The organism is Mesorhizobium sp. M1329 (assembly GCF_040318035.1).
Taxonomy (GTDB): domain Bacteria; phylum Pseudomonadota; class Alphaproteobacteria; order Rhizobiales; family Rhizobiaceae; genus Mesorhizobium.
In genome coordinates this window covers 227569-273254 of record NZ_JAMYLN010000005.1, presented here as the reverse complement: position 1 = coordinate 273254, position 45686 = coordinate 227569, and the positions used below count along the sequence as shown (strand labels likewise).

Sequence of the window (45686 nt, the reverse complement as noted above, 5' to 3'; positions counted from 1 at the left end):
TGTTGAAACCCCCACCGGCCCTCCCGTACAGGCCCGCCCGCACAGAGGGGGGTGTTCAAGCGCCTGCCGCCGCAAAATTCGCCTTCCGCGCAGCCACCTTCGGCAACGTCACCGTGACACTCGCGCCTGACCGCGGGCGCTCAGTTGACCGCCGCGCCGACTATCACGACCCGACGCTGCCGCCGCGGCATGCGCTGGTTGCCTTTGGCCTCTGGCTGCGCAAGTCGCTCGGCATCCATGCAATTGTCCATGTCGGCGCCCACGGCACGCTGGAATGGCTGCCCGGCAAGACCGTCGCGCTCAGCGAAAACTGCTTTCCCGAAATCGTCACCGGCGCCCTGCCCGTCATTTATCCGTTCATCGTCTCCAACCCCGGCGAGGCAGCACAAGCCAAGCGGCGCATTGCCGCCGTCACGCTTGGCCATCTGCCGCCACCGCTGACCGGCGCCGGGCTGGACGAAAACCAGCACAGGCTTGAACGACTGGTCGACGAATATGCCCAAGCCGACGGGCTCGACCGCCGCCGCCGCGACCGCCTGGCCAAGCTGATCGTCGAAACCGCGCAAAAGACCGGGCTCGCCTTTGAGGCGGGCGTCGCCAGGACCGACGCAGCCGACGAGGCTTTGCGCCGCATCGACGCCTGGCTCTGCGATCTCAAGGATTTCGCCATCAAGGACGGCCTGCACATTTACGGTCGCTCGCCGGAAGGTGAAACCGATCCGTTGCGCCGGCAAAGCGCGGCAGCTGAAAAGGCCGCACTGCTTGCGGCTCTCGACGGCCGTCACGTCGCCGCCGGTCCGGCCGGTGCACCAGCGCGGGGCCGGCGCGATGTGCTGCCAACCGGCCGCAATTTGTTTACCGCCGACCCGCGCACCATGCCGACGCCGACCGCCTATGATCTGGGCAAGGTGGCAGCGGAAGAAGTCGTCCGCAGCTACATGCAATCGCGTGGCGACTGGCCGCGCTCGCTGGTTATCGACCTCTGGGGCTCGGCCTCGCTGCGCACAGGCGGCGAGGAGATCGCGCAAGGCCTGGCGCTGATGGGCTGCCGGCCGCAATGGGATTCCGCCACCGGACGCATCACCGGCATCGAGGTGCTGCCGCCGGCAACGCTCGGCCGCCCGCGCGTCGACGTCACCTGGCGCATATCAGGCCTGTTCCGCGACATGTTCCCGACCCAGATCGCGCTGATCGATGCCGCGGCCAACGCCGTAGCCGCCCGCGACGAGGACGATTCGGAAAACCCGCTGGCGGCGAGAACCCGTGCAGACGGGAAGATCAGCCCCCGCATATACGGCACCTCGCCCGGCACTTACGGCGCCGGTGTCGAGGATTTGTTGTCGAGCGGCACCTGGGCCGTGCGCGAAGAGATCGGTCGCGCCTACCTCGATGCCACCTCGCACGCCTATGGCGGCTCCGAGGGCGAAGGCGTTTCGGCGCCCGGCGCTTTTGAGGGCCGCATCGCTGAGGCCGACCTTCTGGTTCATACCGGCGACGACCCCGGCCGCGACATCCTCGAAGGCTCGGCCGACGTCGCCTTCATCGGCGGCTTTTCGGCAGCACTTGCCGCGCTCGGCAAAAACGCTGACGTGATCGTGCTCGACACTACGGACCCGCAAAAGCCGAAGCCGCGCTCGGTTGGTGAGGCCGTATCCCGGGTCGTGCGGGCGCGCGCCGTCAATCCGCGCTTCATCGCCGGCCAGATGCGGCACGGGCCGCGCGGCGCTTCGGAATTCGCCGAGACGGTCGACCGGCTTGTCGGTTTCGCCGAGACCACCCATGCCATATCGGGCACGCTGATCGAGGCCGTGCACGACGCCTATCTTGGCGACCCCTTGGTCCGCGCCTTCATCCTGCGCGAGAACCCGGCAGCGGCGAAGGTGATTGCCGAGCGTTTCCTCTCGGCCCGGCGGCGCGGGCTCTGGCACCCCCTGCGCAATTCGATCGATGACGATCTCGCCGCACTGATTGCCGAAGCCCAGGCGCTTGGAGTGGCGGCATGAACGCCTTCTCCCGACGCGGCGCCTGCCCTGCTTTGTCCGCGCCGATGCAGACCGGCGACGGGCTGCTGGTGCGGCTCAATCCGGTCGCTGGAGGATTGTCGCCAAAGTCGTTGATCGGACTCGGCGAATCCGCCCTGCGGCATGGCAACGGCATCATGGAAGTGACCGCGCGTGGCAGCCTGCAGATACGCGGCCTGACGGCGGAGAGCGCGCGGCTGCTGGCGATGGAGGTCGATGCGCTCGGCATCGCGGTGCGCACCGGCGTGCCGGTCGAGACCGGCCCGCTGGCCGGGCTGGATCCCCAGGAGATCGCCGACCCGCGTCCGCTGGCTGAGCGTATTCGTGCTGCGATTGAAGAAGCCGGGCTGGCGCAGCGCCTCGGTCCGAAGGTTTCGGTGGTTGTCGATGGCGGCGGGCAGTTGGCCATGGATGCGGTGACGGCCGATGTGAGGCTGGCTGCGATGCGGACCGGTGCGCGAACGCAGTGGCAGGTGGCTGTCACTGACGACGGTCAGACTGCGATGCTACTCGTTATGGCCGAGCAAGATGCGGCTTGTGACATCGCCATCGCCATTCTCAGGATGATTGCCGAAAAGGGCCGCGATGCTCATGCGCGGGATTTGACGGAGAGGCAGCTGAGATCTCTGGCAAGCTGGCGTTCCTTCGCACCCCCCTCTGTCCTGCCGGACATCTCCCCCGCAAGGGGGGAGATTGCGCCCTCATCTCGGTTTTCGCCAATTTCTGCCGAGGAAGAGCTGGCGGTGAAGTTGCCGATCTCCCCCCTTGCGGGGGAGATGTCCGGCAGGACAGAGGGGAGTGTGCAGGATCGCCTGCCCCTTAAACTGTCCGAGTCAACGCCTTCGCCGATTGGCCTCTTCCCTCTCAACGGCAGCGCAATCGCCCTCGGCATCGGCCTCCCTTTCGGCAGTATGCCAGCGCAAAAGCTCATCGGCCTGACGCAATACGCCCTCACCCTCGGCGTCACCGAAATCCGCCTGGCGCCAGGTCGCGCGCTGCTTTTGCTTGGCCTCTCCCAAGCCGCATGTCTTTCACTCCAGAAAACCGCCGCAACCGTCGGCGTTGTCACCGACGCAGCTGATCCGCGCACCAGGATCGCCGCCTGCCCCGGCGCACCCGCCTGCGCCTCCGGCCGGATCGCCACCCGCGACATCGCCGAGATCATCGCTACAGAAAACCGCGACCTCCTCGATTCCTCGCTCACATTGCACATCTCCGGCTGTGCCAAGGGCTGCGCCCGTCCCGGCCCGGCGGCGCTGACCCTGGTCGGCGGCGAAAACGGAGCCGGACTTGTCGTGGACGGGACGGCAAAGGCATTGCCCGCCGGATACAGGCCGGGCTACGACGCTGCGCACGGCATCGGCCGCATTGCAGCGGCGATCCGCAGCGCACGACATCCCGGCGAAACTGCTGCTGCTTGCCTCGCAAGGCTCGGCGCGGCCGGCATCACCGAAATCTACCGACAGGAATGAGCATGCCCGCCCAGAACGCCTACGACTACATCCATGATGGCACGGCGATCTACGAGCGCTCCTTCGCCATTATCCGCGCCGAGGCCGACCTGTCGCGCTTTTCCGAAGCCGAGGCCGACGTCGCTATCCGCATGATCCACGCCTGCGGCCAGGTCGAGGCTGCGCGGCATTTCGTTTTCTCGCGCGATTTCATTGCCGCTGCGCGCACGGCGCTGGGCGCCGGCGCGCCGATCTTCTGCGACGCGCAGATGGTCTCGCATGGCATCACGCGCGCCCGGCTTCCGGCCGGCAACGAGGTGATCTGTACGCTGCGCGATCCGCGGACCGCCGACATCGCGAAAAAGATCGGCAACACCCGCTCGGCCGCGGCGATCGACCTGTGGGGCGAGCGCGTGGCCGGTTCGGTCGTCGCCATCGGCAATGCGCCGACAGCCCTTTTCTATTTGCTGGAAAAGCTGCGCGACGGCGCGCCAAGGCCGGCGGCGATCATCGGCATGCCGGTCGGGTTTGTCGGTGCCGCCGAATCGAAGGATGCGCTGGCCGAAAATTCCTATGGCGTGCCTTACGCCATCGTGCACGGCCGGCTGGGCGGCAGCGCCATGACCGCCGCCGCACTCAACGCTTTGGCGAGGCCGGGCCTATGAATGCGATCGCAAAAGGTCGGCTGGTCGGCGTCGGCACCGGTCCTGGCGACCCGGAACTTTTGACGCTGAAGGCAGTGCGTGCTCTGGCCGAGGCCGATGTTGTTGCGCATTTCGCTAAGCGCGGCAACAACAGCAACGCCCGGGCCATCGTCGAAACCCATTTTCGCCCCGATTTGATTGAACTGCCGCTGCTCTATCCAGTGACGACCGAAATCGACAAGGATCACAGCGATTACCGCTCGCAGATAACCAATTTCTATGAGCAATCGGCCGAAAAGCTTGCCGAGCACCTCAGCGCCGGCAGGATGGTCGCGGTACTCTCGGAGGGCGACCCGCTTTTCTACGGCTCCTATATGCATCTGCATGTCAGGCTGGCGCACCGCTTTCCGACCGAGGTCATTCCCGGCGTTACCGCCATGTCCGGCTGCTGGTCGGCGACCGGCCTGCCGATCGTCCAGGGCGACGATGTGCTGACGGTGCTGCCGGGCACCATGAGCGAATTCGAGCTGACGCGCCGCCTTGCCGACACCGATGCCGCGGTGATCATGAAAGTCGGGCGCAACCTGCCCAAGATCAGGCGTGCGCTGGAGGCAACCGACAAGCTGGCGCGGGCAATCTATGTCGAGCGCGGCACCATGCCGGGCGGTGTCTCGATGCGGCTTGCCGACAAAAAAGACGACCAGGCGCCCTATTTCGCCATCGTGCTGGTGGCGGGCTGGTCGGGCCGGCCAAGCGCATTGAAAGCCGAAGCATGAGCGGCCGCCTGACCGTCATCGGCCTCGGGCCCGGCAATGCCGACCAGGTGACGCCGGAGGCAAGCCGCGCCGTCGCCGAGGCAAGATTCTTCTATGGCTACAAGCCCTATCTCGACCGGCTCGATCTGCGCGCCGACCAGATCCGCGTCGCTTCCGACAATCGCGAGGAACTCGCGCGTTCCAGGGACGCGCTGCTGATGGCTGCGGAAGGCCACCATGTCGCCGTCGTGTCGGGCGGCGATCCCGGCGTCTTCGCCATGGCCGCGGCCGTCTGCGAGGCGATCGAGGCCGGCCCGCCCGAATGGCGCGCGGTCGACATCGCTATCGTGCCTGGCATCACCGCCATGCTCGCCGTCGCCGCCCGCATCGGCGCGCCGCTCGGCCATGATTTCTGCGCCATCTCGCTGTCCGACAATCTGAAGCCGTGGGACCTGATCGAGCTGCGACTGCTGGCGGCAGCCGGCGCCGGCTTCGTCATCGCGCTCTATAACCCGATCAGCAAGGCGCGCCCCTGGCAGCTAGGCCGCGCCTTCGAATGCCTTGCTGCGATCCTGCCCGGCACCACACCGGTGATCTTCGGCCGTGCCGCCGGCCGTCCCGACGAGCGCATCGAGGTTTTTCTACTGGCCGACGCCGATGCCGCGAAGGCCGACATGGCGACCTGCATCATCATCGGCTCGCCGGAAACCAGGATTATCAAGCGGGGTGATAAGGCCGCCCTGGTCTACACGCCGCGTTCGGCAGCGGGCCCAAGAACATGACCGACCAGAAAATGATCGACCATCGCGGCAAGTGCATCGACGGTCTCGGCCGACGCGACGTCCGGCAGCGCCGGCCTGCGGATCATCACAACCTCGATTCCCAGCGCTCGCGCCGCCGCGATCTTGCCGTAGGTCGCCTCGCCGCCGCTGTTTTTGGAAACAACGACTTCGATGCCACGGCTTTCGAGCAGCGCGCGCTCATCGGCCTCATGAAACGGCCCCCGCGCCAAGAGATAGGTCGCGTCGGGCACAGCGAGCCTTGGCTCGACCGGGTCGACGCTGCGGATGAGATAATGATGCTGGGGAGCTGCCTCGAAGGCAGCAACCTCCTGCCGTCCGAGCGCCAGGAACACGCGGCGCGGCATCGATCCCAGAGCCGTCACCGCGCTGGCAACACGATCGACCAACATCCAGCGGTCACCTTCGGCTGGGTCCCAGCCCGGACGCCTGAGCGCAACAATAGTCACGCCGGTCATGCGCGCCGCTTCCGCACCATTGGCGGAGATTTGCGCCGCATAGGGGTGTGTGGCGTCGATCAGCAGGTCGATCTGGTTCTGGCGGAGATACGCCGCCAGCCCGCCGGCACCGCCGAAGCCGCCGACCCGCACCGGCACCCCTTGCGCGACCGGGCTTTCGGTGCGGCCGGCCAGCGACAGCGTGACCGAAGTATCCGCGCGCGCGGCCAGCTTTCCGGCCAGTTGCCGGGCTTCGGTGGTTCCGCCGAGGATCAGAATGCGGTGGGTCATCATGCCTGCTGAAGGTCCGCGCGTCGCCGTGCTCACTCCAAAATGGCTCACGATCATCGGCATCGGCGAGGACGGTGTAGCGGGTCTCGGCGACGAGGCCAAGCGGTTGATCGCGGAGGCCGAATTCGTCTTCGGCGGCAAGCGCCACCTTGCCCTCGTCGCGTCGCTCGCCAAAGGCGAAGCGCGCACCTGGCCGACGCCTTTCGATGCCGAAATGCGCGACGTGCTGGCGCTCTCCGGCAGACGCGTCTGCGTGCTGGCCTCCGGCGATCCCTTCTACCACGGTGTCGGCGTCACCCTCGCCCGCAAGGTCGCGGCGGAGGATATGCGGGTGATCCCCGCACCCTCGGCCTTCTCACTGGCCGCCGCACGCCTGGGCTGGGGGCTGCAGGATATCGAGACCATTTCGCTGCATGGCCGCTCGCTCGATCTGATCCGGCCGTTGCTACATCCTTGCACCCGCATTCTCGCGCTGACCTCGGACAGCGACGCACCGGGAGCGATTGCCGGTCTGCTGACAGAGCTCGGCTTCGGCGCTTCGCGGCTGACCGTCCTGGAGGCGCTCGGCGGCCCGAACGAACGGCTGCGCTCGGCGAGCGCCGGCACCTTCGACCTCGCAAAGATCAATCCGCTCAACGTGCTGGCGATCGAAGTTGAATCGACTTCGCAAGCACGCATCCTGCCGCTGACAGCGGGACTTGCCGATCATTTGTTCGAGCATGACGGCCAGATCACCAAGCGCGAAGTGCGTGCCGTCACCCTGTCCGCTCTCGCGCCAAGGCGCGGCGAACTGTTGTGGGACATCGGCGCCGGCTCGGGCTCCATTGGCATCGAATGGATGCTGGCCCATCCTTCCATGCGCGCCATCGCCGTTGAGGCCGATCCGGCCCGCGCCACCCGCATCCGACGCAACGCCGCGGCTTGCGGCGTTCCCGGTCTCGCCGTCGTCGAAGGTTCGGCACCGCAAGCTCTTGCCGGGCTGCAAACGCCGGCGGCGATCTTCATCGGCGGCGGCGGCAGCGATGCCGGCGTGCTGGAAGGAGCCATCGATGCCTTGCCTGACGGCGGCCGCCTCGTTGCCAATGCGGTGACCCTGGAGATGGAGGCGCTACTGCTTTCCCGTCACACTGCGCTCGGCGGCGAGCTCACCCGCATCGCGATATCCCGTGCTTCCCCGGTCGGTTCGATGCAGGCCTGGCGGCCGGCTATGCCGGTCACCCAATGGAGCTGGGTCAAGCCATGATGGTCGCGGGCATCGGCAGCCGCAAAGGCGTCAGCGCACGCGACGTGCTTGCTGCGGTAGAAACCGCACTTGAGGCGCACGGGCTTGCCCTGCCCGCGCTTTCGGCCCTCGCGACCGCGTCTCTCAAGCAGGATGAAGCGGCAATCTTCGCCGCCGGACGCGAACTCCGCCTTCCGGTAATCGTTGTCGAGCAGGACGAACTCAAAGCTGCATCTACGACCAGCCGTTCCGACCTGTCGCAGGAGCATGCCGGCACGCCGTCGGTTTCCGAAGCCTCGGCGCTTGCCGCCGCCGGCAAAGGCGCAAAACTGCTCGGGCCGCGCACCGTGCTCGGTGCTGTCACCTGCGCCATCGCCATCAGCGGAGATGCGGCATGACCGTCCATTTCATCGGCGCCGGTCCGGGTGCCGCCGACCTGATCACCTTGCGCGGCAGCCGCCTGCTCGGCAGTTGTCCCGTCTGCCTCTATGCGGGATCGATCGTTGCGCCGGAGCTGTTGCAGCACTGCGCGCCCGGAACGCAGTTGATCGACACCGCGCCGATGTCGCTCGACGAGATCGAGGCCGAATATCTGGCGGCCCACGCGGCCGGCCATGACGTCGCCCGCCTGCATTCCGGCGATCTTTCGGTCTGGAGCGCCGTTGCCGAACAGATCCGCCGGTTGGAAAAGCACGGCATCCCTTACACGCTGACGCCTGGCGTGCCGTCCTTCGCCGCTGCGGCGGCAGCGCTGCGCCGCGAGCTGACCATTCCAGAAGTCGCGCAAAGCCTGGTGCTGACCCGCATCTCCGGCCGCGCCTCGAAAATGCCGCCCGGCGAAACCCTGGCCGGGTTCGGCCGCACCGGCGCCACGCTCGCCATCCACCTCGCCGTTCATGCCGTCGATCGCGTCGTCGCCGAGCTGACGCCGCATTACGGCGCCGACTGCCCGGTCGCGGTCGTCTTCCGCGCCTCCTGGCCGGATGAACGCGTGCTGACCGGCACGCTGGCGACAATTGAGGCGCAATTGGCCGCCGATCCAATGGAGCGCACGGCAATCATCTTCGTCGGCCGCTCGCTGGCGGCGGAGGGCTTTGGCGAAAGTTCACTGTACGACGCGCATTACCAGCGGCGCTTTCGCGGACGGGACGGATTGTGAGCGGCAGCACCAGAAACACTACGGTCGAGCAGGCGCTCACCCGGCTGAACTTCAAGCCGCGCCAGCTGGAGCCCGGTCATGTCTGGCTGGCCGGCGCCGGTCCCGGCGATCCCGGCTGCCTGACGCTGGAAGTGCTGGCCGCCCTCGGACAGTGCGACGCGCTGGTTTATGACGCGCTGGTCTCGCCGGAAGTCGTCGCCGTCGCCGAGGGCGCGCAACTGTTCTATGCCGGCAAGCGCGGCGGCAAGCCCTCGATGAAGCAGGACGACATCACCGCCTTGCTGGTCCGGCTGGCGCGCGCGGGCCGGCGCGTCGTCAGGCTGAAGGGCGGCGACCCCTATATTTTCGGGCGTGGCGGCGAAGAGGCGCTGGCGCTGGCCGGGGAAACTATCCCGTTCCGCATCCTGCCTGGCCTGACGTCCGGCCTCAGCGCGCTGGCCGCGACCGGCATTCCCGGCACCATGCGCGGCATCAACAAGGCGCTGATCCTGGCGACCGGCCATGCCGCCGGCACCGATGATGATCTCGACTGGGCGGCAATCGCCCGCACCGGCCAGCCGGTGGTCATCTACATGGGCATGGCCAACCTGCCGCTGATCGCCGCCTCGCTGCTCGAGGGCGGCCTGCCATCTTCGACGCCCGCCGCGGTTATCGTTGCCGCGACGACGCCGCAGGAGCGTATCGTCGTCGCCACGCTCGTCACAATTGCCGAGGAAGCGGCGGCAGCCGGCTTGACCTCGCCGGCGCTGATCGTCGTCGGCGGCATCGTCGGCATGCGCGCGGCACTGGCGGGCGAGCCATGACCCGCGCCATCATCATTGGCGCGCCGCGCTCGGGCTCGGGCAAGACCAGTGTCACCATCGGCATCTTGCGCGCGCTCGCCCGGCGCGGCCTGAAAGTGCGCGGCGCCAAATCCGGCCCGGATTATATCGATCCCGGCTTCCACACCGCAGCCACTGGCCTGTCCGGCGTCAATCTCGACAGCTGGGCAATGCCGCCCGCCCTGCTCAACGCACTGGCCGGCGAAGCGACCGAAGATGCCGATTTTATCTTCCTCGAAAGCGCCATGGGCCTGTTCGACGGGATTCCGGCTGCTCCAGGACGGTCCGGCTCGGCTGCCGACCTTGCCCGGCTCTACGGGCTGCCGGTGCTGCTGGTGCTCGATGTCTCCGGCCAATCGACCACGGCAGCGGCCGTCGCCAAGGGATTTGCCACCTATGACCCGGATGTACGCATGGCCGGCGTCGTGCTCAACCGGCTGGGCAGCGAGCGCCACCGCCGGCTATGCGGCGATGCCATCGAGGCACTCGGCCTGCCTGCCGTCGGCGCCATCCTGCGCGATCCCTCGCTCAACCTGCCCGAGCGCCATCTCGGCCTCGTCCAGGCCGGCGAATATGAGAATCTGATGGCGCATCTCGACCGGCTGGCCGACATGGTCGAGCGCTCGCTCGACCTCGACGCGATTATGGCGCTGGCGGCGCCATTCACGCCGGCGCCCGGCAATTTCGGCGACGCGCTGCCGCCCCCCGGCCAGCGCATTGCACTCGCCGAGGACGCCGCCTTCACCTTCCTCTATCCGCATGTCGCCATGCATTGGCGCAAGGCCGGCGCCGAGATCGTTCCGTTCTCGCCGCTCGCCGATGAGGCGCCTGGCGACAATTGCGATGTCTGCTGGCTGCCCGGCGGCTATCCCGAGCTGCACGCCGGCCGCCTCGCGGCCGCGGCGAATTTCAGGGCCGGCATGGCGCAGTTCGCTGCCACGCGGCCGGTGCATGGTGAGTGCGGCGGCTTCATGGTGCTCGGCGAGGCGCTCGAGGACGCATCGGGCGAGACGCACCGGATGCTTGGCCTGCTCGGCCATTCGACCAGCTTCGCCAAGCGCAAGATGAATCTCGGCTACCGCGAGGCGCGGCTGCGGTCCGGGTGTCCGCTCGGCAGCCAAGGCACGCTGATCCGCGGCCATGAATTCCACTACGCGCAGATGGTTGCGACCGGCAATGACGAGCCCCTGGCCGATCTCGCCGACGGACAAGGCAACCCGCTCGGCGCCTCTGGCTACCGGCGCGAAAATGTCAGCGGCACGTTCTTCCATGCCATTGCGAGGGGCGCATGAAGGCGTCGCAACAGCAAATTCTCGAAGACATCGCGCTTTGCCTCGTCTTCTTCACCCGGCTACCGCTGCCGAGAGCCGACTTCCGTGGCCGCAGCCTTGCCGCTGCGATCTGGGCGGCACCGGTCGCCGGTCTCGCCGTCGCTCTGGCCGGTGCGCTGGTGTACGCCGTCGGGACGAGGCTCGGCCTTGCCGAGGGTCCTGCTGCAGCGTTGACCCTTGCCGCAATCTTGCTTGCCACCGGCTGCCTGCATGAAGACGGGCTTTCGGACGTCACGGACGGCTTTGGCGGCGGCAAGACGCGCGACAGGAAACTGGAGATCATGCGCGACAGCCGCATCGGTGCCTACGGCGCCTGCGCCCTCGGCATCTCGCTGCTGATCCGCTGGAGCGTGCTCTCTGGATTCGCCGGCCCGGCTCATGTCCTTTGGGCCCTCATTGCCGCGCATGCCGCGTCGCGCGGGCTGCTCGGCGCCTTCATGTACCTACTGCCACCGGCCCGCGCCGACGGCCTCTCGGTTGATGCAGGCACAGTCACGGCCGAAACCACTATAGCCGGTGCTGTGCTCGGTGCGGCCGCGCTGCTGGCGCTTGGGGTAGGCGCCGCCTTCGCAGCACTCATCCTGCTTGGGCCACTACTCGCCGCCTTTCGGGCGCTGTGCCTCAACCAGATCGGCGGCCAGACCGGCGACACCGTCGGCGCCCTCCAGCAGCTGGGCGAGATCACAATCCTGCTCGTCGCTTCCGTTTCCTTTTCTTGACTCTGTTTCGGAGATTTCGCCCCCATGCCTTTCAAATCACTCGATGAACTGCGCGCCGCATGCCTCGACCTGCCCAGTGGCAGCGACGCCGCGGCCAATGCCGTCGCCCGCCGCCAGGACACGCTGACCAAGCCGCAAGGCAGCCTCGGCCGGCTGGAGGCAACAGCCGCCTGGCTGGCGCGCTGGCAGGGCCGCGACATGCCAAAGCTCGACCGCGTCAAGGTCTTCGTCTTCGCCGGCAACCACGGCGTCACCGCGCAAGGCGTGTCGGCCTTCCCCTCGGAGGTCACCGTGCAGATGGTGGCGAATTTCGCCGGCGGCGGCGCCGCCATCAACCAGCTTGCCCGCATCGCCGGCGCGGAGCTGGACGTCATCCCGCTCGACCTCGACCGTCCGACCGGCGATTTCACCCAAGAGCCGGCAATGGACGACGAGGCCTTCCTCGCCGCCGTCTCGGCAGGCTACGACGCGATCAGCAGGGAACTCGACCTTGTCTGCTTCGGCGAAATGGGTATCGGCAACACCACGCCGGCGGCAGCCATCTCGACCGCTCTGTTCGGTGGCGGCGCAGAAAGATGGACAGGACGCGGCACCGGCGTCGACGACGCCGGCCTCGTGCGCAAGATCGTCGCCATCGAGGCCGGCCTGAAGCGCCACGCCACGGCGCTTGCCGATCCGCTGAAGGTAGCGGCAGCCCTAGGCGGGCGCGAGCTTGCGGCGATTTTGGGCGCAACACTGGCGGCACGGCATCTCGGCGTGCCGGTGCTGCTCGACGGCTTCGTCTGCACCGCCGCCGCGGCACCACTGGCGAGATTGCATTCTGCCGGCCTCGCGCACACACTGGCCGCTCACGTATCGGCCGAGTCCGGCCACCGCCGCCTGTTGGAGGCGCTCGGCCTGCCGCCCCTGCTCGATCTCGGCATGCGTCTCGGCGAAGGCTCCGGCGCCTGCCTGGCGGTCAACATCGTCCGCTCGGCATTGGAGTGCCATGCCCGCATGGCAAGTTTTGCCGAGGCTGGTGTTTCGGAGAAGTAAGGCCGACCCAAACGCGGATCGCGTTGATGAACAAACCCTCACAGATCTTCGGAGACCCCAAACAGGGACTTCGCGATGTTCTTTCTCGGATCATCGGAGATTTCGATAGCAAGAGCGGCGCTTTTGCCGGGCTGAAATACAATTCGCCGTGGATACTGGCAACGGAGGATTGGGCAGAGCGATCAGGCCATACAGTCGAGGAACTGTGTGAGATGATTTCTCAGTGGCGGATTTCAATCTGCGCTGGCGAGAAGACAAATCCGAAAGTCGTTCAGACTTTTGAAGATCTTCGCAATGCGGCGGAGGAGTGGAGAACTGAGACGGACTACATCGATCTGCCCACTCACTATGATCCTGAAGAGGCACAATTCCCGAACCGCAAGGAGCTAAAAGCCCACACCCTGGGGGCATGGGGTTCCATGGGATTGGCCAGCCAATGGCATAACTACGATGCCAGGGATCTTAGTTTTAGTGGAACTTTTGAAGACAGATTTGGTCACGATGTTACATTGAATGTCAAATTCAAGCTTGGATATGGCGGCCCTATAAGGTTGTTTTTCCAATTTCCTTATTATTCGGATGGAGATCCGAGATCATTGGACCTCTTTTGGCTTTCTGGATGGCTGCTATGTCGCGAGCTTCGTCTGCCCAAAGCCCCTGAACTCGAATGGATCGTCGGCAAGAGCAACACAAGCTTCGAAGCCGTCGATGGCGTGCTCGCCATAACGCGAGCGATCCTCAGCTATCTGCGGCCAACTATCCAATAGCACTCGAGTGAATGCGGCCACCGGACGGCCGCAAAACATCCCGCTGTAGGGTCTTTCCACCAAATCCTGAAGATTTTTGGTGGGTGCGCACAGGATTGAACTGTGGACCCGCTGATTAAGAGTCAGCTGCTCTACCAACTGAGCTACGCACCCACTCGGCCGGTAAAACCGGCGTTGGCGGGCATATAGCCGCCGTCATCCGCCATGTCCAGCCCCGTGGGATTCATTTCCCGACAAATCGCCGAAGTGCCTCGCCCGTCAAACAAAAAGCCTGCCTTCCGCCACCTTGACCGCATGGCCGCCGATGCGGGCGGCGGTCAGTTTGCCACCTTCGACATTCAGTTCGAGGCGAATGCGCGAAGGCCGGCCCATCTCCAGCCCCTGCTCGATCCACAGCTGTGAAACGCCGTCGGTCGGGCCGTCGAAATGCATGATCGCGCCGGCGAACGCGGCCGCCGCCGAGCCGGTCGCCGGGTCTTCGTAGGACGGATTGCCGGGCACCATCATGCGGACATGGAAGGCACTGTCGTGGTGCACCGTCTCGCGGCAATAGATGTAGGGGCTGGCGAAGGCCCATTCGCTTTTGCGCGGTGCGAGCTCCGACCACGCCTGGTTGTCCAGCCTGATCCGGGCAGCCGCCTCCAGATTGGCGACGGGGATGGTCACGTAAGGCACTCCAGCCGACCAGAATGAAACGCGGTGGTTCTCGAAGCCGATCTCGTGCGGCCCAAGGCCAAGGGCCGCGCCGATCGCCTCGGGGTCGGCCGACAATTCCAGCTGCGCCGGCAGTTTCGCCAGGTCGAACTCGGCAAAGGTCGAGCCGTCGTGCTTGCTGACAGCGCAGCGCACGGGGCCGATATTCTCCTCGAGCACGAAGATGCCGGCGGCCTCTCCCACCAATTCGGCGAGCGCTATCGCCGAGCCGACGGTTGGGTGGCCGGCGAACGGCATTTCATAGTCGGGCGTGAATATACGGATGCGGGCCCGGTGCTTCGGGTTGTCCGGCGGCAGCACGAAGACGGTTTCGGACAGGTTGAACTCGCGCGCCACCGCCTGCATCGCCGCAACGTCCAGCCCGTCACAGTCGAGCACCACGGCCAGCGGATTGCCGGCCAGCCGGTTGGTGGTGAATACGTCGTAAAGCAAGTAATTCCGCGGCTGCATCTCAGTAAGTCCTCTGCCTCATTCCCAACATGAGCGAAATTTAATTTGAATTTTGGACCTTAAGGCCTGATTTGTGCACTGATGGGATATCACTGAACATAGGGGTCCGGCGTGGACCAGATTGTCAATCTGCCAAAGACGGAATCCGCTTCCGCCATCGAGACGGCGCTCGGGCTCGACCACCAGGGCCTGAAGACAAAACGCCGCCGCGGTTGGTTTTACGCAGTGTTCGCACTGCTTGCCGTCGCCGCGAGTGTCGTCGGCTACCAGTGCTATGCGGGCTCGCCCGCCAAGATCGAGTATACCACGACACTGGCCGCCATGGCCGACCTTACCGTCGCGGTTTCGGCTACCGGCACGCTGCAGCCCCTCACCCAGGTCGATATTTCCAGCGAACTCTCCGGCGTCGTCCGCTCGGTCTCGGTCAACGAGAACCAACTGGTGAAGAAGGGCGATGTGCTGGCCGCGCTCGACACTGCCAAGCTGGAGGTGCAGATCGAGCGCGCCCAGGCCTCGGCCAAGGCAGCGGCGGCGAGCGTCGAGGACGCCACCGTGACCCTGGCCGAAAACGAAAAGGCGCTGGTGCGCGCGGCGCAACTGACCAAGCGCGGCATGGCGACGGACCAGTCGCTCGAAGCGGCAACCGCCACGCGCGACCGCTCGAAGGCAGCGATCGATATCGCCAAAGCCAACCTCGCCATGGCCAATGCCGATCTCAAGGCGCAGCAGACGGATCTTGCCAAGAGCACCATCTACGCTCCGATCGACGGCATCATATTGACGCGCTCGGTCGATCCCGGCCAGACGGTCGCCTCGTCGCTGCAGGCGCCGGTGCTGTTCGTCATCGCCGCCGATCTGAAGAACATGGAGCTGAAGGCTGCAGTCGACGAGGCCGACATCGGCGCCGTCAAACCTGGCCAGCATGCGCGCTTCACCGTCGATGCCTTCCCTGAACGGCCATTCGACGCCGAGATCCGCGACATCTCCTATGCCTCGGTCACCACCGACGGCGTCGTCACTTACGATGCAAGGCTGGACGTCGACAATAGCGAGCTTCTGTTGCGGCCCGGCATGACTGCCACCGTCTCGGTCGTCACCAAGCAGGCCAAGAACGTGCTCACGGTGCCATCGATCGCCTTCCGCTACCGGCCGGCGCAGACGGCGGAGCGCGGCTGGAGCCTCACCGACCTGTTCACCGGCCGCATGGGACGCCCCGGCGGCAACCGCCAGCGCCAGGCGGCGACGAAGCCCACCGACGGCTCGCGCACGCTCTACGTGCTGGAGAATGGGCGGCCGCATCCGGTCAACGTCAGGGTCGGCTCGACAGATGGCGAACTGACCGAGATCGTCTCCGGCCTGGAGGAAGGCGCACAAGTCATTACCGCCTCGCAGCAGCGGAGCTGATCGTGGCATCGGGCGCGACCCTCATCGGCTTCGACAAGGTCTGGAAAAGCTATGGCCAGGGCGAAGCCCAAGTGCATGCGCTGGCCGGCGTCGACCTCGCCATCAGGCGCGGCGAATTCGTCGCCATCATGGGCCCGTCCGGTTCTGGCAAATCGACGGCCATGAACATCATTGGCTGCCTCGACACGCCGACCGCCGGGACCTACAGCTTCGAAGGCATCGACGCCGGCCGTCTCGACCGCAACCGCCGCGCTCAGCTGCGCAATCTCTATGTCGGCTTCGTCTTCCAGGGCTATAATCTCTTGCCGCGCACTACGGCCGCGGAGAATGTCGAACTGCCGCTGATCTATCGCGGCGTCGGTGCCCGCGAGCGTCGCGGCCTTGCCATGCAGGCACTTGCCGAGGTCGGCCTTGTCGGCCGCGAGCATCATACGCCGGCCGAGCTGTCCGGCGGCCAGCAGCAGCGCGTGGCGATCGCCCGCGCCATCGTCACCAGGCCGACGCTGCTCGTCGCCGACGAACCGACCGGCAATCTCGACACCGCCCGCACGCACGAGATCATGGAGCTCCTGACGCAGCTGAACAGCGATCTCGGCCTGACCATCGCCATGGTCACGCACGAAGCCGATGTTGCCGGCTATGCGCAGCGCACGATCCGTTTCCTCGATGGCCATGTCGCCTCCGACACAGCCAATCTGGAGATGGCCTAGCCATGATCTGGGAAACCGTTCGCCTCTCGCTCCGCTCCATCCGCCGCAACGTGCTGCGCTCGTTCCTGACGCTGCTCGGCATCGTCATCGGCGTCGCCGCCGTCATCGCCATGCTGACCATCGGCTCGGGCACCACCGAGAAGGTCAAGTCCGATATTTCCAAGCTCGGCAGCAATCTGCTCGTCATCCGTTCCGGCCGCCCTGCCGGGCCCGGCGGCCCGGGAGGGCTCGATCAGGTGGTCCGAGCGCTGGGCGACAAGGATCTTGCAGCGCTTGCCGCGCATCTGGACGGCGCGCGCGCCATCTCGCCGGCCTCGCAAAAGCAGGTACGCGTCATTTTCGGCACCGAAAGCCTGACTTCGGGCGTCACCGGCACCGACAGCGCCTATCTCGATGCCCGCGACTGGAAGCTGGTTTCCGGCCGCCCGTTCAGCGATTCGGAAACCCGCTCGGGCACCGGCGTCTGCCTCATCGGCGAGACGGTGCGCCAGCAGTTCTTCGGTGCCGGCGATCCCGAAGGCGAGATCATCCGCGTCAATCGCACCTCCTGCAAGATCATCGGCTTGCTCGAACCGAAGGGCTATACCGGTTTCGGCCAGGACCAGGACAATGTCGTGCTGATGCCGCTCGCCGCCTATCAGCGTCGCATTGCCGGCAATCGCGACATCGAATCGATCTATGTCGCCGCCGACGACCGCACGCCAACCACGGTGCTGCAGACGCGCGTCGAGGACATCTTGCGCGACACGCGCCGCATCACGCCCGACCGTGACGATGATTTCTCGATCCGCGACATGACCCAAATCGCCGATGCCATGGCCAGCGCGACCACCACCATGACTGGCATGCTCGGTGCCGTGGCCGGCGTCAGCCTGCTCGTCGGCGGCATCGGCATCATGAACATCATGCTGGTGTCGGTAACCGAACGCACGCGCGAGATCGGCATCAGGCTCGCTATCGGCGCCCATGAAAAGCACATCCTCATCCAGTTCCTGGTCGAGGCGACGGTGCTGTCGCTGCTTGGCGGCGTCATCGGCATCCTGATCGGCCTGGCGCTGGCCGGCCTCGCCTCGGTGACGCTGACGATCCCGTTTGCGCCAAGCCCGGCGGTGATCCTTCTTGCGGTCGGCTTCTCCGCGCTGATCGGCATGGTGTTCGGCTTCTTCCCGGCGCTGCGCGGCGCACGGCTCAACCCGATTGACGCGCTGAGGCATGAGTGAGCAGGTTGCGGAAACGGCTGACCTAATCCTGGCCCCGCGCAAAGTGCCATTCGATCAGCGGTCTCATATGCGGCATCAACCCGTCCGGCAGGTCGGCTGCATTGCGGATGATCACCGGGCCTTCGATTTCTGGCTCTGCCTCGGTGGCGACGAAAGCGCTGATCCGCTGTGCCAGGTCGTCGGCGGAGGCCCTCTCGCGGTAGCGGCGAAAGATCACCGTGCCGCTTGTCGTCGACAGGGCGTAATGGCGCCTGCCGCGTGTCGCGCCCGACAGATCGAGGCCAGTCTCTTCGCGCACCTCGCGGATCATGTTGAAGTCGACGTCGACAAGGCCGTCGCGGAAATCGGTTGGCTCGAACGAACCGGCGGCGAAGTAGATGCGCCCGGCATTGACCGTATGCGGCGCCATTCGGATCGCCACCAGCGCATTGTCGCCGGCGACCAGCATGGCATGCGCATAGGCATGCTCGGCCCCGGCCACCTGCCGATTGCCGCGCCAAAGCATGAAGGTCGAATAACGCACCGCATGGCAGCGGCCGACGAGGCGATTGTCGCGATAGCTGAGCGCGGAAAGCAGCACCACGGTGCCGTCGAAAAGCGCCGGCCTGGCTGCGGTCTCACGCCGCCAGTTCACCGCGATCGCCTCGGCATTGTCGCGCTCGAACGGATGCGGGCCGGGATCGAGCCTGACATCGATGGCATCGACCGGCAGGATGACGTTGCGCGGCAGGTCGAAACTCACGCCGGTCTCACGCCATGTCGAGGGCAATTGCTACCGGGCAATGGTCGGATGCCTTCGGCCGGTCCCACCCGGCGCGTGGGAAGCGCTCGACCTCCTGGCCCGCCGGAAATATGGTCCGCCAGGGCTGGCCATTGCGGATGATATCGGGAACGGCGGTGGCGTTCTGCCTGGCTAGCGCCCTCGACAAAAGGATGTAGTCGAGCTGGCAGAGATGCCGCTCTTCCGGTCCGCGTGTGTGATAGAAAGTCCAGCGGTCCATTTCCGGCCGCCGCTCGACCGCGTTTTCGCAAAAACCGCCGGCAGTGAGCACGTCGATGCAGGACCGGGTCTCGTCGATGACCTCGAAGCGATAGCCGTCGACGGCATCGCCGGTAATCTTCACGCGCTGCCGGTAGTCGTTCATGTCGCCGCAGATTGCCCAGCGCTTGTCGGCGGCATGGTCCTTGCCGAAGCGCTCCTCGATGATCCGGCGCACCGCTTGCGCCTCGGCGATGCGCAGCGGCATTGTTGCTTCACGGCCGTCGAGGCCGTTGCGGGGAGAGCCCATCGATTTGAAATGCACGAGATAGAGCGTCAACGGCGCTCCAGCCACCGTCAGATCGATTTCCAGGCAGTCGCGCCGGAAGATGCGCTCATTGGCCTGATGTCCAAGTGCTGCCAATTCCGCCGTGTGCAGCCCGAATTGCTCGAACGTGACATAGGCGTAGCTGGTCATGCGCACGAATTCGATCGGCTGGCCCTGCGCGGTCTCGTTGCGCATCATCACGGCGACGTCGATGCCGCGCGAATCATTGCCGGCGGTGGTGTATTTCTGCCGGTAGCCTTGCCCCACCATCTTGAATAGATAGCCATATTCGAAGGCCCTCAGCGCCTCGATATTGTCGACCTCCTGCATGCAGATGATGTCGGCGCGGGTGGCCGCGATCGCCAGTGCCGTCAACTGCCGCGTGTCGTCAGACTGCGCGATCGCCCGCGCCTGCTCGAGCATCTTGTATTCGGCCTCGCTCTGGATGTCGAAAAGCGCCAGCGTGCGATCTTCGTTGAGCTGATTGCGGTATCCGGAATAATCAAACCTGTTCATCAGGTTTTCGACGTTGAAGGTGGCAAGGCGCAGCGACATGGCTTTGACCTTTGCCCGCAAGCGCGCCCGAAAACAAGGGTGCCGAAACCGGCTCTGATTGATCGCGCGCTCGCCATGGTTGACGGAACCTTTTTGTTCATCTTCCGTTCAGATGGAAAGTTCCATCAATAGGCCCTTCCCCGGGGTATTCTGGGCGTGGGGCCTGAATCTTCGGAGAGTGCGATGAAACCGCTCTTTTTATCTTCCGTCGGATCCGGGCTCATGGCCCTCGGTCTGATAGCCGGCCTCTCGGTCCCCTCGCTTGCCGGGCCGATGCCCAAACCCCTGCTGCCGGTGGCGGGCAATGCCGCCGACATCGTGCAAATTCGTGAAGATTGGGCAGGCGGCAACGACAGGCAGATCTGGCGATGGCGCAACCACGGCTTCCGGCAATGGCACGGCGGCGACGATTGGAGATGGCGGTCCCACAATTTCCGCGGCCGTCATTTCTCGAGACACTGGGACAATGGCGGCTGGGACGACAGCTGGCGTTGGCGCCACCATCGCCGCCATTACCGCGGCGGCTACTATGATGATAGTGCGGGTGCCGCGATTCTTGGCTTGGGCCTGGGGCTCGGCCTTGGCAGCCTGTACAACAACAACAACTACTACGACGCGCCGCCACCGCGCCGCTACTATCGCGCAGGGCGGCTTTCCAGTGCACATGTCCAATGGTGTTACAATCGCTACCGGTCGTACCGCGCCTGGGACAACACCTTCCAGCCCTATAATGGGCCGCGCCAGCAATGCTATTCGCCCTATAGCTGAGCAGGCCGACAACAAGCATCATTCGGCGCCGTGCTTCGCGGCGCCTTTTTCTTCCCGCCAGGAATCTCGAAAATCGCCAGTCTCACTGGTGATAACGTTATTTTTATCAGGCCGGTCTAATAGTCCTCCCGATCAGAACGCCGAGACGCGAAGATGGCTGGATTGCGTGCAATGGCCGAGGACGAACAGAGGGACAAACGCCGGCAGCGCGTCTTCAAGGGCGCGACGATCCTGACCAGCATGACCAACTCCGAGGTCACATGCACGCTGCGCAACATGCATGCCGGCGGCGCCGAATTGAAGGTCTCGATCGACGCGCGCGTGCCCGATGAGTTCCTGCTCTATGTTCCGACCGACGGAATTGCCTACAAGGCCGTGGTCCGCTGGCGCCGCGAGGATCGAATTGGGGTGATGTTCACCGGCACCGAACCAAAGCCCAGTTGGCACTACGGCTGAGATCCCGGCGTTACCCGGGTGGCAGGACTTGCAGTGTCTGCTCGTCAAACAGCGGCTCTTCCTGGCCGACGCGAACGAATAGAAGCTTTCGCAGGTCGGGTGATTGCACCTCGAAATACTGAATGCCGTCCGGGGCTTCGCCCCATTCGCCGCAAGGCGGTTCGCCGACCTCGTCAGGGTTGGCGACGGTCTTCAATTCCTCACGATAGGCGGCATCGGGACTGAAAACATACCGGAGGATGCGCGCGGGCGTCGCCCCTTCGGTGTAAGGCGTGAGCACGCAACGTGTGCTGATGGCTTTCTCGGTCTTCTGCGTAAAAACGCGCTGCAACGCAGCGTCGGCGGCCTCGCCCGGCAGTATATCGAAGACTTCGACGACGGGATCGGCTGGCCCGCCGTCGCTGTATTTGATGGCAAGAGCATTGCCGCCAAGCTCGAAATGAATCTGGCGAAAACCGAAATCGCACCGCTGCACCCAGGCAGCCAGCCCGACATCCTTGTCCGCCAGCCGTTCCCAGCTGCATTTGTCGATAGGGGGACGCGACGGCTTGCTTTGGTCGGCACGAGCCCCGGTGGCCATGGCCATAAGGACCGGCAGGGCGCAGACGTAGGCCGGCAGTCTCTTGCTATTCATCGCTGCAACCCGACAAGGTAAAGGCATCCCAGGCTGAACCATCGGGATTGGCATTGGCGAAATCGGGCCATTCGGTAAAAATCGCGCCGAAGTCAGGCAACAGCAACCCTGCCGGTGCCGGCGAGGCTTCGCGGGAGCTCAACTGCTCGGCACCGCCTGCATTGAACGCATAGACCTGCCCATCCCACACTCTGCACAGCCCGGTGCCGTCCTCGAGACCCGCCTCACGATCGTCGTCGGTGCAGGTGTGCCGGATCGTGCCCACAGGAAACGAGTACTTGCCATTGGTCCAGGTGATGTCCGACGGCAGACGAAGGTCGGTGTTGGGCACGATCAGCGAAAAGACCTCGGTCGTCAGCGCGGCCGGCTCGTTGTTGATTGGCCGGAACCGTATCGTCGCTCCCGAACCCGGCTCGCGATAGGTCGCATGGCTGAGCGAACATTCTGTTGCGTTCGCTGCTTGCAACAGGCTCAGCATGCCCAGAAAAATAGCTGCTGCTTTGCGGATGATCATTTAAGTCCCTTGGAGCAGCATCATTGTGAAGTTTGATGCTTTAGCATGGCCCAAGGCCACGTCGAAAAGAAAGAATCGATGATGCGAAATCTCTTGATGCTCATTTCGATCCTAGGATTTTCGTGCGGCCACGCCTTCGCCGCGGAACAGTATGTGGGCACATGGTCCGGGAACAGATCGAACTGTACCGCCGTTGCGGATGTTCAACGCCAGACTGTCTACACATTGTATCGCGACGCGCTGTCGGTCCCTGCTCTCGGCTGCGAACACGCAACGTTCCTCAAGACGCCAACGGGCTGGGTGGCGCGGGCCAGCCAATGCTACGGATCCAACCCGTCGGCCGAAGAGCCGTTCTCCCGCGTCATCCATATTGTTGTCGACGGGGCGACGGTGAGATTGACATGGCCTGGCTTCGACAGCGGAATTCTTCTCAGATGCTGACGACAGGTGCCTTCCTCCGCTGGATATGCAGCATAGGACAGCAGCTTCAGATGACGCCTACCAGCAGCGCGGCTCCGCCGAGGAAGCCAGCGGCGCAGACCCACAGGAGCCAAAGCCCGCTCACCCTGCATTCGAGAACCGCTGCAGCCGGATTGGCGGGGTCGTAGCGGACCTCGACCTTGTCGCCCTCGAGATAGCGCTGCGATTGACCGCTGACGAGGCTCGGCAGCGAAGCCGTCACGTTTGCCCCGAAAGCGATGCGATCGGCGGCGTAGCGCTGGCCGGCAACGCTATAGCTGTAGACGATGCGGGATTTGAAGACTGTGTGCCAGGGCCGATAGCCGCCTCCGGACCTGTCGCGGGTCTCGAATTTCTGCAGACCCGAGGCATCGATGCGTCCTGCCGTGATGGGCCATTTGGCCGCCTGTTCGGCCAGTGACTTCTGGGCAAAGCCCATGCGCAGGACAAACAATCCCATGAAAAGCAGCAGGGCAGCGGCGCCGAGGTTCTGCGGCTTGGGCAAAAACGGCCGGATCGCTTCGAGGACGCCGCCGACGGCGAAGACCAATACCAGCGCGCCGACCACCAGCCCGGCCGAAAGCTGGACCATGAACTTGAAGGAGCCATCGGGCATGGTGCGTTCGATCACGGCCTTGGCTGGATCGGCCGGATTGTAGAAGACGGTTACGCCGGCCCCGTTTGGAAATTTCGCAAGGGTTTCCGCCACCGCAAAGTTTCCAAGGTTCTCCTGCACGCTGTAGTGCGAACTGCGAAATGTCTTGCCGTTCACCTTGTATTCGAAGGTGATTGCCGGGAAGTTGCGCATCTCGGTCGACCCTCTGCTGTCCGAACCGGATCCCGAACTGGTCACCTCGCGAGCCTCGACCCGCGACGAGATGATCTTTCCCGGCGTCGGAGACCAGCGGCTGGCCGCCCTTACCTCCCACCACTTCAAGAAGGTGACGAGAGAGAGCATGCCGGCAACCGCGCAGGCAAACCCGACCAACAGAAATTTGAGTTCCAACTCTCACCCCCTTGGCACTTTTGTGCCATGCCCCGCACAGGCATATCACGGTGATGAGGATAGTGCGCCTGTCCAGAAGCCTGGAAACCACACAATCTTGATGCGAAAAGGCCGGCGGATCGCTCCGCCGGCCTTTCTTGATCGGCAATGAAATTGCGATCAGTTCTTGGCCTTGTCGACCAGCTTGTTCTTGGAAATCCACGGCATCATCGCGCGCAGCTTGGCGCCGACTTCCTCGATCTGGTGGCTGTCGTTGTTGCGGCGGATGCCCTTGAAGCGCGACATGCCAGCGCGGTATTCCTGCATCCATTCCGAGGTGAACTTGCCGGTCTGGATATCCTTCAGCACCCGCTTCATCTCGGCCTTGGTTTCGGCGGTGATGATGCGCGGGCCCGAGACGTATTCGCCCCATTCGGCGGTGTTCGAGATCGAATAGTTCATGTTGGCGATGCCGCCTTCGTAGATCAGGTCGACGATCAGCTTGACCTCGTGCAGGCACTCGAAATAGGCCATTTCCGGCGCGTAGCCGGCTTCCACCAGTGTCTCGAAGCCGGCGCGGATCAATTCGACCAGGCCGCCGCACAGCACCACCTGCTCGCCGAACAGGTCGGTCTCGCACTCCTCGCGGAAATTGGTCTCGATAATGCCCGAGCGGCCGCCGCCAACGCCGCAGGCGTAGGAAAGCGCCAGGTCGAGCGCGTTGCCCGAAGCGTCCTGGTTGACCGCGACCAGGCACGGCACGCCGCCGCCCTTCTGGTATTCGCCGCGCACCGTATGGCCGGGTCCCTTCGGCGCGATCATCACGACGTCGACGGAGGCTTTAGGCTCGATCAGGCCAAAATGCACGTTGAGGCCGTGGGCGAAGGCGATTGCCGCGCCATCGCGGATGTTCGGCGCGATCTCGGATTTGTAGATGTCGGCCTGCAGCTCATCCGGCGTCGCCATCATCATCAGGTCGGCCCACTTGGCGGCATCGGCTACGCTCATCACCTTGAGCCCGTCGGCCTCGACCTTCTTGGCGGTCGCCGAGCCGGCCTTAAGGCCGATGGCGATGTCCTTGACGCCGGAATCCTTGAGGTTGAGCGCATGCGCCCTGCCCTGGCTGCCATAGCCGATGATGGCGACCTTCTTGCCCTTGATCAGGTTGAGATCGGCATCGCGATCGTAATAGACACGCATTTTTCTTCCTTCCCGTTTTGAATTCAGAGCATGATGCCGAAAAGTGTGAAGCGGTTTTCGGACGACATCATGCTCCATCGTTTAGTGTAGAGCCGGATTCAGATTTCAGGTCGATTCGACCTGAAATCATCCGGCTCTATGGGCCTTGCTGCCCGGTTTTTGCCCCGTAGAGAGCGAGAAACTGCTGCGTCGCCCGGACGGCATCGCCGCCGATCGCCGCATCAGTCAATTCCAGCCGGTCGCCAAGCAGCAGGCGGATCTGCACGTCACGGGCGACCAGCCCGAAAAAGGTGCGGAACGCCGTCTCAGCGTCGGAAAACTCGAGGAAACCAGCTTCCTTGCCTGCCTCCAGCACCGGCTTAAGGCGCCTGGCCAGCGCGAAGCGGCCATTTTCCAGCACGATGGCGCCGAGATCGTCCTTCCCCGAACTAGCATGGCCGACCGCCACCCGGTTCAGCGCGATCGAGGTGTCGCTCGAAATTACCGTGAGCCAGTCCGAAGCGAAGCGTTCGAGGCTCGCCGCCAGCGAAGCAAGGTCGAGCCCCTTGCGGTCGACCGGCACCACCCGGACCTTGGACGCCTGCCATTGTACCGTCGCGGTCAACAGCCCGTCGCGATCGCCGAACCATTTGTAGAGCGTCTCCTTCGAGCAGCTCGCCCGCCGCGCCACGGCGGTCATGGTCAACTGATCGCCCTCTTCGACCAGCAGGCGAAGGGCGGCGTCGAGCACGTCCTTCTGCCGCTCCGTCAGCGCCTCGCTGGTGTCGATGTCGGTCACAGCATGCAACACAGTCTTTCCTCAGGACGCAAACTCACCCGCAGTTCAGATACGAGCTCGACGGCGTACCGTACGTTACGGTTCGGCTTATGGCGCATTGCCCGACCCGGCGCAAGCCCTTATTTCTGTAGCGCGCTCCATACGGGGCATCACGGGAGACACGCATCATGCTCGCCGGATTGCTTGCCTTGGCCGTTGCCGCAGTGTTCGCGGGCGCGGCTATCTACGTCAGCGTCGCCGAGCAGCCGGCGCGGCTTCGCCTCGATGACAAGGCATTGCTGCAGGAATGGCAGCCTTCCTACAAACGCGGCGCCGCCATGCAGGCCTCGATCGCCGTCATCGCCTGTATTCTGGGCCTCGTCGCGTGGTGGCTGACCGGCAATCTCGCTTATCTGGTCGGCGCCGTGCTGATCATCCTGCCTTGGCCATGGACGCTGCTGGTGGTGATGCCGGCAAATAGGTTGCTGGAGGCGATGGACGCGAACACCGTCAATCCTGAAGGTCGGACATTGATCGTCAAATGGGGCAATCTGCATATGGTCCGCGTCGGGCTTGGCGTTCTGGCGACGCTGGCATTCCTCTTGGGCAGTGCCTGACCTCGCCAATCGGCGCCATCTCCGTCATGAGGGCGCGTCACTCCAGGGCGGGCGGATCTCGCAGGCGCCCAAGCAGAGCTGACAGCCCATCGAGCTCATCATTGGAAAGCCGGGAGCCGACCAACTCCGCGATCGACCGGCCGTAGACAGCCCACATGCGGCGGCGCGTCTCGCGTCCCTTGTCTGTGACGCGGATTGTTTGCCCGCGGCCGTCATCGGCAACGGGAAGCTTCTCGACCAGCCCGTCCGCTTCGAGCCGCGCCAGCAGCCGGGAGATGTTGTATTGCGCAAACAGCGTGCGCTCGGTGAGCTGGAACGGCCGCAATCCGCCCTCGCCCGCCTCGGCAAGCTCATGCAGGACGTCGTACCAGGCAAGCGGCGGCAGGCCACTGTCCTTCAGCGCGTCCTCGGCTCGTTCCACCAACTGGCGCGAAACCCGCATCAGGCGGGCCCAGGCCTTGATGGCTGGAGGTGAAGGAATCCCGGTCATGATTGCATCGTAGGCGATAGATGCAATTGCATCAAGCTTGACGATCGATGCAAATGCATCTATATAGATGCAATCGCATCAATCATGAGAGGCAATTCCGATGAAGCATGAAATCTGCAAGATCGCCGACATTCCGGAAACAGGCAGCCTGATCGCTCCGTTTTTCGGCCGCGAGGTCCATGTCTACCGCAGCGGCGAGCGTATCCGCGCCGCCGCCAACGTCTGCCTGCATTTCGGTGGCCCGCTCGACTGCAAGGACGGCAAGCTCGTCTGCCAGTGGCACGGCGCCTCGTTCGACATGGGAAACGGTGATCGCCTCGAAGGCCCGGCGCCGAAGGGCTCCCGCCTGATGTTCCTCTCCACCCGCGTCGAGGACGACGTCTTGAACTATGTCTGGGGAGAGTGAGGTGACCGACAAGCTCATCCTCGTCAGCCATCATCTTTGCCCCTATGTGCAGCGCGCGGCGATTTCACTTCGCGAAAAGGGCGTGCCGTTCGAACGCATCACGGTCGATCTCGCCAACAAGCCTGCCTGGTTCAAGGCAATATCGCCGCTCGGCAAGGTGCCACTGCTTCGCGTTGAGCATGACGCCCAGGAAACGGTAATCTTCGAATCGGCGATCATCCTCGAATTCCTCGAGGAAACCCAGCCCAATCCGCTGCATCCCACCGACCCCTATGCCCGTGGCCGGCATCGCGCCTGGATCGAGTTCGGCTCGGCAATCCTCAATGCCATCGGCCGCTTCTATTCAGCGCCGACCGAAAGCGCCTTCCGCGCCGAAAGCGGGGCTCTGTCGGCAATGTTCGATCGCCTGGAAGTGGAACTGGCGAACGGCGCGGCCGGGCCATGGTTCGCCGGCGAGCGCTTTTCGCTGGTCGATGCGGTCTACGGGCCGATTTTCCGCTATTTCGACGTCTTCGACCGGATCGGCGATTTCGGCATGCTGGACGGAAAGCCGCATGTCGAGGCCTGGCGCGAGGCATTGCACGAACGCCCATCCGTAAAGGATGCGGTCGCTCCCGACTATGCGCAGCGCCTCCATGCATTCTTGCAGGCCAAGGGTTCGCATCTTTCGGAAATCATCCGTCAAGGCGATTCGACCATAGCGCTTCCGCAAGCCCGATCGGCTTGAACGGATTGATCACCGTTCCTGTGACCATAGAAGCAAGAAACTGCGGCGCCGGCGGGACTTTTGCCAGCGTCGCCACCAGCCTGTCGCGAACGAACGACATCACATTCGAATCCGATTGATAAAACGGCGTCAGCACCAGCGACAGCGCCTGGAAGACCCGCACATGCCATCGCCGCGCCCGGACGTAGGTTTCCAGCGCAGTATCGATACGGTCCGTTCCTATGAGTGCGTGGTTGAGCGCTGCCGCATCGAGCAGCGCCATGTTCGCGCCCTGGCCGAGCTGCGGGCTCGTTGAATGAGCCGCATCGCCGATAACGGCCAATCGCCGTCCGGCTGGCGTCTTCATCGTGTGATGCCCATAGCGCGCCAGCGAAAGCTGCTCGAAACTGTCGATCTGGTCGATGAAGGCCGCGCATTCAGGCCACAGCCCGACCAATCTCGCCTTCCATGCCTCGAGACCTGCCGCCAATACGCACTCGGCATCCGCCGGCTTCAGGCTCCAGAAGAATGCCGCCATCTTCCCGGCACCGGGCTCGGGCCGGCCGATCGGCAGCACGCGATCATCACGCTCGCGCTGTCGTAGCGCTGCAGCAGCGCGTGCTCGTCGAAACCCTCGCCGCGCCAGCCGAGCGATGCCCAGAACGCGCCATAGGCGAGCGATCGCGGTTCGCCCGGATTGTTCACGCACCGCCGCAGTTTGGAGCGCGAACCACTGGCATCCACTACCAGGTCGAACGGCCCTATCCGTCGTCCGTTGCCGCAGACCAATGTTGCCCGTTCGCCGGTTTCCAGCGTCTCGAGCTCGATACCTGTCTCGATGGTGATCGCTTGGCGCCGGACGGCGCGGAAAAGCACGCCGAACAGAGCCGTGCGGTGCACCGCCAGCCCGAAACGACCGCCCCGCCGGGCATCATAGCGGACGTCGAGTACGGTGCGGCCGGTCTTGGCGTCTGCACCATGCAGGCGATCTATGCGGCTGCCCAGCGCCAGAATGTCATCGAGCAGGCCGAGATCGGCAAGTACCGTCAGCCCGGTCGGCTGCAGGATCAGCCCGGAGCCGACCGGCTTTGGCTGCTCGAAGCGCTCGAAAACGGTAACCCGATGTCCGGCGCGCTTGAGATAGAGCGCGGCGGCAAGTCCAGCCGGCCCGGCGCCGGCAATCGCGATATCCAGAGAATTGCCCATTTGCCCGACCCAGCCCAGGCCGGACAATCCTTCAGCGCTGTCGCTAAATCAAGCCGCCGTCTCGGCCTGGAGGCTCAGCCTTCGGCAGCATCGAAAACCTTCCGCGCCTCGCGTACAGCGCCGTGATTGAGCTCGGCCCATTGGATCAGCTGATGCAAGGGTCCAAACATCGAGCGCCCGAGATCGGTGAGGCTATATTCGACGCTCGGCGGTTTGGTCGGAAACACCTGGCGATGCACATAGCCGTCGCGCTGCAGATCGTGCAACGTCTGGGTGAGCATGCGCTGTGAAATATCGGGCACGAGGCGCCGCAACTCGCCAAAGCGGTACGGCTTCTCGGCCAAGGCCTCCATCAGCAGCGAACTCCATTTATTGCTTATGCCCTGGATCACGTCGCGAACCGGGCAATCCGCAAGGTTTCCGCCACCGCTGCCTGCTTTATATATCTCGAGCTTCGATCTCAGATTGACGATCTTGCCGTCCATGGCTGGTTCCCTGGGTGTGCCTACCTCCCGCAAAACTGCCTTCTTTACGAGGATGGGTCAATTCCTATTTTAGTGCTGGTCTCTTTTTGAGACTAACATATGAACCCGCCGCTCCGGCGCAACGTCAGGACCTTTCATGACCGACACCCTTCTTGTCACCGGCGCCTCCGGCCAGCTTGGCCGCGGCGTCATCAATCATCTGCTTGACACGCTCAAGGTCTCGCCTCAGCGCGTCATCGCCGCTACCCGCAATCCGGAAAATCTGGCCGATCTGGCAGCCCGAGGCGTCACCATCAGGACGGTCGACTTCGACGACACCGCATCGTTGGCCAGTGCATTTACCGGCGCCGACAGGGTTCTGATCATTTCGACGAACGAGCTCGCCGTTCCGGGCAAGCGCCTGAAGCAACATGAGACCGCGGTCGCCGCCGCAAAAGGCGCCGGCGTTTCGCATCTGCTCTACACATCGATGCCCAATCCGGAGCCGGGATCGCCGGTGCTGTTTGCGCCCGATCACCACGGCACCGAGCAGGCGATCAAGGCGAGCGGTATCCCCTACACCATCTTCCGCAACGGCTGGTACCAGGAGAACCTGTTCATGGCGCTGCCGCACGCCGTCGCCTCTGGGCAGTGGTACACATCCGCTGGAGACGGCCGCATTGCCCATGGCGCGCGCGACGACATGGCCGGGGCGATCGCCGCCGGCCTCGCTTCGGGAGCAACCGAAAGCACCACATACACGCTGACCGGTCCGCAGGCCTATACGGTCACCGAGATTGCAGCCCTCGTCACCGAGGTTACCGGCAGACCGATCGAAGTTGTCCATCTTTCGGATGAAGCGCTGACCGAGGGATTGAAGGCAGCCGGCGTTCCCGAGGCTTTCGCTCCCATCGTCGTTTCCTTCGACACCAACACCCGCTCGGGCCGGATCGGCATGGTGACCGACGCGGTCGAGACGCTGTCCGGCAGGAAGCCGCAGCCGCTGAAGCAATTTCTTGAAGCAAACACGGCGGCTCTGGTGAGCTGAGCCTGACAATTGCCGTGCCCTTCGAAGGGCACGGCCGTTTGTTCAGATAGCCACCTGCGTCCCGATCTCGACGACGCGTCCGGTCGGGATCTGGAAATATTCCGTCGCATCTGCCGCCGTGCGCGCCAGCCCGATGAACAGCTTGTCCTGCCAGGCCGGCATGCCGGAATTGGGCGATGCCTTGAGTGAACGCCGCGACAGGAAGAACGACGTCGTCATGATGTCGAACTTCCAGCCCTGCTTGCGGCAGATAGCCAGCGCGCGCGGGATGTTGGGCTGCTCCATATAGCCGAAGGTCAGCGTCACGCGCATGAACAGTTCATTGACCGTCTCCATCTTGACGCGCTCGCTGTCGGGCACGACAGGCTGCGGCGCCGTCACCACCGAAAGGATGACATTCTGTTCGTGCAGCACCTTGTAGTGCTTGAGGCTGTGCATCAGCGCGGTCGGCGCGCTCAGCGGATCGCTGGTCAGGAACACCGCGGTGCCCGACACCAGATGCGGCTTCTTCTTCAGCAGATTGCCGGCAAGGAAATCGAGCGGAATCTCGTTCCGGCGCGTCTTTTCGAACAAATAGCGGCTGCCGCGGATCCAGGTCCACATCGCCAGCACAATGGTGAAGGCCACCGCCAGCGAAGCCCAGCCACCTTCGAACACTTTGACGATGTTCGAGGCAAAGAAGCCGATGTCGATGAACGCGAATACCACTGTCAGGGAGATGGCCAGCCAGAGCTGCCATTTCCAGATGCGGCTCATGATCACGTAGAGCAGCACCGTCGTCACCAGCATGTTGCCGGTCACCGAAATGCCGTAGGCTGAGGCAAGCTTGCTGGATTCGCCAAAGCCGACCACCAGCAGCATCACCACCAGCGCCAGTAGCATGTTGACGCGCGGCATGTAGATCTGGCCGGACTGTCTTTCCGACGTATGCAGGATTTCCAGGCGCGGCAGCATGTTGAGCTGCACCGCTTGCCTGGTCAGCGAGAAAGCGCCGGAGATCACCGCCTGGCTGGCGATAACGGTCGCAGCTGTGGCCAGGACGACCATCGGGATAAGCGTCCAGCCTTCGTTCATTTCGAAGAAGGGATGACCGACCACGCCGTTTTTCGCCAGCACGAATGCGCCCTGCCCGGCATAGTTCAGCAACAGGCAAGGGAACACGATTGCCAGCCAGGCGAGAACGATCGGCTTGCGGCCAAAATGGCCGAGGTCGGCATAGAGCGCTTCGGCGCCGGTGACGGCGAGGAAGATGGCGCCGATCGTCACGAAGGCGACGTCTGGTGAATTGATCAGGAACGCGACGATGTAATGCGGGCTGACTGCCAGCAGGATCTCTGGATCGGCGATGATGTGGTTGAGGCCGGAAAGGCCGATAGCCAGGAACCAGACCGCCGTGATCGGGCCGAAGATCAGGGCGACGCCGCCGGTTCCAAACCGCTGTGCCGAAAACAGAATCGCCAGGATGACCAGCGTCAACGGCACCACATAGGGCTGGAAGGTCGGCGTGACGACGTTCATGCCTTCGACCGCCGACAGCACCGAAATCGCCGGCGTGATGACGGCGTCACCGAAAAACAGCGAGGCGCCGACGATGCCGATGCCGAGGATCACCGCCGAGCGGGTCGGGAAACTGTTGCGCGCCAGCGCCATCAGCGACAGCACCCCGCCCTCGCCGCGATTGTCGGCCCTGAGCACGAACATGATGTATTTGATGGTGACGATGATCGTCAGCGACCAGATGATTAGCGACAGCACGCCGAGGATGTCGCCACGGTTGGCGACTTCGCCCCCCGACGATGCCACCAATGCCTCGCGGAAAGCATAGATCGGGCTGGTGCCGATATCGCCATAAACGACACCGAGTGCGCCCAGCATCAGCACCTTGGTGCTGTGCTGCTCGACCTCAGAATGGCTCGATTGTTCGACGGGTTCTGCCTCGTTACCAGCATTGGTAAGGGCCATGGACGACACTCCGATAAGCGCGCGGTGCTCTACGCTTGCTGCACTGCAATATCAAGTGCCGTCACGTAATGTCTGCGTGTCGGTATTGCGAGTCTTCCCGGCCTGGCAGGCTCGACCCCCTCGACAGACTGCCTGAAACGCTGCAACAGGCACGTTCTAAATAGCCACCTGCGTCCCGATCTCGACGACACGTCCGGTCGGAATCTGGAAATATTCCGTGGCATCGGCCGCCGAGCGCGCCAGCCCGATGAACAGCTTGTCCTGCCAGACCGGCATGCCGGAATTGGGCGAGGCCTTGAGTGAACGCCGCGACAGGAAGAAGGACGTCGTCATGATGTCGAACTTCCAGCCCTGCTTGCGGCAGATCGCCAGCGCACGCGGGATGTTGGGCTGCTCCATGTAGCCGAAGGTCAGCGTCACCCGCATGAACAGCTCGTTGACCGTTTCCATCTTGACGCGCTCGCTGTCGGGCACGACAGGCTGCGGCGCAGTCACCACCGAAAGGATGACGTTCTGCTCGTGCAGCACCTTGTAGTGCTTGAGGCTGTGCATCAGCGCGGTCGGCGCGCTCAGTGGATCGCTGGTCAGGAACACCGCGGTGCCTGATACCAAATGCGGCTTCTTCTTCAGCAGATTGCCGGCAAGGAAATCCAGCGGGATCTCGTTTCGGCGCGTCTTGTCGAACAAATAGCGGGTGCCGCGGATCCAGGTAGACATGATCAGTCCCATGCCGCAAGCGACCGTGATTGACACCCACCCGCCTTCGACGATCTTGACGACGTTTGCGAGGAAAAATCCGGTATCGATCGTGCCGAACAGGAGGGCCAGCGCGGCAGCGAGGGCAAGCTGCCATTTCCACCGGAACCGCATCACCACGAACAGCAGGATGGTTGTCATCAGCATTTCGCCGGTCACCGAAATGCCATAGGCGGAAGCCAGCGAACTCGAACTGCCAAAGCCGACCACCAGCAACATTACGCCCAGCGCGACCACCAGATTGACCCGCGGCATGTAGATCTGGCCGGATTGCATCTCGGACGTATGCTGCACCTCGATGCGCGGCAGCAAATTGAGCTGCACCGCCTGGCGGGTCAGCGAGAAAGCGCCGGAGATCACCGCCTGACTGGCGATCACCGTCGCTGCCGTGGCTAGCCCAACCATGGGCATCAGCGCCCAATCGGGCAGCATCTGGAAGAATGGATTGGTGGGTTTGCCGCCGTTGGCCAGAACGAACGCACCTTGTCCGAAGTAGTTGAGGAGCAGACAAGGGAACACCACCGAAAACCACGCCAGCACGATCGGCCTGCGCCCGAAATGGCCGAGATCGACATAGAGTGCCTCGGCTCCGGTGACCGCCAGGAACACCGCCCCGACGGTGACGAAGGCGCCGGTGGGCGTATTGGCCAGGTAAGCGACCGCGTAATAGGGATTGATCGCCAGCAGGACCGACGGGTCGTCCAGCAGATGGTAGACCCCGGCGGCGCCGATCGCCAGGAACCACACTGCCGTCACCGGTCCGAACACCGCCGCCACCTTGCCGGTGCCAAAGCGTTGCACGGCAAAAAGCATCGCCAGGATGATCAGCGTGATCGGAACCACATAGGTTTCCAGCGTCGGGGTCACCACTTCCAGGCCTTCGACCGCCGAAAGCACGGAGATGGCCGGCGTTATGATGGCATCGCCGAAAAACAGCGCCGCGCCGCAGAGCCCGATCCCCAGGATGAGCTTGGCTCCATTGGGATAAGCGCTGCGCGCAAGCGACATCAGCGACAGCGTGCCGCCCTCGCCCTTGTTGTCGGCTCTGAGAACGAAAGCGACGTATTTTATCGTGACGATGATCGTCAGCGCCCAGACGATAAGCGACAGCACGCCGAGGACGTCGTTGCGCGCTACCGGTCCCGACGATGCGTGCAGCGCTTCCCGAAACGCATAGATTGGGCTGGTGCCGATATCGCCGTAAACCACGCCCAACGCGCCCAGCATCAGCACCTTGGTGCTGTGCTGCTCGACGGTGGAGTGGCTGGATTGCTCGATGGGTTCTGCCTCGCTACCAGCGTTGGCAAGGGCCATGGACGACACTCCCATAGACGTGCGGTGCCCTATGCTGCGGGGATGGAAAGGACGCGCTGCCATGCCCGGAACCCACGGCCTATCGGCTCGCCTCTCTCTACCAGCCACAAGCCTTCAGAAACCGCCTGACCGTTGCGGCCATGCCATACTCCAACGCATCGGCTGTCAACCCATGTCCGATCGACACTTCGGCCAATGCCGGGATGCGCCTGGCCAGCGCCGGCAAATTGCTCACCACAAGGTCGTGCCCGGCATTGACCTGGAGCCCTGCGGCCAGTGCGGCATCCGCCGTCTTTCCCAATTTCTCCAATTCCTTCGCCGCTTTTGCCGAATCGGAATGATAGCTGCCGTATGGACCCGTATAGAGTTCGATCCGGTCGGCACCGGTGTCGCGAGCGGCATTCACGCCATCGGGGTCCGGATCTGAAAACAGCGATACGCGAAAGCCTCCCTTCTTCAGGCGCTTGACGACCGGTGTCAGGAACGCAGCCTCGGCCGCGAAGTTCCAGCCATGATCGGAAGTCGCTTGCGCCGGGTCGTCGGGCACCAGCGTCACCTGCTCGGGCTGATGCTTTTCCACAAGCGCCAGGAATTCCCCGGTCGGATAGCCCTCGATGTTGAATTCCGCATTCGGGAACTCGTCGTCGATCAGCGCCCTGATCTCAGGCAGATCGGAATGCCTGGTGTGCCGCTCGTCGGGTCGCGGGTGCACCGTCAGCCCATGCGCACCGGCGGCAAGGGCGATGCGTCCGAGCCCCGTCACGCTTGGCCACGGCAGGTCCCGCCGGTTGCGCAGCATGGCGATGGCGTTGAGGTTGACGGAAAGCTTTGCAGGCATTTGCACGGTTCCAGGCTGATCTCGGCGCGCATCTATACCGTCTTTAAGGGGAACAGACAGAGGGTTTCAGGTGTTCCAAGGGAACGAAGAAAATCGAGCGCAAGGAGTTCCCTGTTGAATTTTCTCGATGCCGTACCGGCGATCCGCCGCATCGATACCGATCGCGAAGACCTCTTCGCCATCGATGTCGTCGGCCATGTCGCAGCGGCCGACGCCGAAAACCTGTTCGGATTGCTGGAGGCAGCCTACGCGCTGCACCCAAAAATCGACGTGCTGGTGCGCCTGATCGATCATGAGGGTGTCGACTGGACCGATGTATCGGACGAGACGGTCGAACAGGGCATAGCTCATGCAGTGCAGCATATCAGGCGCTGCGCGGCGGTCGGTGAGCCGAACTGGATAGCGGAGGCAAGAGCCTTTTTGCCCGCCTCCTTGCCCATCGAACTCCGGCATTTCGAGGCCAAGGACGAAGCCGCCGCCTGGGAATGGCTTGGCGCCAACCCGATCGCCCAGCGCTGATACGGCCGCCCTATCGGACGATCGTCAGCCGTTCGGCCGCGCGCGTGATGGCGGTGTAGAGCCAACGCTGCCGGGTTTCCTTGAACGCCCAGCTTTCGTCGAAAAGCACGATCTCGTTCCACTGCGAGCCCTGCGCCTTGTGCACGGTCAGCGCGTAGCCATAGTCGAAATCGTCGAACCGTTTCTTCTGCTGCCAGGGAATGTCGGCGTCGGGATCTTCGAATGCCGCCTTGAGCAGCTTGATCTTGGCGACGCCGCGATCCGGGTCGTCTTCCTCCGGCGAAACCAGCAGATTGATGCCGGGCTTGACCGTCTCGCGCGACGAGGTCATCACCTTCCACAGCGAGCCGTTGAGCAGTCCCTTGGCCGGATCGTTGCGCAGGCAGACCAGCTTGTCGCCGGCTTGCGGATAATCGGCGTTGAACCCCTTCAGCTCGCGCAGCCGCTGGTTATAACGGCGGCGCGTACGGTTGGTACCGACCAGCACCTGGTCCGCCTTCAGCACCAGTTCCTGGGTGACGTCTTCCTTGCCGATCACTTGCGCCGCGCCATAGTCGCCGCGCATGAACTCGCGGCCCTCGCGCACGTCAAGCGCAAGCCGGATGATCGGGTTGTCTCGTGCCTGGCGATGGATTTCGGTGAGCAGAATGTCCGGCTCATGATCGGTGAAGAAGCCGCCGCCGGAGATTGGCGGCAACTGGCCGGGATCGCCGAGCACCAAGATCGGCGTGCCGAAGCTCATCAGGTCACGGCCGAGTTGCTCGTCGACCATTGAGCATTCATCGATGACGACGAGCTTGGCCCGCGAGATCGGGCTCTGCCGGTTGAGCGAAAATGTCGGCGACATCGATGTCTTGCCGGTCACCTCGTCCGCTACCGATTCTTCGCCCTTCGGCCGGTAGATCAGCGAATGGATGGTGCGGGCATTGACCGCGCCCTTGGAACGCAGCACCTGCGCCGCCTTGCCCGTAAACGCGGCGAACTGCACCTGGCCATCGACATGCTCGGCGAAATAGCGCGCCAGCGTCGTCTTGCCGGTGCCGGCATAGCCGAACAGCCTGAACAGCTGCGGCTTGCCGGCTTTCAGCCAGCCGGCCACCGCCTTCAGCGCCTCGTCCTGTTGAGGAGAGAATTCCATCAGCGCGACAGACCGGATTCGCGAGGGAAAGACAAGGTGACTGCCGTCACCATCAATTTTCATCGCCGGCAATTACGCCGCTGCGACAGTGTCAGGCTATCAGTGACGAACAGGAACGTAAAGAGAACAAGACCAGGCGACCGCAGCTTACATAGCCTGCTGTGGATCGTTCTCCAGAAGGATCGGCTTGCCATGCGGCGTTGCGTGCGCGGCGCGCTCCCAGGCAGCGGCGATCGCGTCCACATCGGTCTTCGCGGCCAGACCTTTCGAAGCAAGCAGCTTTTCCAGCGCCGCCAGCCAGTGCTCGTAATAATCGCGGCCGTCGCGCGCGGCGCCCTGCCGCTTCACCTCCGCCGACAAAGCATCCGCCCATTCGCTCCACGAAAACAGCCCGTTATCGTGCAGCGCCACCGTCATCGCAAAGGCCTCGGCCTCCCACGGCTCGGCAAACACAGGCGCCTCGACACCGGCGGGCAGCATGGCGACGACTGAGCCCGTCTCACGCCGGCTCAAGGTAGCTCTCCCAGGCATCGATCGACACGACAAGTGTCGGGTCGGCGCCCTCGCCCCAGATTTCGTCGCCTGTGAAGGCCACGGTATAGACCCATTGCGGGTTTTCGCCCTGGCCGTGCGCACTGGTGTCGGGAAAGACAAAGCCGTCGCGTACCGCCTCGACGACGCCTTGTTTGCCGCGTGCATAGCGCGGCAGCCTGGTGTGGCCGGTCGGATGAAAATTCCTGGTTCGCACGAGGTCGCCTGCCTTGAACCGCGCAGGCGCGGCGACAGGCCGGTCGCAAGGCCCGCCCTTGGCCAGCACCGCCGGAACATCCTTAGCCTTGAGCACCCGTTTGGGTGTCGCTGCCGGGTCGACCGCGTCGCCCGTAGCCAGGTCGCGGTCGCTGACGAAACCATGGCGTTTGAGCAGCACCTCCAGCGCCTAGATCCATATCTGATAATAGCTGGAGGCATAATAATCCGCTGGATGCAGCGATTCTCGCGCGTGCCGACTCTCGTCGATGGTCCAGGCGCCCATGGCGCCGGCGCACAACGTTACGCCCAGCGCCCGCCTTTCCCAATCAGCATGGAAATAGGGTTCGTCCGGCTCGGGCGCGACCGGCCCGAAACCCATCTGGCCGCCGAGATCCTGCGGCCCGTTCATGCCGGCTCCCGCGCCAATGCCGTGCCGATCATGGCATCGCGCGTCACCAGATCGGCGAGCCGTGCCTCATCCCAGCCCTCCGTGCCCCCGGGGCGCATAGGCACCACGAGATAGCGCAGCTCGGCGGTCGAATCCCACACCCGGATTGTCGTGGTCGCCGGCAAGGTCAGGCCGAATTCCTCGAGCACGCCGCGCGGATCGATCACCGCGCGCGAACGGTAGGGCGGCGCCTTGTACCAGACTGGCGGCAGGCCGAGCACCGACCACGGATAGCAGGAGCATAGCGTGCAGACGACGAGGTTGTGCGTGTCGGCCGTATTGAACACCGCCTGCATGTGCTCGCCTTGCCGGCCGGTGTAGCCGAGCGATTCGATGGCCGCCGTCGCATCACGCTTCAGCCATGCGGCAAACCCGGGATCAACCCAAGCCTTCGCCACCACCTTTGCGCCGTTGCGCGGCCCGATCTTGGTCTCGTAGGTGTCGACGATGACGTCGATCGCCGCCGGATCGATCAGGCCTTTGCGGGTGAGAATCGTCTCCAGCGCGCGCACACGCGCCGCAAAGGGATCAAGCTCGTTGTCGTGGTCGTGATTGTGCGGCATGGCGTCAAATTACGATCGCGGCCCCCCGGCCGCAAGCACCACGGCTTAGGCCAGCGCTATTCGGCTGCCGCCTTCTGCGGCACCGGTTCTTCCTCCTCGTCGAACAGTGACGGCTGCTCGACCACCTCGACCGGGCCCGGCTCGCCCCGGCGCCGCACCCACAACCTGACGAGCCAGCCGGAAAAATGCTCCATGTAGACGTAAATGACGGGCGTGACGAACAGCGTCAGTGCCTGCGAAGCGACGAGACCGCCGACCACCGCCACGCCAAGAGGCTGGCGCAGTTCCGCACTGGCACCGGTGCCGAGCGCGATCGGGATGGTGCCCATCAGCGCGGCAAGCGTGGTCATCATGATCGGCCGGAAGCGCATCAGGCAGGCCTTGTGGATGGATTCGACGGGCGACATCCCCTCGCGCCTGAGCTCGAGCGCCACGTCGATCATCATGATGCCGTTCTTCTTGACGATGCCGATCAGCATCAGGATGCCGATCACAGCGATCACCGACAAATCCATCCCCGCCAACCGCAGTGCCACCAGCGCGCCAAGCACCGCCGACGGAAGCCCGGTCAGGATGGTGAGCGGGTGGATGAAGCTCTCATAGAGCATGCCGAGCACGATATAGATGGTCAGGATCGCGCCACCGATCAGCAGTCCCTGGTTGGAAAGCGAATCCTGGAAGGTCTTCGCCGTGCCCGAGAAAGTGGTCGAGATCGTCGGCGGCATGCCGATCTTTTCCTTCAGCGCATTGATGTGGCTCACGCTGTCGCCCAGGGCCACGCCCTGCGGCAGATTGTAGGAGATGGTCACTGCCGGAAGCTGGCCGAGCTGATTGACGGTCAGGGTACCGGCGGTCCGATCGACACGCGCGAAGGCGCCAAGCGGCACCAGGCTGCCGCTCGCCGTTCTCACCTTGATCGCCAGCATCCGTTCGGGCGACCACTCGATCTTCGGGTCGAGCTCCATGACCACTTTATAGCTGTCGGCCGAACCGAAGATGGTCGACACCTGCTGGGTGCCGAAACCGCCATAGAGGCTGGAACGCAACGTGTCGGTATCGACGCCAAGCGTCGATGCCTTGTCGCGGTCGATCACCAGCGTCGCCTGCAACGCGTTGTTCTGCAGGTCATTGGTGACGTCGGTGAAGGCGCCATGATCGGCGGCCATCGCGTCCGTCAGCCTTTGCGCCCAGACGTTCGTCAGGCCGGTATCGAGGCCCTGCACGGCAAGCTGATAGGCACTCGCCGAAGCGCGCGCGCCGAGCCGCAGGTTCTGCACCGGCTGCATATAGGTTTCGATACCGGGCACATTGGCAAGCTGGCGCCGCAGATCCGAAAGCACCTTGTCGATGTTCGGTCGCTGGTCCTTGTCCTTCAGCTGCACAAACAGCTGGCCCTGGTTGAGCGCATTGTTTCCACTGCCCGCCGACCAGCCGACATGGGCGACGTAGGGCGAATGGGTGAAGACATCCGCCACTTGACCCTGAAGCTTCACCATGGCGTCGAACGAAATATCCTGGCGCGCGATGGTCGTCACCGAGACCTGGCCGATATCCTCCTGCGGGAAAAAGCCCTTCGGCGATATCTGGATCAGCCAGACCGACAGCCCGGCGGTCACCAGGAAGACAAGGAAAACCAGAAAATTGTGACGCAGGCAGAATGTCAGCAGCCAGTCATAGCCCCGCATGAAGACGTTTTGCCTATGGTCCTCGCCATGCGCCGCCTTCTGCTCGGCTTTCGATAATGACAACAGCCGCGAGCACAGCATCGGCGTCAACGTCAGCGAGACAAACATCGACGCCAGGATGGCGACCGTCACCACCACCGCGAATTCGTTGAAGATGCGCCCGATCACGCCGCCCATCAAAAGCACCGGAATGAACACGGCGACCAGCGAGATCGAGATCGAGATGATTGTGAAGCCGATTTCGCGGGCGCCCTTGAGCGAAGCCTCGAGGGCCGAGACTCCGTCCTCCTCCATATGGCGGAAAATATTTTCCAGCATGACGATGGCATCGTCGACAACAAGGCCGACCGCCAGTGTCAGCCCCATCAATGAGACGTTGTCGATGGAAAAGCCGAACAGGTACATCACGCCCAGCGTGGCGATGAGCGAAATCGGCACCGCCACGGCGGGGATGACCGTCGCCGTTACCCGGCGCAGGAACAGGAAGATCACCATCACCACCAGCGCGATGGTGAGCAGCAGCGTGAACTGCACGTCGTCGACCGCCTCGCGGATCGACGTCGAGCGGTCATTGAGCAACTGGATGCTCGCCGCCGCAGGCATCTGACCCTCGAAGGAAGGCAGCATCGCCTTGACGCGGTCGACGACATCGACGGTGTTTGCATCCGGCTGGCGCTGCACGGCCATGATGATGGCGCGGGTACCGTCGTACCAGCTTGCGGTAGTCGTGGTCTCGACCGAATCGATGACGCGGGTCACCTCGCCGAGCCGCACTGGATGGCCGTTCTTGGTGGCGATGATGATGTTGGAGAACCCCGCCGCATTGGTGAGCTGCGTGTTCGCGGTAATGGTTAGTTGCTGTTTGTTGTTCTTGAGCACGCCGAGCGGCGTGTTGCTGTTGGCCGAGGCAATGGCCGTCTGCAGTTGGTCGATCGAGATGCCGCGAGCGGCGAGCGCCGTCGGATCTATCTGGACGCGCACGGCATATTTCTGCTGGCCGTAGATCGAAACCTGCGCAACGCCGTCGATCGTCGACAGCGACGGCGAGATCACATTCTCGGCAAATGCGTCTAGATCGGTCAGCGGAATGGTGTCGCTGACCAGCGACATCAGCAGGATTGGCGCGTCGGCTGGATTGACCTTGCGATAGCTCGGCGGGCTGGTCATCTCCGGCGGCAATTGTCGTTGTGTGCGTGCGATCGCTGCCTGCACGTCGGCGGCGGCCGCATCGATGTCGCGGTTGAGCACGAACTGAATGGCGATCGAGGTCGAGCCGAGCGAGTTGGTCGTCGAGATCGAATCGATGCCGGCGATAGTGGCAAACTGCTTGATCAGCGGCGTTGCCACCGAGGTCGCCATGGTTTCCGGCGAGGCCCCAGGCAGCGAGGCCGAGACGTTGACAACCGGGAATTCCGCGCTTGGCAGCGCCGCGACCGGCAGGAATTTGTAAGCAAATAGCCCGCCCAGAACCAGGGCGAACGACATGAGCAGCGTGGCGACGGGCCTGCGGATGCAGAATTCGGAAATCATGGCTGTGTTCCGCCCGTCCGGTCAGCCTCGGCAACCTTCGGAGCCGCCTGATCGCCGGTGCCGGTGGAAGCCTTGCCTTCGCGCACCGCCGCGCCGTTTTTCAGCTTGGTCTGGCCCTCGACGACGACACGCTCGCCGCTTTTCAAACCCTGACTAATCGCGGTGTTGGCACCTTCTGTCAGCGCGACCTGCACCGGCTGCATTTCAACGGTGTTGTCCGGCTTGATCACATAGACGAACGGGCCCTTCTGGCTGGGCTGGACGGCAACCGTCGGAACCGACGTCATTTGCGGCATGATGCCGGCCTCGAGCACGACGTTGACATATTGGCCCGGCCACAGCGAAAGATCGGCGTTGGGCACGCTGGCCCGCGTTGCGATCGTGCCGGACGCCGTGTCCACGCTGGAATCGACGAAATCCAGCGTTCCCTTGCCGATCGGCTTCGGGTCACCGTCCTTGGTCAGCGTTACCGCACCTTGCTGCGGCGCCGCCAGCGCCTTGTGCAGCAAGGCGAGATCCCTTTCGGGGAGATTGAAGTTCACCTGCAGCGGGTCGACCTGCGTGATCGTCACCAGCGGGGTCGACGTGCTGCTGCCGTTGCTGGTGGTGACGAGATCGCCGACCGCGACGCTGACCGCGCCAAGCCTCCCGGAGATCGGCGCCCTGATCGTGGCGAAGCCAAGCTGGATTTGGTCCGCATCGATCGTTGCCTTGTCGGCGTCGACGGTGGCCGCGGCGGATTTCTGCGCCGCGACGGCCTGATCATAGGTCTGCTGTGTTCCGGCCTGCCTGGCGACGAGATTTTTGGCGCGCTGAAGATCGGCCGTTGCGCTGGCAAGCAGCGCCTGGTCTTTCGCGAGCGTCGCCTGATCGCGTGCCAGTTGCGCCTTCAACGAGCGATCGTCCAGCGAGAACAGAAGGTCTCCGGCCTTCACCATCTGTCCGTCCTTGACCGCGATTGCAACGATCTGGCTCGAGACCCGTGCGTTGATGCTGACCACGGCAGGAGAGGACACGAAGCCGATTGCATAGCGCCGGACCGGGAAATCGGCCGTCGTAGCGGTGGCGGCAACCACCGAAGTCGAACGCGCGGCATTTGCCGCGGCAGCGGGTTTGTCCGCCGTCGCCGTCTGCTTCGCCGACAGCATCTGCTGAAGACCGCTCATTGCGCTGGGCGAAAGATACAGCCACGCCGCCGCAACGCAGGCTGCAGCGATCACCGCAAGTACGATCTTTCCGCGCATCGACAAAAGGCCTCTTAATCCGACACGCCGCTATCCGGTGGCCGTAGTCTAGCTCAACTCGCAGCCTCTTGCCGCGCTTTTGCCAGATAATAGAGGATGCCGAAGGCGAAAAAGGGCCAAAACCCGTCATTACGAAGATTTAATGTGCAGTGCACAATAGAACGGCAGCTAACGCAGCATCGGCCACAGCGTCGCCGCAAGCATCACGCCCATGGCGATGTTGAACCATTTGAGCCGCACCGCATCCGCCAGAAAACCGCGCAGTGCCATGCCGAAACCGGCCCAGGTCGAAATGCTCGGCAGCATGACGACGGCGAACGCGGCCGCGATCAGCACCACCGACACAAACGGGCGTTCCGGATTGGTATAGACGGCCATGGCTGTAATCGCCATCACCCAGGCCTTGGGATTGACCCATTGGAACGCCGCAGCCTCGATGAAGCGCATTGGCTGGCCCTTCGCCTCGCCTTCGCCGCCGAGCGAGCGCGACATGGCGATCTTCCAGGCGAGATAAAGCAGGTAGAGGCCGCCGGCGATCTTCAACCCGGTGTGCAGCACCGGAAAGGCCGTCAACACGGCGCCAAGCCCGAAGCCTACGGCAAGCAACAGCACGAGGAAGCCGAAGCCGATGCCGAGCATGTGTGGCACGGTCTTGACCAAGCCGAAATTCACGCCCGATGCCAGAAGCATGAAGTTGTTCGGGCCCGGTGTGATCGAGGTCACGAAGGCATAGACCAGCAGGGCGAAGAATGCGTCGAATGTCATGCCGTTCCCCTAATCAATGCGATCGGTGGCGAAGCGACGAGATAGAGCCAAGTTGGATGACTACATCCCTTGCGGGCCGCGGTTCATCGCTGCCACCCCGGTACGGCAGATCTCGACGAGCCCGAGCGGTTTCATGATGGCGATGAACTGATCGAGCTTGGAGCCCTTGCCGGTGATCTCGAAGATGAAATGCTCGGTATTGGCATCGATGACGCTGGCGCGGAATGCATCGGCGAGCCGGAGCGCCTCGACGCGGGCTTCACCGGTGCCGGCGACCTTGACCAGCGCGAGTTCCCGCTCCAGTGGCCGCTCCTGTCCGAATTCCTGCGACCGCACGGTGAGATCGACGACGCGGTGCACCGGCACGATGCGCTCGAGCTGGTGCTTGATCTGCTCCAGCACGTGCGGCGTGCCGCGCGTCACGATGGTGATGCGCGACAGGTGCTTTTCGTGCTCTGTTTCCGAGACCGTCAGGCTCTCGATGTTGTAGCCACGTCCGGAAAACAGGCCGATGACCCGCGCAAGCACACCCGGCTCGTTGTCGACCAGGACCGAAAGCGTGTGATTCTCTGGTTTTTCCGTCTCCTTGGCGATAAAATAGGCCGAGCCGGTCGGTTGCAACTGTGCGTTCATGACATGAATCTCGATTTCAATCTTTTGCGCTAATCTGCTGTTTTCGCACAGCTTCCTTGAACCAGGCTACACCAGTTCCCTGCCCTTGGCGTCGATCGCGTTGGCCACAGCTTCGTCCGTCGCCTCGTCAGGCAACAGCATCTCGTTATGCGCCTTGCCCGACGGGATCATCGGAAAGCAGTTGGCGAGCGTCGCCACGCGGCAGTCGAACAGGACGGGCTTCTTGACCGCGATCATCTCCTTGATGGCGTCGTCGAGCTCGTCCGGCTTGTCGCAGCGAATGCCGTGGCCGCCATAGGCTTCGGCGAGCTTGACGAAATCCGGCATCGCCTCGGTGTAGGAATGCGACAACCGGTTGCCGTGCAGCAGCTGCTGCCACTGCCGCACCATGCCCATATACTGGTTGTTGAGGATGAAGATCTTGATCGGCGCCTCGTGCTGCACTGCCGCGCTCATCTCCTGCATCGTCATCTGCACCGAAGCGTCGCCAGCGATATCGATGACCAGCGCATCCGGGTGCGCGATCTGCACGCCGAGCGCGGCCGGCAGGCCGTAGCCCATCGTGCCCAGTCCGCCAGAGGTCATCCAGCGGTTCGGCTTCTCGAAGTGATAGTGCTGTGCCGCCCACATCTGATGCTGGCCGACCTCGGTGGTGATGTAAGTGTCGAGGTCCTTGGTCAGCGCATAGAGCCGCTGGACGGCGTATTGCGGCATGATCACCTCGTGGTTCATCTTGTAGGCGAGCGAATCCCGGGCGCGCCATTTGGCAATCTGCTCCCACCACGGGTGAAGCGCTTTCTTGTCGGCCTTGGCGGTTGCCCGCCACAGCCGCACCAGATCCTCCAGCACACGCCCGACATCGCCGATGATCGGCACGTCGGTGTGGACGTTCTTGTTGATCGACGACGGGTCGATGTCGATGTGGATCTTCTTCGAATTCGGCGAAAACGCCGTCAGCCGCCCGGTGATGCGGTCGTCGAAGCGCGCGCCGATGCAGAGCATGACGTCGCAATCGTGC

Annotated in this window: 46 protein-coding genes, 1 tRNA gene and 2 pseudogenes (1 of these 49 running past the window's edge); 24 read left to right on the top strand and 25 right to left on the bottom strand. The window is 63.7% G+C overall.

Features of this window, described 5'->3' with window-relative positions:
- The 5 genes from NKH21_RS07620 to NKH21_RS07600 all read left to right on the top strand — a co-directional run.
- Window positions 1-2003 (top strand): cobaltochelatase subunit CobN (locus NKH21_RS07620; protein WP_352863868.1); only part of this gene is annotated, 2003 nt, incomplete at its 5' end.
- On the top strand, window positions 2000-3493 hold the full coding sequence (gene cobG / locus NKH21_RS07615) for a precorrin-3B synthase (RefSeq protein WP_352863866.1): 1494 nt from the start codon (window positions 2000-2002) through the stop codon (window positions 3491-3493). The genes NKH21_RS07620 and cobG, both read left to right, overlap by 4 nt.
- Window positions 3490-4137, top strand: coding sequence for a precorrin-8X methylmutase (locus NKH21_RS07610; RefSeq protein ID WP_502911864.1), 648 nt, complete (start codon window positions 3490-3492; stop codon window positions 4135-4137). Before cobG ends, NKH21_RS07610 begins: the two co-directional genes overlap by 4 nt.
- Complete coding sequence (locus NKH21_RS07605) at window positions 4134-4892, top strand: precorrin-2 C(20)-methyltransferase (RefSeq protein WP_352863862.1); 759 nt, start codon at window positions 4134-4136, stop codon at window positions 4890-4892. The genes NKH21_RS07610 and NKH21_RS07605 overlap by 4 nt, the downstream gene beginning before the upstream one ends.
- Window positions 4889-5653 (top strand): precorrin-3B C(17)-methyltransferase, encoded by a 765-nt coding sequence (locus NKH21_RS07600; protein WP_352863860.1) that lies wholly within the window; start codon window positions 4889-4891, stop codon window positions 5651-5653. The genes NKH21_RS07605 and NKH21_RS07600 overlap by 4 nt, the downstream gene beginning before the upstream one ends.
- Here NKH21_RS07600 and NKH21_RS07595 read toward each other — a convergent pair.
- Window positions 5617-6399, bottom strand: coding sequence for a cobalt-precorrin-6A reductase (locus NKH21_RS07595; RefSeq protein WP_352863858.1), 783 nt, complete (start codon window positions 6397-6399; stop codon window positions 5617-5619). The two genes, NKH21_RS07600 and NKH21_RS07595, sit on opposite strands and share 37 nt — an antisense overlap.
- A gap of 1 nt (window position 6400) precedes the next feature.
- Between NKH21_RS07595 and cbiE the strand changes: the two genes are divergently transcribed.
- From cbiE to NKH21_RS07555, 8 genes are read left to right on the top strand one after another with little or no spacing between them, the layout of a single operon-like run.
- Window positions 6401-7642 (top strand): precorrin-6y C5,15-methyltransferase (decarboxylating) subunit CbiE, encoded by a 1242-nt coding sequence (gene cbiE, locus NKH21_RS07590; protein WP_352863856.1) that lies wholly within the window; start codon window positions 6401-6403, stop codon window positions 7640-7642.
- Entirely contained in the window at window positions 7639-8019 is a 381-nt protein-coding gene (locus NKH21_RS07585; protein ID WP_023676642.1) for a cobalamin biosynthesis protein, read from the top strand. Before cbiE ends, NKH21_RS07585 begins: the two co-directional genes overlap by 4 nt.
- Window positions 8016-8780, top strand: a complete 765-nt coding sequence (gene cobM / locus NKH21_RS07580) for a precorrin-4 C(11)-methyltransferase (RefSeq protein WP_352863854.1) — start codon at window positions 8016-8018, stop codon at window positions 8778-8780. The genes NKH21_RS07585 and cobM overlap by 4 nt, the downstream gene beginning before the upstream one ends.
- Window positions 8777-9583, top strand: a complete 807-nt coding sequence (cobA, locus tag NKH21_RS07575; RefSeq protein ID WP_352863852.1) for a uroporphyrinogen-III C-methyltransferase — start codon at window positions 8777-8779, stop codon at window positions 9581-9583. The genes cobM and cobA overlap by 4 nt, the downstream gene beginning before the upstream one ends.
- Window positions 9580-10893: a cobyrinic acid a,c-diamide synthase CobB gene (locus NKH21_RS07570; RefSeq protein WP_352863850.1), complete on the top strand. Its 1314-nt coding sequence runs from the start codon at window positions 9580-9582 to the stop codon at window positions 10891-10893. Before cobA ends, NKH21_RS07570 begins: the two co-directional genes overlap by 4 nt.
- Window positions 10890-11651: an adenosylcobinamide-GDP ribazoletransferase gene (locus NKH21_RS07565; RefSeq protein ID WP_352863848.1), complete on the top strand. Its 762-nt coding sequence runs from the start codon at window positions 10890-10892 to the stop codon at window positions 11649-11651. The genes NKH21_RS07570 and NKH21_RS07565 overlap by 4 nt, the downstream gene beginning before the upstream one ends.
- A 24-nt stretch (window positions 11652-11675) precedes the next feature.
- Window positions 11676-12686 carry a nicotinate-nucleotide--dimethylbenzimidazole phosphoribosyltransferase gene (gene cobT, locus NKH21_RS07560; RefSeq protein ID WP_352863846.1) on the top strand — a complete coding sequence of 337 codons (1011 nt, stop codon included), beginning with the start codon at window positions 11676-11678 and terminating at the stop codon, window positions 12684-12686.
- A gap of 26 nt (window positions 12687-12712) precedes the next feature.
- Window positions 12713-13453: a hypothetical protein gene (locus NKH21_RS07555; RefSeq protein WP_352863844.1), complete on the top strand. Its 741-nt coding sequence runs from the start codon at window positions 12713-12715 to the stop codon at window positions 13451-13453.
- A 77-nt stretch (window positions 13454-13530) separates the two neighbouring features.
- Here the strand turns inward: NKH21_RS07555 and NKH21_RS07550 are convergent.
- Both NKH21_RS07550 and NKH21_RS07545 read right to left on the bottom strand, forming a co-directional pair.
- Window positions 13531-13606: transfer RNA gene (locus tag NKH21_RS07550), tRNA-Lys, on the bottom strand.
- A gap of 105 nt (window positions 13607-13711) precedes the next feature.
- Complete coding sequence (locus NKH21_RS07545) at window positions 13712-14617, bottom strand: PhzF family phenazine biosynthesis protein (protein ID WP_352863842.1); 906 nt, start codon at window positions 14615-14617, stop codon at window positions 13712-13714.
- A 111-nt stretch (window positions 14618-14728) separates the two neighbouring features.
- Here NKH21_RS07545 and NKH21_RS07540 point away from each other — a divergent pair, with 111 nt between their 5' ends.
- From NKH21_RS07540 to NKH21_RS07530, 3 genes are read left to right on the top strand one after another with little or no spacing between them, the layout of a single operon-like run.
- Complete coding sequence (locus NKH21_RS07540) at window positions 14729-16021, top strand: efflux RND transporter periplasmic adaptor subunit (RefSeq protein WP_352863840.1); 1293 nt, start codon at window positions 14729-14731, stop codon at window positions 16019-16021.
- A gap of 2 nt (window positions 16022-16023) precedes the next feature.
- Window positions 16024-16731 (top strand): ABC transporter ATP-binding protein, encoded by a 708-nt coding sequence (locus NKH21_RS07535; RefSeq protein WP_352863838.1) that lies wholly within the window; start codon window positions 16024-16026, stop codon window positions 16729-16731.
- Between the two features lie 2 nt (window positions 16732-16733).
- Window positions 16734-17951 carry an ABC transporter permease gene (locus NKH21_RS07530; RefSeq protein WP_352863836.1) on the top strand — a complete coding sequence of 406 codons (1218 nt, stop codon included), beginning with the start codon at window positions 16734-16736 and terminating at the stop codon, window positions 17949-17951.
- Between the two features lie 22 nt (window positions 17952-17973).
- On the opposite strand, the gene NKH21_RS07525 is transcribed toward NKH21_RS07530, so the two are convergent.
- Both NKH21_RS07525 and NKH21_RS07520 read right to left on the bottom strand, forming a co-directional pair.
- Complete coding sequence (locus NKH21_RS07525) at window positions 17974-18693, bottom strand: hypothetical protein (RefSeq protein WP_352666933.1); 720 nt, start codon at window positions 18691-18693, stop codon at window positions 17974-17976.
- Window positions 18694-18700: 7 nt separating this feature from the next.
- Entirely contained in the window at window positions 18701-19813 is a 1113-nt protein-coding gene (locus NKH21_RS07520) for an endonuclease/exonuclease/phosphatase family protein (protein ID WP_023720773.1), read from the bottom strand.
- A gap of 183 nt (window positions 19814-19996) precedes the next feature.
- Here NKH21_RS07520 and NKH21_RS07515 point away from each other — a divergent pair, with 183 nt between their 5' ends.
- Together NKH21_RS07515 and NKH21_RS07510 are read left to right on the top strand one after the other, a co-directional pair.
- Window positions 19997-20581, top strand: coding sequence for a BA14K family protein (locus tag NKH21_RS07515; protein ID WP_352863834.1), 585 nt, complete (start codon window positions 19997-19999; stop codon window positions 20579-20581).
- Between the two features lie 171 nt (window positions 20582-20752).
- A complete protein-coding gene (locus NKH21_RS07510; RefSeq protein WP_352863881.1) occupies window positions 20753-21037 on the top strand; it encodes a PilZ domain-containing protein in 285 nt (94 codons plus the stop codon).
- Between the two features lie 10 nt (window positions 21038-21047).
- On the opposite strand, the gene NKH21_RS07505 is transcribed toward NKH21_RS07510, so the two are convergent.
- Complete coding sequence (locus NKH21_RS07505) at window positions 21048-21671, bottom strand: hypothetical protein (protein WP_352863832.1); 624 nt, start codon at window positions 21669-21671, stop codon at window positions 21048-21050.
- Entirely contained in the window at window positions 21664-22185 is a 522-nt protein-coding gene (locus NKH21_RS07500; protein ID WP_352863830.1) for a hypothetical protein, read from the bottom strand. Before NKH21_RS07500 ends, NKH21_RS07505 begins: the two co-directional genes overlap by 8 nt.
- 45 nt (window positions 22186-22230) lie before the next feature.
- On the opposite strand from NKH21_RS07500, the gene NKH21_RS07495 reads away from it, so the two are divergent.
- Window positions 22231-22626 (top strand): hypothetical protein, encoded by a 396-nt coding sequence (locus NKH21_RS07495; RefSeq protein WP_352666942.1) that lies wholly within the window; start codon window positions 22231-22233, stop codon window positions 22624-22626.
- A 46-nt stretch (window positions 22627-22672) separates the two neighbouring features.
- Here the strand turns inward: NKH21_RS07495 and NKH21_RS07490 are convergent, their stop codons facing one another.
- The 3 genes from NKH21_RS07490 to NKH21_RS07480 form a co-directional block, all read right to left on the bottom strand.
- Window positions 22673-23650 (bottom strand): DUF3592 domain-containing protein, encoded by a 978-nt coding sequence (locus NKH21_RS07490; protein WP_352863828.1) that lies wholly within the window; start codon window positions 23648-23650, stop codon window positions 22673-22675.
- Between the two features lie 159 nt (window positions 23651-23809).
- Window positions 23810-24829: a ketol-acid reductoisomerase gene (ilvC, locus tag NKH21_RS07485; RefSeq protein WP_023676662.1), complete on the bottom strand. Its 1020-nt coding sequence runs from the start codon at window positions 24827-24829 to the stop codon at window positions 23810-23812.
- A 136-nt stretch (window positions 24830-24965) separates the two neighbouring features.
- Entirely contained in the window at window positions 24966-25619 is a 654-nt protein-coding gene (locus NKH21_RS07480) for a TetR/AcrR family transcriptional regulator (RefSeq protein ID WP_352863826.1), read from the bottom strand.
- A 155-nt stretch (window positions 25620-25774) separates the two neighbouring features.
- Here NKH21_RS07480 and NKH21_RS07475 point away from each other — a divergent pair, with 155 nt between their 5' ends.
- Complete coding sequence (locus tag NKH21_RS07475) at window positions 25775-26203, top strand: anthrone oxygenase family protein (protein WP_352863824.1); 429 nt, start codon at window positions 25775-25777, stop codon at window positions 26201-26203.
- Window positions 26204-26240: 37 nt separating this feature from the next.
- Here NKH21_RS07475 and NKH21_RS07470 read toward each other — a convergent pair whose 3' ends face one another.
- Window positions 26241-26693: a MarR family winged helix-turn-helix transcriptional regulator gene (locus tag NKH21_RS07470; RefSeq protein ID WP_352666953.1), complete on the bottom strand. Its 453-nt coding sequence runs from the start codon at window positions 26691-26693 to the stop codon at window positions 26241-26243.
- Window positions 26694-26793: 100 nt separating this feature from the next.
- Between NKH21_RS07470 and NKH21_RS07465 the strand changes: the two genes are divergently transcribed.
- Window positions 26794-27099, top strand: coding sequence for a Rieske (2Fe-2S) protein (locus tag NKH21_RS07465; RefSeq protein ID WP_352666956.1), 306 nt, complete (start codon window positions 26794-26796; stop codon window positions 27097-27099).
- 1 nt (window position 27100) lies between these two features.
- Window positions 27101-27826 (top strand): glutathione S-transferase family protein, encoded by a 726-nt coding sequence (locus NKH21_RS07460; RefSeq protein ID WP_352666958.1) that lies wholly within the window; start codon window positions 27101-27103, stop codon window positions 27824-27826.
- Here the strand turns inward: NKH21_RS07460 and NKH21_RS07455 are convergent.
- Window positions 27774-29011: pseudogene (locus NKH21_RS07455) on the bottom strand (FAD-dependent oxidoreductase). The gene NKH21_RS07460 and the pseudogene NKH21_RS07455 sit on opposite strands and share 53 nt — an antisense overlap.
- Window positions 29012-29085: 74 nt before the next feature.
- The gene (locus NKH21_RS07450; protein WP_352466906.1) at window positions 29086-29496 is read right to left on the bottom strand and encodes a winged helix-turn-helix transcriptional regulator; all 411 of its coding nucleotides are present in this window, start codon (window positions 29494-29496) and stop codon (window positions 29086-29088) included.
- Between the two features lie 136 nt (window positions 29497-29632).
- On the opposite strand from NKH21_RS07450, the gene NKH21_RS07445 reads away from it, so the two are divergent.
- Window positions 29633-30523, top strand: a complete 891-nt coding sequence (locus tag NKH21_RS07445; protein ID WP_352863821.1) for an SDR family oxidoreductase — start codon at window positions 29633-29635, stop codon at window positions 30521-30523.
- A 42-nt stretch (window positions 30524-30565) separates the two neighbouring features.
- On the opposite strand, the gene NKH21_RS07440 is transcribed toward NKH21_RS07445, so the two are convergent.
- The 3 genes from NKH21_RS07440 to NKH21_RS07430 form a co-directional block, all read right to left on the bottom strand.
- Window positions 30566-32485 (bottom strand): potassium transporter Kup, encoded by a 1920-nt coding sequence (locus NKH21_RS07440; RefSeq protein ID WP_352666964.1) that lies wholly within the window; start codon window positions 32483-32485, stop codon window positions 30566-30568.
- Between the two features lie 156 nt (window positions 32486-32641).
- The gene (locus tag NKH21_RS07435; protein ID WP_352863818.1) at window positions 32642-34555 is read right to left on the bottom strand and encodes a potassium transporter Kup; all 1914 of its coding nucleotides are present in this window, start codon (window positions 34553-34555) and stop codon (window positions 32642-32644) included.
- A gap of 97 nt (window positions 34556-34652) precedes the next feature.
- Window positions 34653-35393 carry a pyridoxine 5'-phosphate synthase gene (locus NKH21_RS07430; RefSeq protein ID WP_352666969.1) on the bottom strand — a complete coding sequence of 247 codons (741 nt, stop codon included), beginning with the start codon at window positions 35391-35393 and terminating at the stop codon, window positions 34653-34655.
- Between the two features lie 114 nt (window positions 35394-35507).
- Here NKH21_RS07430 and NKH21_RS07425 point away from each other — a divergent pair, with 114 nt between their 5' ends.
- Window positions 35508-35912: a SpoIIAA family protein gene (locus NKH21_RS07425; protein ID WP_352863816.1), complete on the top strand. Its 405-nt coding sequence runs from the start codon at window positions 35508-35510 to the stop codon at window positions 35910-35912.
- A gap of 10 nt (window positions 35913-35922) precedes the next feature.
- On the opposite strand, the gene NKH21_RS07420 is transcribed toward NKH21_RS07425, so the two are convergent.
- The 9 genes and pseudogenes from NKH21_RS07420 to NKH21_RS07380 all read right to left on the bottom strand — a co-directional run.
- The gene (locus NKH21_RS07420) at window positions 35923-37050 is read right to left on the bottom strand and encodes an ATP-dependent DNA helicase (RefSeq protein WP_023720791.1); all 1128 of its coding nucleotides are present in this window, start codon (window positions 37048-37050) and stop codon (window positions 35923-35925) included.
- Between the two features lie 147 nt (window positions 37051-37197).
- Window positions 37198-37530: a nitrile hydratase accessory protein gene (locus tag NKH21_RS07415; RefSeq protein WP_352863879.1), complete on the bottom strand. Its 333-nt coding sequence runs from the start codon at window positions 37528-37530 to the stop codon at window positions 37198-37200.
- A 19-nt stretch (window positions 37531-37549) separates the two neighbouring features.
- Window positions 37550-38209, bottom strand: a pseudogene (gene nthB / locus NKH21_RS07410) (nitrile hydratase subunit beta).
- Window positions 38206-38811 (bottom strand): nitrile hydratase subunit alpha, encoded by a 606-nt coding sequence (nthA, locus tag NKH21_RS07405; protein WP_352863814.1) that lies wholly within the window; start codon window positions 38809-38811, stop codon window positions 38206-38208. The pseudogene nthB and the gene nthA overlap by 4 nt, the downstream one beginning before the upstream one ends.
- A 56-nt stretch (window positions 38812-38867) precedes the next feature.
- Window positions 38868-42026, bottom strand: coding sequence for an efflux RND transporter permease subunit (locus NKH21_RS07400; RefSeq protein ID WP_352863812.1), 3159 nt, complete (start codon window positions 42024-42026; stop codon window positions 38868-38870).
- A complete protein-coding gene (locus NKH21_RS07395; RefSeq protein WP_352863810.1) occupies window positions 42023-43270 on the bottom strand; it encodes an efflux RND transporter periplasmic adaptor subunit in 1248 nt (415 codons plus the stop codon). Before NKH21_RS07395 ends, NKH21_RS07400 begins: the two co-directional genes overlap by 4 nt.
- A gap of 168 nt (window positions 43271-43438) precedes the next feature.
- The gene (locus tag NKH21_RS07390) at window positions 43439-44035 is read right to left on the bottom strand and encodes a LysE family translocator (protein ID WP_352483004.1); all 597 of its coding nucleotides are present in this window, start codon (window positions 44033-44035) and stop codon (window positions 43439-43441) included.
- A gap of 60 nt (window positions 44036-44095) precedes the next feature.
- Window positions 44096-44668 (bottom strand): acetolactate synthase small subunit, encoded by a 573-nt coding sequence (ilvN, locus tag NKH21_RS07385; protein ID WP_023676680.1) that lies wholly within the window; start codon window positions 44666-44668, stop codon window positions 44096-44098.
- 66 nt (window positions 44669-44734) lie between these two features.
- On the bottom strand, window positions 44735-45686 hold the 3' portion of the coding sequence (locus tag NKH21_RS07380; protein WP_352564512.1) for an acetolactate synthase 3 large subunit. Its footprint extends 800 nt past the window's final position; the window shows 952 of its 1752 coding nt (coding positions 801-1752); its start codon lies beyond the right edge, outside the window — the gene reads right to left on this strand; it ends in the stop codon at window positions 44735-44737.

Bases quoted from the DNA above. Each gene is read 5' to 3' on its own strand.
- cobG (WP_352863866.1), top strand. From the start codon at position 2,000: ATGAACGCCTTCTCCCGACGCGGCGCCTGCCCTGCTTTGTCCGCGCCG.
- NKH21_RS07610 (WP_502911864.1), top strand. From the start codon at position 3,490: ATGAGCATGCCCGCCCAGAACGCCTACGACTACATCCATGATGGCACG.
- NKH21_RS07605 (WP_352863862.1), top strand. From the start codon at position 4,134: ATGAATGCGATCGCAAAAGGTCGGCTGGTCGGCGTCGGCACCGGTCCT.
- NKH21_RS07600 (WP_352863860.1), top strand. From the start codon at position 4,889: ATGAGCGGCCGCCTGACCGTCATCGGCCTCGGGCCCGGCAATGCCGAC.
- NKH21_RS07595 (WP_352863858.1), bottom strand. From the start codon at position 6,399: ATGACCCACCGCATTCTGATCCTCGGCGGAACCACCGAAGCCCGGCAA.
- cbiE (WP_352863856.1), top strand. From the start codon at position 6,401: ATGCCTGCTGAAGGTCCGCGCGTCGCCGTGCTCACTCCAAAATGGCTC.
- NKH21_RS07585 (WP_023676642.1), top strand. From the start codon at position 7,639: ATGATGGTCGCGGGCATCGGCAGCCGCAAAGGCGTCAGCGCACGCGAC.
- cobM (WP_352863854.1), top strand. From the start codon at position 8,016: ATGACCGTCCATTTCATCGGCGCCGGTCCGGGTGCCGCCGACCTGATC.
- NKH21_RS07570 (WP_352863850.1), top strand. From the start codon at position 9,580: ATGACCCGCGCCATCATCATTGGCGCGCCGCGCTCGGGCTCGGGCAAG.
- NKH21_RS07565 (WP_352863848.1), top strand. From the start codon at position 10,890: ATGAAGGCGTCGCAACAGCAAATTCTCGAAGACATCGCGCTTTGCCTC.
- cobT (WP_352863846.1), top strand. From the start codon at position 11,676: ATGCCTTTCAAATCACTCGATGAACTGCGCGCCGCATGCCTCGACCTG.
- NKH21_RS07555 (WP_352863844.1), top strand. From the start codon at position 12,713: ATGAACAAACCCTCACAGATCTTCGGAGACCCCAAACAGGGACTTCGC.
- NKH21_RS07545 (WP_352863842.1), bottom strand. From the start codon at position 14,617: ATGCAGCCGCGGAATTACTTGCTTTACGACGTATTCACCACCAACCGG.
- NKH21_RS07530 (WP_352863836.1), top strand. From the start codon at position 16,734: ATGATCTGGGAAACCGTTCGCCTCTCGCTCCGCTCCATCCGCCGCAAC.
- NKH21_RS07520 (WP_023720773.1), bottom strand. From the start codon at position 19,813: ATGTCGCTGCGCCTTGCCACCTTCAACGTCGAAAACCTGATGAACAGG.
- NKH21_RS07515 (WP_352863834.1), top strand. From the start codon at position 19,997: ATGAAACCGCTCTTTTTATCTTCCGTCGGATCCGGGCTCATGGCCCTC.
- NKH21_RS07510 (WP_352863881.1), top strand. From the start codon at position 20,753: ATGGCCGAGGACGAACAGAGGGACAAACGCCGGCAGCGCGTCTTCAAG.
- NKH21_RS07505 (WP_352863832.1), bottom strand. From the start codon at position 21,671: ATGAATAGCAAGAGACTGCCGGCCTACGTCTGCGCCCTGCCGGTCCTT.
- NKH21_RS07500 (WP_352863830.1), bottom strand. From the start codon at position 22,185: ATGATCATCCGCAAAGCAGCAGCTATTTTTCTGGGCATGCTGAGCCTG.
- NKH21_RS07495 (WP_352666942.1), top strand. From the start codon at position 22,231: ATGGCCCAAGGCCACGTCGAAAAGAAAGAATCGATGATGCGAAATCTC.
- ilvC (WP_023676662.1), bottom strand. From the start codon at position 24,829: ATGCGTGTCTATTACGATCGCGATGCCGATCTCAACCTGATCAAGGGC.
- NKH21_RS07475 (WP_352863824.1), top strand. From the start codon at position 25,775: ATGCTCGCCGGATTGCTTGCCTTGGCCGTTGCCGCAGTGTTCGCGGGC.
- NKH21_RS07470 (WP_352666953.1), bottom strand. From the start codon at position 26,693: ATGACCGGGATTCCTTCACCTCCAGCCATCAAGGCCTGGGCCCGCCTG.
- NKH21_RS07465 (WP_352666956.1), top strand. From the start codon at position 26,794: ATGAAGCATGAAATCTGCAAGATCGCCGACATTCCGGAAACAGGCAGC.
- NKH21_RS07450 (WP_352466906.1), bottom strand. From the start codon at position 29,496: ATGGACGGCAAGATCGTCAATCTGAGATCGAAGCTCGAGATATATAAA.
- NKH21_RS07445 (WP_352863821.1), top strand. From the start codon at position 29,633: ATGACCGACACCCTTCTTGTCACCGGCGCCTCCGGCCAGCTTGGCCGC.
- NKH21_RS07440 (WP_352666964.1), bottom strand. From the start codon at position 32,485: ATGGCCCTTACCAATGCTGGTAACGAGGCAGAACCCGTCGAACAATCG.
- NKH21_RS07435 (WP_352863818.1), bottom strand. From the start codon at position 34,555: ATGGCCCTTGCCAACGCTGGTAGCGAGGCAGAACCCATCGAGCAATCC.
- NKH21_RS07430 (WP_352666969.1), bottom strand. From the start codon at position 35,393: ATGCCTGCAAAGCTTTCCGTCAACCTCAACGCCATCGCCATGCTGCGC.
- NKH21_RS07420 (WP_023720791.1), bottom strand. From the start codon at position 37,050: ATGGAATTCTCTCCTCAACAGGACGAGGCGCTGAAGGCGGTGGCCGGC.
- NKH21_RS07415 (WP_352863879.1), bottom strand. From the start codon at position 37,530: ATGCTGCCCGCCGGTGTCGAGGCGCCTGTGTTTGCCGAGCCGTGGGAG.
- nthA (WP_352863814.1), bottom strand. From the start codon at position 38,811: ATGCCGCACAATCACGACCACGACAACGAGCTTGATCCCTTTGCGGCG.
- NKH21_RS07400 (WP_352863812.1), bottom strand. From the start codon at position 42,026: ATGATTTCCGAATTCTGCATCCGCAGGCCCGTCGCCACGCTGCTCATG.
- NKH21_RS07395 (WP_352863810.1), bottom strand. From the start codon at position 43,270: ATGCGCGGAAAGATCGTACTTGCGGTGATCGCTGCAGCCTGCGTTGCG.
- NKH21_RS07390 (WP_352483004.1), bottom strand. From the start codon at position 44,035: ATGACATTCGACGCATTCTTCGCCCTGCTGGTCTATGCCTTCGTGACC.
- ilvN (WP_023676680.1), bottom strand. From the start codon at position 44,668: ATGAACGCACAGTTGCAACCGACCGGCTCGGCCTATTTTATCGCCAAG.